Origin of the sequence: Halomonas sp. Cn5-12, from assembly GCF_021532545.1 — a bacterium.
GTDB lineage: Bacteria > Pseudomonadota > Gammaproteobacteria > Pseudomonadales > Halomonadaceae > Vreelandella > Vreelandella aquamarina.
Map to the genome: position 1 here is coordinate 1 of NZ_JAKGAY010000008.1, position 56,959 is coordinate 56,959.

51 protein-coding genes (1 of these 51 cut by a window edge) are annotated in these 56,959 nt (G+C 55.6%); 30 read left to right on the plus strand and 21 right to left on the minus strand.

All coding sequences use genetic code 11. From position 1 onward, the window contains the following. Positions 1–165 precede the first annotated feature (165 nt). Positions 166–1,614 carry a cobyric acid synthase gene (locus tag L1249_RS06490; protein ID WP_054645377.1) on the plus strand — a complete coding sequence of 483 codons (1,449 nt, stop codon included), beginning with the start codon at positions 166–168 and terminating at the stop codon, positions 1,612–1,614. Between the two features lie 6 nt (positions 1,615–1,620). Here the strand turns inward: L1249_RS06490 and L1249_RS06495 are convergent, their stop codons facing one another. Together L1249_RS06495 and L1249_RS06500 are read right to left on the minus strand one after the other, a co-directional pair. Then, complete coding sequence (locus L1249_RS06495) at positions 1,621–2,025, minus strand: RidA family protein (protein WP_054641791.1); 405 nt, start codon at positions 2,023–2,025, stop codon at positions 1,621–1,623. A gap of 87 nt (positions 2,026–2,112) precedes the next feature. Beyond that, positions 2,113–3,012 carry a LysR substrate-binding domain-containing protein gene (locus L1249_RS06500; RefSeq protein ID WP_054641792.1) on the minus strand — a complete coding sequence of 300 codons (900 nt, stop codon included), beginning with the start codon at positions 3,010–3,012 and terminating at the stop codon, positions 2,113–2,115. 115 nt (positions 3,013–3,127) lie between these two features. Between L1249_RS06500 and L1249_RS06505 the strand changes: the two genes are divergently transcribed. From L1249_RS06505 to L1249_RS06525, 5 genes are all read left to right on the plus strand, one after another. After that, positions 3,128–4,192 (plus strand): tartrate dehydrogenase, encoded by a 1,065-nt coding sequence (locus tag L1249_RS06505; protein WP_054645378.1) that lies wholly within the window; start codon positions 3,128–3,130, stop codon positions 4,190–4,192. Positions 4,193–4,201: 9 nt separating this feature from the next. After that, the gene (locus L1249_RS06510) at positions 4,202–5,380 is read left to right on the plus strand and encodes a glycerate kinase (RefSeq protein ID WP_044630409.1); all 1,179 of its coding nucleotides are present in this window, start codon (positions 4,202–4,204) and stop codon (positions 5,378–5,380) included. Between the two features lie 77 nt (positions 5,381–5,457). Further along, positions 5,458–6,432, plus strand: a complete 975-nt coding sequence (locus L1249_RS06515) for a TAXI family TRAP transporter solute-binding subunit (protein ID WP_044630410.1) — start codon at positions 5,458–5,460, stop codon at positions 6,430–6,432. A gap of 78 nt (positions 6,433–6,510) precedes the next feature. Then, complete coding sequence (locus tag L1249_RS06520) at positions 6,511–8,667, plus strand: TRAP transporter permease (protein WP_390903894.1); 2,157 nt, start codon at positions 6,511–6,513, stop codon at positions 8,665–8,667. Positions 8,668–8,776: 109 nt separating this feature from the next. Continuing rightward, a complete protein-coding gene (locus tag L1249_RS06525; RefSeq protein WP_228168826.1) occupies positions 8,777–9,337 on the plus strand; it encodes a hypothetical protein in 561 nt (186 codons plus the stop codon). Between the two features lie 153 nt (positions 9,338–9,490). Here L1249_RS06525 and L1249_RS06530 read toward each other — a convergent pair whose 3' ends face one another. The 3 genes from L1249_RS06530 to L1249_RS06540 form a co-directional block, all read right to left on the minus strand. Next, the gene (locus L1249_RS06530) at positions 9,491–10,669 is read right to left on the minus strand and encodes a vWA domain-containing protein (protein ID WP_228168825.1); all 1,179 of its coding nucleotides are present in this window, start codon (positions 10,667–10,669) and stop codon (positions 9,491–9,493) included. A gap of 3 nt (positions 10,670–10,672) precedes the next feature. Further along, complete coding sequence (locus L1249_RS06535) at positions 10,673–11,527, minus strand: AAA family ATPase (protein ID WP_228168824.1); 855 nt, start codon at positions 11,525–11,527, stop codon at positions 10,673–10,675. 90 nt (positions 11,528–11,617) lie between these two features. Then, positions 11,618–13,591 (minus strand): sigma-54-dependent Fis family transcriptional regulator, encoded by a 1,974-nt coding sequence (locus L1249_RS06540; RefSeq protein ID WP_228168823.1) that lies wholly within the window; start codon positions 13,589–13,591, stop codon positions 11,618–11,620. Between the two features lie 287 nt (positions 13,592–13,878). On the opposite strand from L1249_RS06540, the gene L1249_RS06545 reads away from it, so the two are divergent. Together L1249_RS06545 and L1249_RS06550 are read left to right on the plus strand one after the other, a co-directional pair. After that, positions 13,879–15,693: an NAD(P)/FAD-dependent oxidoreductase gene (locus tag L1249_RS06545; RefSeq protein ID WP_137093745.1), complete on the plus strand. Its 1,815-nt coding sequence runs from the start codon at positions 13,879–13,881 to the stop codon at positions 15,691–15,693. A 31-nt stretch (positions 15,694–15,724) separates the two neighbouring features. Beyond that, complete coding sequence (locus tag L1249_RS06550; protein WP_269473456.1) at positions 15,725–16,801, plus strand: 2,3-butanediol dehydrogenase; 1,077 nt, start codon at positions 15,725–15,727, stop codon at positions 16,799–16,801. A 74-nt stretch (positions 16,802–16,875) separates the two neighbouring features. Here the strand turns inward: L1249_RS06550 and L1249_RS06555 are convergent, their stop codons facing one another. Beyond that, entirely contained in the window at positions 16,876–17,640 is a 765-nt protein-coding gene (locus tag L1249_RS06555) for an SDR family oxidoreductase (protein WP_058577818.1), read from the minus strand. An 881-nt stretch (positions 17,641–18,521) separates the two neighbouring features. On the opposite strand from L1249_RS06555, the gene L1249_RS06560 reads away from it, so the two are divergent. Next, positions 18,522–19,133 carry an OmpW/AlkL family protein gene (locus L1249_RS06560; protein WP_228168822.1) on the plus strand — a complete coding sequence of 204 codons (612 nt, stop codon included), beginning with the start codon at positions 18,522–18,524 and terminating at the stop codon, positions 19,131–19,133. Positions 19,134–19,214: 81 nt separating this feature from the next. Here the strand turns inward: L1249_RS06560 and pepQ are convergent, their stop codons facing one another. From pepQ to L1249_RS06595, 7 genes are all read right to left on the minus strand, one after another. Beyond that, the gene (gene pepQ, locus L1249_RS06565; protein WP_228168821.1) at positions 19,215–20,519 is read right to left on the minus strand and encodes a Xaa-Pro dipeptidase; all 1,305 of its coding nucleotides are present in this window, start codon (positions 20,517–20,519) and stop codon (positions 19,215–19,217) included. Between the two features lie 13 nt (positions 20,520–20,532). Next, a complete protein-coding gene (locus L1249_RS06570; RefSeq protein ID WP_228168820.1) occupies positions 20,533–21,444 on the minus strand; it encodes a LysR family transcriptional regulator in 912 nt (303 codons plus the stop codon). Between the two features lie 49 nt (positions 21,445–21,493). Next, positions 21,494–22,555 carry an ABC transporter ATP-binding protein gene (locus L1249_RS06575; protein WP_172514412.1) on the minus strand — a complete coding sequence of 354 codons (1,062 nt, stop codon included), beginning with the start codon at positions 22,553–22,555 and terminating at the stop codon, positions 21,494–21,496. After that, positions 22,552–23,568 carry an ABC transporter ATP-binding protein gene (locus L1249_RS06580; protein ID WP_054640996.1) on the minus strand — a complete coding sequence of 339 codons (1,017 nt, stop codon included), beginning with the start codon at positions 23,566–23,568 and terminating at the stop codon, positions 22,552–22,554. The genes L1249_RS06575 and L1249_RS06580 overlap by 4 nt, the downstream gene beginning before the upstream one ends. Positions 23,569–23,575: 7 nt before the next feature. After that, complete coding sequence (locus L1249_RS06585; RefSeq protein ID WP_058577811.1) at positions 23,576–24,520, minus strand: ABC transporter permease; 945 nt, start codon at positions 24,518–24,520, stop codon at positions 23,576–23,578. Continuing rightward, positions 24,517–25,566: an ABC transporter permease gene (locus L1249_RS06590; RefSeq protein ID WP_058577810.1), complete on the minus strand. Its 1,050-nt coding sequence runs from the start codon at positions 25,564–25,566 to the stop codon at positions 24,517–24,519. Before L1249_RS06590 ends, L1249_RS06585 begins: the two co-directional genes overlap by 4 nt. A 68-nt stretch (positions 25,567–25,634) precedes the next feature. Beyond that, positions 25,635–27,206 carry an ABC transporter substrate-binding protein gene (locus L1249_RS06595; protein WP_228168819.1) on the minus strand — a complete coding sequence of 524 codons (1,572 nt, stop codon included), beginning with the start codon at positions 27,204–27,206 and terminating at the stop codon, positions 25,635–25,637. A 278-nt stretch (positions 27,207–27,484) separates the two neighbouring features. On the opposite strand from L1249_RS06595, the gene L1249_RS06600 reads away from it, so the two are divergent. Next, complete coding sequence (locus L1249_RS06600; protein WP_228168818.1) at positions 27,485–27,997, plus strand: hypothetical protein; 513 nt, start codon at positions 27,485–27,487, stop codon at positions 27,995–27,997. Between the two features lie 19 nt (positions 27,998–28,016). Here the strand turns inward: L1249_RS06600 and L1249_RS06605 are convergent, their stop codons facing one another. Beyond that, the gene (locus L1249_RS06605; protein ID WP_044628094.1) at positions 28,017–28,406 is read right to left on the minus strand and encodes a glutaredoxin family protein; all 390 of its coding nucleotides are present in this window, start codon (positions 28,404–28,406) and stop codon (positions 28,017–28,019) included. Between the two features lie 246 nt (positions 28,407–28,652). Between L1249_RS06605 and mpl the strand changes: the two genes are divergently transcribed. Genes mpl through L1249_RS06620 form a run of 3 tightly spaced genes read left to right on the plus strand, consistent with a single transcriptional unit; the run spans position 28,653 to position 31,314 of the window. Continuing rightward, the gene (gene mpl / locus L1249_RS06610) at positions 28,653–30,038 is read left to right on the plus strand and encodes a UDP-N-acetylmuramate:L-alanyl-gamma-D-glutamyl-meso-diaminopimelate ligase (RefSeq protein ID WP_044628093.1); all 1,386 of its coding nucleotides are present in this window, start codon (positions 28,653–28,655) and stop codon (positions 30,036–30,038) included. Between the two features lie 2 nt (positions 30,039–30,040). Continuing rightward, positions 30,041–30,694, plus strand: a complete 654-nt coding sequence (locus L1249_RS06615) for a flavin prenyltransferase UbiX (RefSeq protein WP_044628092.1) — start codon at positions 30,041–30,043, stop codon at positions 30,692–30,694. Beyond that, a complete protein-coding gene (locus L1249_RS06620; RefSeq protein ID WP_170968101.1) occupies positions 30,691–31,314 on the plus strand; it encodes a LysE family translocator in 624 nt (207 codons plus the stop codon). Before L1249_RS06615 ends, L1249_RS06620 begins: the two co-directional genes overlap by 4 nt. A gap of 30 nt (positions 31,315–31,344) precedes the next feature. Here the strand turns inward: L1249_RS06620 and L1249_RS06625 are convergent, their stop codons facing one another. From L1249_RS06625 to L1249_RS06635, 3 genes are read right to left on the minus strand one after another with little or no spacing between them, the layout of a single operon-like run. After that, positions 31,345–32,742, minus strand: coding sequence for a bifunctional DedA family/phosphatase PAP2 family protein (locus L1249_RS06625; protein ID WP_058577805.1), 1,398 nt, complete (start codon positions 32,740–32,742; stop codon positions 31,345–31,347). Between the two features lie 23 nt (positions 32,743–32,765). Then, entirely contained in the window at positions 32,766–33,692 is a 927-nt protein-coding gene (locus L1249_RS06630) for a diguanylate cyclase domain-containing protein (protein ID WP_044628090.1), read from the minus strand. Beyond that, positions 33,689–34,543, minus strand: coding sequence for a hypothetical protein (locus tag L1249_RS06635; protein ID WP_228168817.1), 855 nt, complete (start codon positions 34,541–34,543; stop codon positions 33,689–33,691). Before L1249_RS06635 ends, L1249_RS06630 begins: the two co-directional genes overlap by 4 nt. A gap of 155 nt (positions 34,544–34,698) precedes the next feature. Here L1249_RS06635 and L1249_RS06640 point away from each other — a divergent pair, with 155 nt between their 5' ends. From L1249_RS06640 to lipB, 11 genes are all read left to right on the plus strand, one after another. Beyond that, positions 34,699–36,006 carry a glutamate-5-semialdehyde dehydrogenase gene (locus tag L1249_RS06640; protein WP_228168816.1) on the plus strand — a complete coding sequence of 436 codons (1,308 nt, stop codon included), beginning with the start codon at positions 34,699–34,701 and terminating at the stop codon, positions 36,004–36,006. Continuing rightward, complete coding sequence (gene nadD / locus L1249_RS06645; protein ID WP_228168815.1) at positions 36,003–36,677, plus strand: nicotinate-nucleotide adenylyltransferase; 675 nt, start codon at positions 36,003–36,005, stop codon at positions 36,675–36,677. Before L1249_RS06640 ends, nadD begins: the two co-directional genes overlap by 4 nt. 129 nt (positions 36,678–36,806) lie before the next feature. Further along, positions 36,807–37,193 (plus strand): ribosome silencing factor, encoded by a 387-nt coding sequence (gene rsfS / locus L1249_RS06650; RefSeq protein ID WP_044628086.1) that lies wholly within the window; start codon positions 36,807–36,809, stop codon positions 37,191–37,193. Further along, entirely contained in the window at positions 37,190–37,657 is a 468-nt protein-coding gene (rlmH, locus tag L1249_RS06655; protein ID WP_044628085.1) for a 23S rRNA (pseudouridine(1915)-N(3))-methyltransferase RlmH, read from the plus strand. The genes rsfS and rlmH overlap by 4 nt, the downstream gene beginning before the upstream one ends. A 95-nt stretch (positions 37,658–37,752) precedes the next feature. Continuing rightward, positions 37,753–39,660 (plus strand): penicillin-binding protein 2, encoded by a 1,908-nt coding sequence (mrdA, locus tag L1249_RS06660; protein ID WP_044628084.1) that lies wholly within the window; start codon positions 37,753–37,755, stop codon positions 39,658–39,660. Between the two features lie 2 nt (positions 39,661–39,662). After that, positions 39,663–40,823 carry a rod shape-determining protein RodA gene (gene rodA / locus L1249_RS06665; protein ID WP_044628083.1) on the plus strand — a complete coding sequence of 387 codons (1,161 nt, stop codon included), beginning with the start codon at positions 39,663–39,665 and terminating at the stop codon, positions 40,821–40,823. A 44-nt stretch (positions 40,824–40,867) separates the two neighbouring features. Continuing rightward, the gene (mltB, locus tag L1249_RS06670; RefSeq protein WP_054640990.1) at positions 40,868–41,893 is read left to right on the plus strand and encodes a lytic murein transglycosylase B; all 1,026 of its coding nucleotides are present in this window, start codon (positions 40,868–40,870) and stop codon (positions 41,891–41,893) included. Then, the gene (locus L1249_RS06675) at positions 41,886–42,848 is read left to right on the plus strand and encodes a septal ring lytic transglycosylase RlpA family protein (protein ID WP_044628081.1); all 963 of its coding nucleotides are present in this window, start codon (positions 41,886–41,888) and stop codon (positions 42,846–42,848) included. The genes mltB and L1249_RS06675 overlap by 8 nt, the downstream gene beginning before the upstream one ends. 69 nt (positions 42,849–42,917) lie before the next feature. Continuing rightward, on the plus strand, positions 42,918–44,117 hold the full coding sequence (locus tag L1249_RS06680) for a D-alanyl-D-alanine carboxypeptidase family protein (RefSeq protein ID WP_058577796.1): 1,200 nt from the start codon (positions 42,918–42,920) through the stop codon (positions 44,115–44,117). 105 nt (positions 44,118–44,222) lie between these two features. Continuing rightward, complete coding sequence (locus L1249_RS06685; protein WP_044628079.1) at positions 44,223–44,534, plus strand: HP0495 family protein; 312 nt, start codon at positions 44,223–44,225, stop codon at positions 44,532–44,534. 2 nt (positions 44,535–44,536) lie between these two features. After that, on the plus strand, positions 44,537–45,205 hold the full coding sequence (gene lipB / locus L1249_RS06690; RefSeq protein ID WP_137093759.1) for a lipoyl(octanoyl) transferase LipB: 669 nt from the start codon (positions 44,537–44,539) through the stop codon (positions 45,203–45,205). A gap of 45 nt (positions 45,206–45,250) precedes the next feature. On the opposite strand, the gene lipA is transcribed toward lipB, so the two are convergent. Both lipA and L1249_RS06700 read right to left on the minus strand, forming a co-directional pair. Further along, a complete protein-coding gene (gene lipA / locus L1249_RS06695) occupies positions 45,251–46,303 on the minus strand; it encodes a lipoyl synthase (protein WP_044628077.1) in 1,053 nt (350 codons plus the stop codon). Between the two features lie 190 nt (positions 46,304–46,493). Beyond that, complete coding sequence (locus L1249_RS06700) at positions 46,494–47,483, minus strand: LysR family transcriptional regulator (RefSeq protein WP_062359427.1); 990 nt, start codon at positions 47,481–47,483, stop codon at positions 46,494–46,496. A 274-nt stretch (positions 47,484–47,757) separates the two neighbouring features. Between L1249_RS06700 and L1249_RS06705 the strand changes: the two genes are divergently transcribed. From L1249_RS06705 to L1249_RS06730, 6 genes are all read left to right on the plus strand, one after another. Further along, positions 47,758–50,190, plus strand: coding sequence for a DUF3141 domain-containing protein (locus L1249_RS06705; RefSeq protein WP_228168814.1), 2,433 nt, complete (start codon positions 47,758–47,760; stop codon positions 50,188–50,190). 321 nt (positions 50,191–50,511) lie between these two features. Further along, positions 50,512–53,139 (plus strand): type I DNA topoisomerase, encoded by a 2,628-nt coding sequence (gene topA, locus L1249_RS06710; RefSeq protein ID WP_228168813.1) that lies wholly within the window; start codon positions 50,512–50,514, stop codon positions 53,137–53,139. Then, the gene (locus L1249_RS06715) at positions 53,136–53,597 is read left to right on the plus strand and encodes a DUF6586 family protein (protein WP_137093772.1); all 462 of its coding nucleotides are present in this window, start codon (positions 53,136–53,138) and stop codon (positions 53,595–53,597) included. Before topA ends, L1249_RS06715 begins: the two co-directional genes overlap by 4 nt. Positions 53,598–53,722: 125 nt before the next feature. Continuing rightward, positions 53,723–54,187: a 2-hydroxyacyl-CoA dehydratase gene (locus L1249_RS06720; protein ID WP_137093774.1), complete on the plus strand. Its 465-nt coding sequence runs from the start codon at positions 53,723–53,725 to the stop codon at positions 54,185–54,187. Between the two features lie 153 nt (positions 54,188–54,340). Continuing rightward, on the plus strand, positions 54,341–54,973 hold the full coding sequence (locus tag L1249_RS06725) for a L,D-transpeptidase family protein (RefSeq protein WP_089674789.1): 633 nt from the start codon (positions 54,341–54,343) through the stop codon (positions 54,971–54,973). A 224-nt stretch (positions 54,974–55,197) separates the two neighbouring features. Continuing rightward, positions 55,198–55,461, plus strand: a complete 264-nt coding sequence (locus L1249_RS06730; RefSeq protein ID WP_016914087.1) for an Lpp/OprI family alanine-zipper lipoprotein — start codon at positions 55,198–55,200, stop codon at positions 55,459–55,461. Positions 55,462–55,559: 98 nt separating this feature from the next. On the opposite strand, the gene L1249_RS06735 is transcribed toward L1249_RS06730, so the two are convergent. Continuing rightward, the gene (locus L1249_RS06735) at positions 55,560–56,693 is read right to left on the minus strand and encodes a L,D-transpeptidase family protein (protein ID WP_044628071.1); all 1,134 of its coding nucleotides are present in this window, start codon (positions 56,691–56,693) and stop codon (positions 55,560–55,562) included. Positions 56,694–56,791: 98 nt separating this feature from the next. Further along, positions 56,792–56,959, minus strand: the 3' end of a protein-coding gene (gene mfd / locus L1249_RS06740) for a transcription-repair coupling factor (protein ID WP_170968102.1). It continues 3,282 nt past the right edge of the window; the window shows 168 of its 3,450 coding nt (coding positions 3,283–3,450); the start codon falls outside the window, past its right edge; its stop codon occupies positions 56,792–56,794.

Sequence of the window (56,959 nt, forward strand, 5' to 3'; positions counted from 1 at the left end):
CTGAGGTGCCATCACCAAGGGCAACGGGCTGTGAAGCAGGAACCCGGAAGGCAACAACCGGGAATCCCCTTCCTTTCCGCCGCAGGCGGCAGCTTCCTAAGAAGCTGAGGAAGGGGAGGAGGTCAAGGACGGATATTCAGCAACTGCGTAGGTCGAGAAGACGCCATGACCACACTGATGATTCAAGGCACCACCTCGGATGCGGGCAAAAGCACCGTGGTGGCGGGGCTTTGCCGAGTTCTCAAGCGCCGGGGTCTCTCGGTGGCCCCGTTCAAACCACAAAACATGGCGCTAAACAGTGCGGTGACCAGCGATGGTGGCGAGATTGGCCGCTCCACCGCGCTACAGGCCCAAGCGGCCGGCGTCCTTCCCCATAGCGATATGAACCCGGTACTGCTAAAGCCAGAAACCGACCGGGGTGCCCAGGTGATTCTGCGTGGTAAGGTGTACGGCCATATGGACGCGCTGGACTACCACGCCTTCAAACGCACCGCCCAAGAGAGCGTGATGGCAGCGTGGCAAGCGTTAGAGCAGCGCTATGATGTGATTATTGCCGAAGGCGCAGGCAGCCCGGCGGAAATCAACCTGCGCAAAGGGGATATTGCCAATATGGGCTTTGCCGAAGCCGCGGACTGCCCGGTGCTGCTGGTGGGCGATATTGACCGCGGCGGCGTGTTTGCTCAATTGGTTGGCACGCTGGCGCTACTGAGTGACAGCGAACAGGCCCGCACCAAAGGCTTTATTATCAACCGTTTTCGGGGCGATATTGCGCTGCTGGAGCCAGGGCTAGAGTGGTTGGAAGCGCGCACCCAAAAGCCGGTGCTGGGCACGCTGCCGTATCTACAAGGGCTGCTGCTGGATGCCGAAGATAGCATCGGCACCGTGCAGGCGGAGAAAGAGAGCCAAACGCTCAAGGTTATCGTTCCTGCACTGCCGCGCATCAGTAACCATACCGATTTCGATCCGCTTCGCCTGCATCCGCAGGTATCGCTTAGCTTTATCGGCCCCGATCAGCCCATTCCCTGCGCTGATGTGATCGTACTTCCCGGCAGTAAAAGCACCGCTAGCGACTTAGCCTGGTTAAAGCGCCAAGGTTGGGACGCCGCGATGACTCGCCACCTGCGCTATGGCGGCAAAGTGCTGGGCATTTGCGGCGGCTTTCAAATGCTGGGGGAGTGGGTGGATGACCCCGACGGGCTAGAGGGCACGCCCGGGAAAGTCGCCGGGTTGGGTCTGTTACCGCTGACGACACGCATGGTGGCGGGCAAGCAGCTTCGCAACGTGAGCGGCATGTTGGTGGGGGAAGAAGCAAAGGTAAAGGGATACGAGATCCATAACGGCGTTAGCAAAGGCTCCGCTCTGGACAATCCGCTATTCGATCTCGGTACCCACTTGGATGGGGCCATCAGCGAGGACGGCCAAGTGATGGGCACTTACCTACACGGCCTGTTTGATCATCCAGACGCCTGCCAAGCGCTACTCACGAAGCTTGGCCTAGCCAAGGCAGGCAGCGTAGATTACAACGCCCACCGCGAACAAGCCTTGGAGCGCTTGGCCGATACGCTAGAAGCACATCTGGATATTGACGCGATCCTGGCGTTAGTCAAATCTTAACGGAGGCTATTCCGCTGCAGTGTCTTTCGATGGACGTTTCGCCATCAAGGTAATTTCTACCGAACTGCCACCGCAAATGTGGGGTGATTCAGTACAAGTGCGCGCTGGGTAGCGCCCTGGCTCAAAAAATTCGGCGTAGATGCTGTCTAGCGCATTGATCTGTTTTAGGTCAGTGAGGTGAACATCCACGCGAACCACATCCGCCAGACTGCCACCTTCTTGCTCTAGCATGCGCGCGAGTTCGCGCATCACTAGGCGGGTCTCCTCTTTAACATCGCCTCGCGCCGCTTCCCCGTTGGAAAGATCGGCCACCGTCAGGCCAGAAATAAACATATAGTGGTCGTCAACTACCATATGGCTACCCGGGAAACTGGGTTTTGGCAGGGTAGGGTCGTTGATGAACTGTGTCATGTGCTCTCCTTGGCAATGAGACTCAAATAAAGCAGCCTTGAACGTTATGACTTGCGGCTTGCAGAGTCGTTCAATTTGCCTGAATGATCAAAAAATCAGTGGCTGACGCAAATACTCTGCCAAAAAATCGATGAGTAGCCGCACCCTGATAGGTGTGTACTGGCTATATGGATACACCGCATAAATATCGGCATTTGGTAAAGCGTAATCAGGCAATAAGCGAATCAACTTGCCGGTTTTGACATGTTTCACCACGTCCCACTCTGCACGTACCGTGACACCCAGGCCTTGTAGCGTCCAGTGTAAAACGGTTTCACCATCATTGGCGCTTAGCGAGCCAGCTACTTTAACGTGGTGATGCTCATTCTCTTTGATAAATGTCCAATTACCGTAGGTATCATCGTTTTGGCGCAGAAACAGACAGTTATGGTGAGATAGTTCACGAGGATGCGCGGGCGTTCCTGCTTTTTTTAAATAGCGTGGTGCTGCGCATAGCCAGCGTTGATGAGTCACTAGCTTGCGTGCATGTAGCGTGGAGTCAGGCAAGTTGCCAAAACGAATACACACATCAAGCGAGCGCTCAATAAGATTGACTGGGTGATCGGTTAGGTAAAGTTGGCAGTCAATTTGAGGATATTCTCGGACAAACTGAGATATTGCGTCTGCTATATACTTTCGTCCAAAACCAAACGGAGCGTTAATCCGTATGGTCCCTTCTGCGCCAGTGCTCTGCTGGCGAATGGCACGCCGCATTGTGTCCATTTCGCGGCTAATTTTCTGTGCATATTCAAGATATAGCTGACCACTACTGGTGAGACTCATTGCTCTTGTGGAGCGAATAACTAGCTGACAACCCATGTTTTTTTCAATTTGAGCTAGTCGTTTACTAGCTGCCGCCGAAGAAATATCCAGCGCTTTCGCAGCGTTTGAAATACTGCCTTCAGCGCATAGCAAAATAAAAAAATCGAGTTCGGATACGCTACTCATTGTTAACTCTCAGGTTAAAACTAAATTAACTCTGAGTTTATTGCTGATGTCTGATGATGTCACCTAGGATGCGTTCAGGTTCACACAATAAGCCCTTAACAAGTAGGAGCATCTCATGCGAACACATAACGTTGCAGTCATTCCTGGTGATGGTATTGGTACAGAAGTAATTGGCGCTGGCAAAAAAGTGCTTGAAGCGCTGGCGAAGAAGAACGGTGATTTTACCTTTAATTTTGAGGAGTTTGATTGGAGCTCCCAGCGGTACCTGGATCAAGGCCAGTACATTCCTGAAGGTGGCCTTGAAAAATTAGCGACGTTTGATGCCATTTATTTTGGCGCGGTAGGCAGCCAGCAAGTACCCGACCATATTTCACTTTGGGAACTGCGGTTAGCCATTTGTCAGGGGTTTGACCAATACGCCAATGTGCGTCCTGCTCGCGTTTTACCAGGCGTCAACAGCCGGTTGCAGCATGCCGATAAGATTGACTGGGTCATCATTCGTGAGAATAGCGAAGGGGAGTATTCAGGCAACGGTGGGCGCGTTCATCGTGGTTTACCGGACGAAGTAGCGACAGAAGTGTCGATTTTCTCTCGCAAAGGTATCGAGCGTATCCACCGCTTTGCCTTCGAGATGGCCCAAAGTCGGCCCCGTAAGCAGCTTACTCTGGTTACTAAATCCAATGCTCAACGTCACGGTATGGTGCTGTGGGATGAAATCTTTTTTGAAGTGGCCAAAGAGTATCCCGATGTTTCCATTGACCGTGAGTTGGTGGATGCGGTGACTACGCGCATGGTGCTGAAACCTGAAACGCTTGACGTGGTGGTAGCGACTAATTTGCATGCCGATATTCTCTCCGATTTAGCCGCTGCGCTTTCAGGCAGCTTAGGGATTGCTCCTACGGCAAACCTCAATCCAGAACGTCAGTTCCCCTCGATGTTTGAGCCCATCCACGGCTCTGCCTTTGATATTGCGGGGCAGGGCATAGCCAACCCTGTGGGTTCTTTCTGGACCGCGGTCATGATGCTGGAGCATCTGGGCGAACAGTTAGCCGCTGAGCGTCTTATGGCAGCCATTGAGCGTCTAACGGCTTCAGGATTACAGACCAAGGATCTTGGAGGTACGGCTACTACCCACGATGTCACTCTCGCTATTTGTTCTGATATTGAAAGCCAGGCGTAAGCAATCGTCATGAACATTTTGATAGCGCCAGATAGCTATAAAGGATCGCTTAGCGCGACTGAAGCCGCTGCAGCCATGGCGCGTGGTTTCAAGCGCGGCTGCCCCGATGCTCAGATTACTCAATGCCCGCTTGCTGATGGTGGAGAAGGAACATTGGATGTTCTGTTAGTCAGCGGTTATGCCACGCGGCAAACGCGTTCTGTCATTGACGCATATGGTCGTGAGCATCAGGCGGCGTGGGGGTGGGATGAGCAGAATGCGACGGCATTTATAGAACTGGCGCAGGCAAGTGGGTTATGTGCTGATATGGCGAGCAAGCCAGGTGCTGTGGAGCGTGCTAGCACCTTTGGCGTTGGCCAGCTTATCCGCGAAGCGCTGGACAAACAGGTTCAGCATATTGTGCTGACGTTAGGAGGAAGCGCTACCAACGACGCCGGTGCAGGCATGTTAACGGCCTTAGGCGCACAGCTTCTGGATGCAGAGGGCCACTGCCTGCCTTTAGGAGCCGCCGCACTGGAAAGGGTTCAGCGCGTGGCGCTGGATGCGCTAGATCCTAGGCTTGCCAGCGTGTCATTTACTGCTGCGGTGGATGTTAGTAACCCTTTGCTCGGTCAAAACGGGGCCACCGCGATTTTTGGTCCACAAAAAGGAGTCGCAGCTGGCTCGGTCACAAGGTTGGATCGCGCATTAGCGAACTTTGCACGGTGTCTTTGTCTGGCGCTGGATAAGCCATTGGTCGATTTTCCTGGTGCGGGCGCGGCCGGGGGAATGGGGTTCGCTGCCCAGGTTGCGTTGGGTGCCGAGCTAACGCCTGGTATCGAGCTTGTCATGAGGCATTGCCAATTTGATTGCCTTTTAAAGAAATGCGATTGGGTGGTGACGGGAGAAGGTCGGCTAGATGGGCAGAGTCTTGCCGGGAAAACGCCTATTGGCGTCTCTAAAGCAGCGGCGGTACAAGGTGTTCCCGTCGTGGTGCTTGCAGGCAGTTTAGGTGACGGCTGGCAGAATGCCTATCAAGCGGGTGTTACTGCTGCATTTTCACTGGTAGACGGCCCTGTCTTATTAGTGGATGCCATCGCTCACACCAACAAGCTGATTGAAGATCGCTGTGAAGCGTTGGCGCGATTAATGACGGTGAATCAAATAAATAACCTACCCAAGGAGGTGTTTTCTCACGCTAACTCATGATGACTTTATTCTTTTCTACATAACGAACGCAGCATTCATAGCAACAGTGACAACAACAACATTAATGGAGTATTCCTATGAAAACGTTCACAACACTTTTAACGAGTGCATTGTTCACTGCCGTTGCGGGCAACGCCCTTGCTGATGATCGTAGTGATTGGCCAAACAGTCTTACGATTGGTACCGGTAGCCAAGGTGCGACCTATTACATCTATGGCTCGGGTTGGGGAAATATAGCCAGTGAGGCGACTGGCGCCAATTTCGGAGCAGAGGTCACCGGTGGGCCAGTCCAAAACGTGACGCTAGTGCAAATGGGTGAACACGAGTTCGGTATGGTGACCATGGGGCCTGCTTACCAAGCTTGGGTTGGTGAAAGTGCCCTGGCTCCAGGTGTCGAGCATACTGACATTCGGGCAGTATTTCCGATGTACCAGACCGCCCTTCAGGTGATTGCTCTAGAAAGTTCCGGAATTGAGTCCATCGCTGATTTAGATGGCAAAACGGTGGGGATTGGCCCTGCTGGCGGTACCGGGGATCTGTATTATCCCCAGCTTTTTGATGCTTTAGGTTTGGACGTCGAGACACGTAATGCCGGAGCAGCCGATCAAGCGGGGCAGGTACAGGATGGATTGCTAGATGCGTTTGCCTTTGCTTCTGGCATGCCGGTATCTGCATTTAGTCAGCTAGAAGCTCAGGCTGATGTCAATATTTTCTCGTTTTCCCCCGATGAAATCGCCGTATTTGCCGAGCAGTTCCCTGAACTGTCTGCTTCCGTGATACCTGCCTCTATTTATAGCAGCTTAGAAGAGGATACCTCTGCGGTATCGCTGTGGAACGTTGCCATTACGCATAAAGATATGCCTGATTCGCTGGTGTATGAAGTGACGAAGGCGGTGATGGAGAATAACGACCGGATGATGCAGGTACATGGCGCTGCTATTGAAACTCTACCTGAGAACGCTAAGCACAACGCTTTTATTCCCTGGCATCCGGGAGCTGTCCGCTGGTTTGAAGAAAATGGCGTAGAGATTGACGACGATTTGAAAGGTTAATTAAAACGGCATATTGCGTGCGGGTATAACTCGCACGCCTTCATCCCCAGGCTCAGTCGGCCTAGAAGGTAGGACAGCATGAGTAACAATACTCCAGAAGTGCAGCCCATCATCTGCACCGATAGTGTGTCGGATGTGCCCGTTGCCCATAATGAACGGCTGCTGTCCGGGATGACCGGCAGCATTATTTTCCTTGCGTGTGTTTTGTTTACCTCAATGCACCTATATGCCTTGAATGTCTCGCCCATCGAGACTTGGACATTTCGGATACTTCACGTTGCTGGGGGCTTGGTAGTTGGGTTTGCTTTAACTGCCGCTGTGACGCTTGAACGTGACACCCAGGTCCATCGACGTTCACCCACTGAGTGGCTAGCGTTAGCTATTAGTGGTACTGCTCTTGGTTACGCAGCGCTATGCATGGTATATGCCTGGTGGTTGCGAGATATGCAGGAAGTTGCATCAGTGACCGCGCCCTTATATCAGCTTAGTTGGGCATTAGTCATCGCTACGACATGCGCACTTCTCAGTAGTTGGACGTGGCGCAGTGATGATAAACATATTCACTGGGCTGATTGGATTTTGATGGTGGCTTCTATTTTGGTCGCTGCTTACTTAATCTTTGTTATTGATCGCTGGCGTATGGTGGCAGGTATGCCACTAGTGGGCCAAACGGAACTGCTTGTGTCCGTTGTTGGTGTTGCGTTGATTATGGAGTTAACGCGTCGCGTAGCGGGGCTAGCATTGATTGTCATCACCGGGGTGTTTTTGGTGTATGCGTTTGCTGGACCGTTACTGCCTGGCATTCTTGAGCATCAGGGCTATGGCGCACCGCGCTTCTTCTCCTATCTCTATACCGACAATGGGATTCTTGGCCCGACAACGGCGGTGTCGTCAACGTATATCATTCTATTCATTACCTTTGCCGCGTTTTTACAAGCGTCCAAGGTGGGTGACTACTTTGTCAATTTTGCCTTTGCTGCAGCGGGGCGCTCCCGTGGTGGGCCTGCCAAAGTAGCCGTCTTTGCATCTGGTTTAATGGGGATGATCAACGGAACGTCTGCGGGCAACGTGGTAGCCACTGGTTCGCTGACTATTCCGCTCATGAAGCGTGTGGGGTATCACCCGCGCAGCGCAGGGGGGATTGAGGCGGCCGCGTCTACGGGCGGACAAATCGTACCGCCCATTATGGGCGCTGGTGCCTTTATTATGGCTGAAATTACCGGTATTCCTTATACCGATATCGCCATTGCCGCTTTAATCCCTGCCGGGCTCTATTTTCTATCTATTTATTTGATGGTGGATCTGGAGGCCCGTCGAGATGGCATGCAGGGCTTGGCAAAAGACCAACTGCCTGTTTTTAAAGATATGGTGAAGCAGGTCTACCTATTTTTACCCATCATCATTCTGGTTGGCACGCTATTTATGGGCTACTCCGTCATTCGTGCGGGCACGCTGGCCATGATCAGTGCAGCGGTGGTTTCCTGGTTCACTCCTCACTGGATGGGACCTAAGGCCTTGCTTAATGCGCTCTCCTTGGGTGCCCGTATGGCGGTTCCATTGATTGCCGTATGTGCCTGTGCGGGCATTATTGTAGGGGTGATCTCATTAACGGGCGTTGGCGCGCGGTTTGCTTCAATGCTGCTAGGCATTGCTGATGCTAGCCATTTTCTAGCGCTCTTTTTCGCTATGTGTATTTCTATTTTGCTGGGAATGGGCATGCCTACGACAGCCGCCTATGCCGTCGCTGCTTCCGTGGTAGCACCCGGATTGCAGCAAATTGGTATTCCACCGCTGGTGGCCCATTTCTTTGTTTTTTATTATGCCGTGCTCTCTGCGATTACTCCGCCAGTGGCCTTGGCAGGCTATGCAGCCTCTGCCATTGCCAATACGGATCCTCTTAAAACGGCCATGACATCGTTTAAGTTCGGGCTATCTGCGTTCATTGTTCCATTTATGTTCTTCTACAGCCCTGCGCTGTTGATGGATGGTCACTGGTGGGAAATCCTCCGGGTAGTGATCACGGCGAGCATTGGGATTTACCTGCTGGCGGCGGCGGTACAAGGCTACTTTATGAGTGGACGCACGAATGTTTTGCAGCGCCTGATTCTTCTATTAGCAGCGCTGGCGATGATCGCCGGTGGCTGGATGACGGATTTATTGGGTATTGGGTTAGGAAGTATCGTACTGACAACGCAGCTTGTCGCCTCTCGTTCAATGGCAAAATCTCCCAGTTAAACTGGTGTCATCACGCGCTTTGCTCTACGCTGGCGGGCTTTTATAGCTCGCCAGCGCTTGTTGTAAGGTAAAGAAGTGGCGGGGTGATTGAACGCAACGAGAGAGCGTTATGAAGGTAGTCCATGTAAGTCAGAGTGAGCCGCGTGATGCGTGTTTGGCCAAGCTATGTGCTGAGGTGTATGGCCAGCAGGCAGGCCTAACGCCGCTGGTAGTGTTTACCGGTACTAAAAATGTACTGTTTGCCCAAGAAGGCGCACGCCTTTTGGCGGGTGTAGACGGTGCTGGAAAGCCGCTGGCGCTAGCCCTGCTGGTGCTGGATGAAGCGGGCGAGGGCATGACCGTGACTCACGCCTGCGAGTTTGCAAAAGGTGCAAAAGCTCGTTTGTTGAGCGAGCTCAGTCTGAAGGCTCCGCTGCGCATCGATACGCAGGATGAAAAAGAGAAAGCGTTCTATCAGAAGTGCGGCTTCAAACGCTGGTTCGCGGCGGATAATGGCCAGCATATTGGGCTGTCGGCGCGCCATCCTGCCAAGAGCCTTGAGGCGCTATCGCCCACGTTAGCACTGGATGAAGCACTGATTTTGCGTCGTTTTAAACACGATGCGGCTGCGTTTGCTCAGGCTAAAGAGGCATTTTTAACCGGGATCAATAATGTGCCTGCGACGCTTTAAGGCAACGCGACGTTCCATTATTCGCGACTAGCTTGCACGCTGTTGTCATGTTCTCAATAGCGTGGCTAGGGCACGTGATCAGGGAGTAAAACGCTATCGTTTGTCGAAGGTTTGGAATACCCCACCCAAGCAACGGCGTTGGGTGGGCAAACGCTACTTCGCCAATTCGCGCATAGCGGTTTCCAGCCCTTCCAGCGTCATCGGATACATACGCTCGTCGATGAGCTCGCGAATGAGCGTGGTCGAGTAGGTGTATTCCCAAGTGCGGGGAGGCATTGGGTTAAGCCAGGCTAAACGGGGGAATTTCTCGGTCAAGCGTTTGAGCCACACGCCGCCGGCTTCATCATTGAAATGTTCGACGCTACCGCCAGGATGGGTGACCTCATAAGGCGACATGGCGGCGTCGCCGACGATGACCACCTGGTAGTCCGCGCCGTAGGTGTGCAGTACGTCCATGGTAGGGATACGCTCGTTGCCACGGCGCAGGTTGTTTTTCCAGACGCCTTCGTAGAGGCAGTTATGGAAGTAGTAGTGCTCTAGGTGCTTGAACTCGGAGCGTGCCGCAGAAAAGAGCTCTTCGCAGACGCGAATGTGGTCATCCATGGAGCCGCCCACGTCCAGAAACAGCAGCACCTTGACCGCATTGTGGCGCTCCGGGCGCATCTGGATATTGAGCAGCCCGGCATCGCGGGCGGTTTCGCGAATGGTACCGTCCACATCGAACTCGTCCCGAGCGCCCTGGCGGGCGAATTTGCGCAGCCGTCGCAGGGCCATTTTGATGTTGCGGGTGCCCAACTCCAGCGAGTCGTCGTAATCGCGAAAGCGTCGCTCGTCCCACACTTTGGTGGCGCGGCGGTGGCGGGAACCATCTTGCCCAATGCGAATGCCTTCCGGGTTGTAGCCGTAGGCCCCAAAGGGGCTGGTGCCGCCGGTGCCAATCCATTTATTGCCGCCTGCGTGGCGCTCTTTCTGCTCCTCCAAACGTTTTTTGAACGTCTTGATGAGCTCTTCGAGCCCGCCTAGCGATTCGATCTTGGCCTTCTCCTCGTCGGTGAGCTGTTTCTCGAATTCGCGGCGCAGCCACTCATCGGGAATCAGCGCTTCGATGGCGGCGTCCATGTCCTCAAGGCCCTTAAACCAAGCGGCAAAGGCGCGATCGAAGCGGTCAAAGTGGCGCTCATCTTTGACCATCACCGTACGCGCCACCTGATAAAACGCCTCCATATCGGCAAACACCACGCCCCGCTCGACCACGGCATGAAGGTCTAACAGCTCCCGCAGTGAAACAGGTACGCCCGCGCGCTTGAGGGTTTCAAATAAGCCGATAAACATGGCTTAGCGCCCGCTGTTCTTCTGGCGACGCATCATAAAGGCCAGGCGTTCAAGCAGGTGGGTATCCTGCTCGTTTTTGACCAGCGCACCGGCCATGGGCGGCAGCGCTTTGGCGGGGTCGCGATGGTAGAGCGCTTCTTGCGCCAGCTCGTCGGCCATCAGCAGCTTAAGCCAGTCGACCAGCTCTGAGGTTGAGGGCTTTTTCTTCAGCCCTGGAGCGCTGCGCAGGTCAAAGAAAACTTCTAATGCTTCGCTGACCAGTTTCGGGGCAATGTTCGGGAAGTGAACATCCACAATCGCCTGCATGGTCTCGCGGTCGGGGAATTCGATGTAGTGGAAAAAGCAGCGGCGCAGAAAGGCATCCGGCAGCTCTTTTTCGTTGTTGGAGGTGATGACGATGATCGGGCGCTTTTTGGCGCGGATAGTTTCACCGGTTTCGTAGACGTGGAACTCCATACGGTCCAGCTCTTGGAGCAGGTCGTTGGGGAATTCGATATCCGCCTTGTCGATTTCATCGATCAGCAGTACCACCCGCTCATCGGCGGTAAAGGCTTCCCACAGTTTGCCGGGTTTGATGTAGTTAGCGACGTTCTCAACACCTTCTACGCCTAGCTGTGAATCCCGCAGGCGGCTCACCGCATCGTACTCATACAGCCCTTGAGCGGCTTTGGTGCTGGATTTGATGTGCCAAGTGATCAGCTTGGTGCCGAGGGATTCGGCCAGCTCCTCCGCCAGTAGCGTCTTGCCGGTGCCTGGCTCGCCTTTGATCAGCAGCGGGCGCTCAAGCACCACGGCAGCATTCACCGCCTGTTTAAGCGCATTGGTTGCGATATACGAAGAAGTGGAATCAAACGCCATAGTGGGCCTCGGCTTATTGGAAGCGTGGTGAATATCAGATTCAAACAAGTGTACGTGAGGCTGACCGCCCAGGCCAAGCGCCGTCCGCTGTCAGGCCTTATTCGGCGGTACGATGCCTTGGCGCTGCATTTGCCGATACACCGTTGGCCGTGAAACCCCCAGCTCGCGTGCCACGGCGCTAATGTTCCATTGGTGTTGCTGCAGCCGTGTCACAAGGTGGCAATCAGTGGCCTCGCTTTCAGGCGCGGTTATCGCAGGTGTACGAGTAATGCGTTGGCTAAGGCACTGTTCGGGTAGGTCGTAAACGGTGATTTCATCGCTCTCGGCGGTGGCGAGTGCAAACGCCAGCGCGTTTTTAAGCTGACGAATATTGCCGGGCCAGGCATAGGCAAGTAGGGCGCTGATGGCGTCGGCGCGTAGCCGAGGGGCGGAGCTTGCGCCGCGTTCGCTCACCACATCGCTGAATACTTGGCGAATCACGTAGAGCTTGTCGGCGCGTTCGCGCAGCGGTGGTAAGCGCAGTTGGGCACCGTTCAGGCGGTAGTAGAGGTCTTCACGAAACTCTCCCTGCGCAATCATGGTATCGATGTGGCGGTGGGTAGCGGTGATCACCCGGATATCGACTTTTTCGGGTTTGTTTGCCCCTAGCGGCATCACTTCCCGCTCGGCCAGTACCCGCAGCAGGCGGGTTTGTAGCGCCAGTGGCATATCGCCGATCTCGTCTAAAAACAGCGTGCCGCCATGGGCCTGAGGGATCAGCCCGCGCATACCTTTTGCTCGCCCGCCGGTAAACGCGCCGGGTTCGTAGCCGAACAGCTCGCTTTCGATCAGCGCTTCGGGAATCGCCGCACAGTTCACCGCAATAAAGGGGCCTTTGGCGCGGTTGCCGCTATCGTGCAGCGCACGGGCAACCACTTCTTTGCCGGTACCGGTTTCACCACTGATCAGCACGTTGACACTGGCTTCGTTACGCAGCCGTTCGGCCAATTTCTGCACTTTACGTATAGCGGGGTCGTCGGCCCCCAGCCGTTCTAGCGCTGTTGGCAACGAGGAGGCGGGCTTTCCGAGTGGTGCGATGCGCGGCCTGCGCGGCTCCAGCAGGCTAATAAAGTAGATGGCGTTGCTGGCGCGGGCGCGAAACGCCCTGAGCTGGTCGTTGGTCGCGCTGTTGATACTCAGCACATCGGCAATTTCGCACTCAAACAGTTCGCTGAGCATCGGTGCGTGTTGAGCAGACCACGGCGGCCAGCGCTGTTGGTGCGCACTGATCAGTTCGCGGCCGACGGCATTGGCGGCAATCACCTGACCGTTCTCTTCTATCGCGATAAGGCCACGCCCGTTCACATGCACAAACTCCCGCGAGGTATCTAAGCGCACCATCAGGCAGTCGCGGTAGCGCTGCAGGAAGTAGGCGTCTTCGATCATGCGGGCGTAGAGCGTCACCAGCGAGAGGCTGAAGTTCTGGCTCTCATGCTGGGTGGGTGATTGCAGCGCGGAGATATCCAGCACGGCCATCACGTTGCCTTGCGGGTCGGCGATGGGGGCGGCGGTGCAGGTGAGCGAGATATGCGTGGCGTCGAAGTGCTCCTGGCGGTGGCAAATGATCGCTTGGCGGTCGTGCAGGCAGGTGCCTACGGCACAGGTGCCCGCGAAGCGCTCGTCCCAGTCGGCACCTAAATAGAGGCCCGCTTTGCGTAGCTGCTGGTCTTGGTTGGGGTTGCCGCGAAACTCGACGGTAATGCCGCGATGGTCGGTGAGCAGCAGCACGTAGCCGAGCTGGGCGATTTGCCCGTAGAGCTGCTCGACCCCGGCGCGGGCGACGTGCAGCAGCTCATCGACGGATTCTCGGTGCTCGATCAAGGTTTGCTGGGGCACCACCCGGGCAGGGCGTGGCTGCGTGGGGTCGAGTTGGTACTCGTTGAGGCAACGTAGCCAAGAACGACGGATGGTGGCCTGTGCCGGTAGCTGTGGCGCATCCAGTCCTTCGCCGAGCTGAAAGATGTGCTCGATATGCTGGCGCTGCACAGAGGCCAAGCGTGTCGGTGGTAGTGATGGCGTCGGCATGGCGAATCCATACAGAATTATTGTTGTACCTCCAGACTATGCGCTTTGTCGTGGGTGTCAACGAGGCTGTGTTACGCCGTTAGTCGTGCGTTACACCTGTAACGTTAGCTGTACACGAGGTGTGACAAGTGTACAGGTGGTGCGTTGGTGGATAGCAATGCGAAAATGTTTTTTGTTTAAATTTTTCAATTGTTTATTGATTATTTTTCACATTTGGCACGGCGGATGCTTAGGGTTGAGTGTCTTATCGACAGTTCAACAATAACAACGACCTTGGAGTACCCGCGATGACTCACACAGAAGTAAGAACCCCAACCCACGCCACCAGCACCGTCAACGCATGGCTACAGGAGTTTGATGAAGCGCTCCAGGCGCGCGATATCCAACGCGTGCTGACGCTATTCAATGACGAATGCTACTGGCGCGACTTTCTGGCGTTTACCTGGAATCTAAAAACCTGCGAAGGCAAGGAAGAGATCCAAGCCATGCTCGATGCCACGCTGGCCAATACCCAGCCTACCCAGTGGCAGCTCGACGGGGAGGCCAGCGAAAACGGCGATACCATCGAGGCGTGGTTCACCTTCAAAACGGCCATTGCCAGCGGCAAAGGCTACCTGCGTTTGAAGAACGGCAAGTGTTGGACACTGCTCACTACCATGCAGGCGTTGAACGACTTCCCCGAACCGCGCAACCACCACCGCCCTAAAGGGGCCGAACATGGTGCCAACAAACAGCGTGAAACTTGGCTGGAAGCCCGTGAACGTGAGGAAGCCGAGCTTGGTTACACGCGCCAGCCCTACTGCGTGATCATTGGCGGTGGCCAGGGCGGTATTGGCCTGGGGGCTCGGCTAAAGCAAATGGGCGTGCCCACCATCATCATCGAGCGCAACGAGCGTGCAGGGGATTCCTGGCGCAAGCGCTATAAATCCCTCTGCCTGCACGACCCGGTATGGTACGACCACCTGCCCTACATTCCTTTCCCGGAGAACTGGCCGGTGTTTGCCCCGAAAGACAAAGTGGGCGATTGGCTGGAAATGTACACAAAGGTGATGGAGCTCAATTATTGGAGTTCCACGACCTGCGACAATGCACGCTTCGATGAAGCCGCAGGCGAGTGGATCGTGAACGTGAAGCGCAACGGTGAAGAGATTACGCTACGCCCTAAACAGCTGGTGATGGCTACCGGGATGTCCGGTATGCCTAACGTACCCAAGTTTGCAGGCTCGGAAAGCTTCGAAGGCGAGCAGCAGCACTCCAGCCAGCACCCAGGGCCGGATGCTTACGCGGGTAAAAAGTGCGTGATCGTGGGCTCGAATAACTCGGCTCACGATATTGCCGCAGCGCTCTGGGAGCACGATGCCGATGTCACCATGCTCCAGCGCTCCTCGACCCATATCGTTAAGTCGGATTCATTGATGGAAGAAGTGCTGGGGCCGCTCTACTCGGAAGAGGCGGTAGCTGGCGGGTTGACCCACGAAAAAGCCGACCTGCTGTTTGCCTCCATTCCTTACAAAGTGCTGCCTGACTTCCAACGCCCGGCGTTTGAGGCGATTAAACAGCGCGACGCTGAGTTTTACCAAAAACTCGAAGACGCGGGCTTTATGCTCGATTTCGGTGACGATGAGTCTGGCCTGTTTTTGAAATACCTGCGCCGTGGCTCGGGTTACTACATCGATGTGGGGGCCTGCGATCTGGTCGCCAATGGCGATATTAAGCTGCGCAGCGGTGTGGGTATCGAGCGGATCAATCCGCGCTCGATCACGCTCACCGACGGCAGCGAGCTGGACGCTGACCTGATCGTCTACGCCACCGGCTATGGCTCCATGAACGGCTGGGCGGCTCGACTGATTTCTCAAGAGGTAGCGGACAAGGTGGGCAAATGTTGGGGATTAGGTTCTGACACCACCAAAGACCCCGGCCCGTGGGAAGGCGAGCTGCGCAATATGTGGAAGCCCACCCAACAAGAGGCGCTGTGGTTCCACGGTGGCAACCTGCACCAGTCCCGGCACTACTCGCACTATTTGGCGCTGCAGTTGAAGGCGCGTATGGAAGGACTAGATACCCCCGTCTATGGGCTGCAGCCGGTTCACCATGTGTCTTAAAAGCTATGTGTCTTAACAGGAAGGGCAACCTATGAGCCAGTCAACGGATCAATCACAGATGCAGGCCGCGGTGTGGTATGCCGCTAAAGATCTGCGCGTTGAGCACGTGCCGGTGCCAACCATTAACGACCCTCACTCGGTGAAGGTGAAAGTCGCCGCCTGCGGTATTTGCGGCAGCGATTTACACGAGTATGCCGCCGGGCCGATTTTTATTCCGGTAGGCAAACCGCACCCCATTAGCGGCGAACAGGCTCCGATCATCATGGGCCATGAGTTTGCGGGTGAAGTGGTGGAGGTTGGTGAGAAAGTGACGCGGGTGAAAGTAGGCGACCGTGTGGCCATTGAGCCGATACTTTCACCTAACAAGGATGGCGCTTACCAGATGGAGCGCTACAACCTGACGCCGCTGCTCGGCTTTCACGGCCTCTCCGGCGGTGGCGGCGGATTTTCGGAGTTCACCGTGATGGGTGAGCATATGGTGCACAAACTGCCGGATGACCTCAGCTACGAGCAGGGGGCGCTGGTCGAGCCTGCGGCGGTCGCGCTGCATGCGGTGCGCCAGAGCTGCCTAAAAGCCGGGGACAGTGCCGTGGTATTTGGTGCTGGGCCGATTGGCTTAATGACCATCGAAGCGCTTAAAGCCGCAGGGGCTGCGCACATTTATGCGGTGGAAGTCGCGCCGTCTCGTAAGGCCAAAGCCGAAGCGCTGGGAGCCACCGTTGTCGACCCACAGCAAGAAGACGCAGTGGAAAAGCTACACGCTTTGAGCGGCGGCGGGGTGGACGTGGCATTTGAAGTGACGGGCATTCCCGCCGTGCTCAACCAAGCGCTGCACAGCACCCACGAGGGCGGCGAAGTGGTGGTGGTGAGTATTTGGGAGGGAGAAGCCAGTTTTCACCCCAACGACTTGGTAATCAAAGAGCGCACCATGAAAGGCATCATTGCCTATCGCCATGTGTACCCAGCGGTGATGGCGCTGATGCAGCGGGGCTACTTCCGCGCCGAGGATATGGTCACTCAACGCATTCCGCTGGCGGATATCGTGGAGGAGGGCTTTGAGGCGTTGCTGAACGATAAGGCGCAGGTGAAAATTATCGTCACGCCATAGCGGTACGTTTTTGAAAGGCGAAAGGCCATCCGCGGATGGCCTTTTTTAATGGGATTTTTTGATGGGCGGTGCCGCTACTCGGCATAGATCATTTTGCGCGTCATCCCGCCGTCGGCGACAAAGTTCTGCCCGGTGATAAAGCCGGATTCTTTGGAGAGAAGAAAACGGGTGAGCGCGGCAATATCTTCGGGAGTACCCACGCGCCCCACCGGATGCTGGTCACGATCGGTGCCGCGGTGCTCCACCGGCTGCTGGCGGCTGGGTTTTTGCCAGTCGCTGACCTCGATCCAGCCAGGGCTAACGGCGTTGACGCGAATATCCGGGCCTAGGCTGACCGCTAGCGCGTGGGTCAGCGCGACAATGCCACCTTTACTAGCGGCGTAGGCTTCGGTATCCGGCTCGGACTGAATGGCGCGTGACGAGGCCATCAGCACCATACTGCCGCCGTGCGGGCGTAGATAAGCAGCCCCATGTTTGGCGCACAAAAAGGCGCCAGTGAGGTTAGTGTTTAAGTAGGCCTGCCATGTCGCTAGCGAGAGCTGCTCCACCGGGCCATGGAAGGGGTCCGCAATGCTTGCGTTATGCACGATGCCGTTGAGCTGACCAAAGTGGCTGACGGTTTTTTCGAGGCTGGCCGCCACCTGGGCTTCATCGCTGACATCCGCCATTAGTGTTAGCAGGTTCTCACGGCGGGGCAGTCGTTCAGCGGCCGCACTTAGGGCTTCTTTGTCAATATCCGTAATGGCAACGCGATAGCCGTCGGTGAGCAGGGTGTGGGCGATACCGAGACCAATTCCTTGGGCACCGCCAGTGATATAGATGATGTGGGGCTTAGTCATACGCACTTTTCCATGGAGAGTTAAACGTATATTGGCACGGTAGCCGTTTTAAATGTGAAATATCGATACAGCTAACGACAGCAGCTGAATAAATGCATACATTGACATTAACTGCTAATTGAAGAGGACCCAACGCTAGGGCAGCATATCCTGGAACAGTTGACAAACTTCAGCTACGTGGTATGCCTGTTCTCCTCGGTTCCGGCTGCGTGCAAGGAGATTAACAAAGAGCCCCCGATATTTTAATTGTCGATGCCATGATGGGTGTTGAGCACATGGTGTGCAGCCTCGATGCGTCAGATCAAGATCGGGATCGTTTACTGGTATTGGCGGATGAGGCGCTTTACCGCGCCAAACGCGGGGCCGCAACCAGGTGTGCCAGTAGCGCTATCCGTCGACGGCGCTGGCATGATTCGTTATGGAGCAACGCAGCAACAATTGCGCACTGCTGGTGCGCTTTTGCCGTCTGGCAAGCGATGCGCGTCTTTCGAATACGGTTTATTTTTTATAACTCTATGTATTTAAGTAGAAATATATTTATTGGCATGCGGCTCGCTACATAAACGGTAAGCAGCAAATGAACAGAGTCATTTAGGTCACTTGCATGACGACACTCGATGCTCTCCCTTCTTTGCGACGTTGCTAAGGCGATGCCTGGCAACCCACCGAGTGAGCTGGCGTGCTCCACCTGGGTCCCCTTCGGGGGACTTTTTTTATGCCTGCTTTTCGGGGCCGTTGGTTAATAAAAGCTATCAGAGTCAGAAAACCTATAATAAAATTTCACAGGAAATTTGGAAACAGTGTTCGTATACTATATATTGTATAGGTTAGCTGGTGTCGACCAGCACCAATCCCAAGCAAGATGCAAGAGGATGACCCTGATGAGCAAAATGAAATTGATCACCGCCGCTATCGTTTCAGCCAGCGCTTTCATGGCGAGCCAAGCCGCTATGGCTTATGAAGCTGGCGATGTCTTTGTTCGCGGCGGTGTTGCCCAAACGGACACGGGCTCAGGTAATGGCAACGTTGGTGGCGCAGACCTCAACGTACAAAGCGCACGCGGTTTCACTTACGGTGCGGGATACCTATTCAGCGACAAATTCGGCGTTGAACTCAACAGCTCGGAAAAATTCGAGCACGATCTGAACACCAAGCCCGGCGGTAGCGCAGGTAGCGTCGATCGCCTGCCGGTCAACCTGCTGGTCAACTACTACCCGATGGGTGGTTTAGACTCTAAAGTACAGCCCTACGTTGGTGTTGGCTTAAACTATACCCGCTTCTCTAGCGAGCCGACTGGTTTTAGCATCGATGAGAGCTATGGCGCCATTGGCCAAGCGGGTGTGGACTTGGCCGTCACCGAAAACATCATGCTAAACGGTTATGTGAGCTATGCCGACGTCAACTCCGACATCAACCTGGATGGCGCTGGCCGTGTAGGTGAAGTGGACATCGAGCCTGTCACCGTAGGCGGTGGTATTACCTACCGTTTCTAAGCCTATCGTTTTAAGTCTGGCGGTTAATCGCCAAGGTACGCCCGGTTCCTTCATTGGAACCGGGTGTTTTTTTACCTGGCACTAATGTGTTTGTGTCAGGTTGTCGCAGCCGCTTTCCGTAATCACGATATTGTCTTCGATGCGGATACCGCCGCAGGCGGCCAAAGCGTCCACCGTGGCCCAGTTGACGGCAATTCCCTGCTGGCGCAGCGGCGCGAGCAGCATGGGAATAAAGTAGAGCCCTGGTTCAATGGTCACTACCATGCCGGGTTGCAGGGTGCGGGTGAGGCGAAGGGCAGGGTGAGCGTTAGGTGCCGGTGATGGCGTGCCGTCTGGCTGTCTCAACCCGGCCACATCATGTACCTGAATACCTAGCGAGTGCCCCAGCCCGTGGGGGCAAAAGGCTCTCGTGATATCTGCTTCCACGGCGCTTTCGGCGCTGCCGTTATATAGCCCGTGTGCGACCAAGATATCAGCCAAGCCTTGGTGCATTTTTTCATGCAGCGCAACGAAATCAACGCCAGGGGTGATGTGTGCAATCAGCTCATCTTTGAGGCTGTGCATGGCGGTAATTAAAGCGTCAAACTCGCTGGGGGCATCAGGGCCTGTATAGGTGCGGGTAATATCGGCGCAGTAACCCCGAAAGCGTCTGCCCGCATCTACCAGCAGGCTATAACGCTGCTTGGGGGCTGACAGGTCATAGTGCTGATAGTGTAAGACCCCGGCATGCTCATTTAGCCCAATAATATTTTGATAGGGCACTTCAGACTCGCGTTGTCGGCTGGCTGCCAGATAGGCTAACTGCACATCCAGCTCGGCGGCAGCGCCTATAAAAGCGGCGTTAGCCGCCTGATGACCTGCTACCGCCAGCCGGTTAGCTTCACGCAGGCAGGCAATTTCATAAGCAGATTTCGTCATCCGCAGCTCATCTAGCTCGCGAACTAACGCTTCAGGTTGCAACGTGGCCACGTTAGCGAGCTGCGCGGCGCTTTCAAGCTCCGTTACATCGCCAATGACGGCGGCGCGGCCTGATAGCGGTGGCGTGATTTTGTCGCTACATAGGTGCACATCAAACTCGGCGACCCACGGCTCTTCAGGTAGCTGTGTCGGCAAGTGCCAAAAATCTGCGGGCGTATAGAGGTAGAGCTGGGGGCGTTGATTCGATTGAATCACCAGCCAGCTATGCTGAACGTCTGCCATACCGACCCAGTGTATAAAGTTGCCGTAGGACTGGAAGCTGGTGGCATGATCGTCGGCAAAGTGGTTGCGTGCATGGCCGCTGTAAATCGCCAGGCTATCCAGCTGATGGTTAGCCAAGCATTGCTGGTAAGCACGCTGTAGCGACGCGATATGCTCGCGCTGCTGTTGGTAGAGGGTTGCTGACATATAAGACATCCTTTCAAGATCGGGGCGGGGTAAGCTCGCTCCATAGGCTATCGAGTTCGGCGTGGTGCTGGCTTTGGTGACGATAAAGCCGAAGCTCCATCGGCACGTCCCAGCGGCTATCGCCAGCCCTGACCAGCGTGCCGTTGGCGAGTTCCGCTGCCACATTGCGTTCCGGTAGCCAGCTCATGCCATAGCCCAGCAGCACCAGCTCTTTAATGCCCGCCGCGTAGAGATTTTCACTTTGCGCTGTTAAGTACGTGCTTTGGGGCAGTCGCGCCAAATGCGCTTTGACCGCCGAGCCTAGCAGCCCCCGTTTGGGGTACGCCAACCACGGCGCTGGCTGCTGGCGAGAGCCGGGCAGCAGGGCGCAGGGCGTGCCATCGGCTTTCAGTCCTGTCATGGGGATCAACCGCTCATGACCAATTACCCGATAAGTACAGGCGCTGGTATCAATATCTAGATCACAGCGCCCAACAGGCCAGTAGCAAATCGCCAGATCACACTCCGCCCGTGCTAGTGCCTGGAAGTAGTCGCTGGCCACCCACCCCGTTGCACGCAGGTAGGGTTGAATACGCTCCTGCCAGCCGGTGCTGGCAAGCCATTCCGGCAGAAAATGCGCCAGCAAACTCTGCGGCGCAGCCACCATAATGCGCCGCTGCTGCCCGGCACTGATCTCACGAACGCGATCACGCGTTAAGCGAACCCGGTCGGTGACCTGTTCGCATAGCGTCAAAAACTCTTCTCCCGCAGGCGTTAACGATAGCGGTAGCGTTTGCCGATTGATCAGCGTGACGCCCATCTCCTCTTCCAACAGCTTAATGCGCCGGGAAAAGGTGGGCTGTGTAACGTGCTGTTCGTCGGCAGCGCGGGAGAAGTGTCGCGTTCTGGCCAGGGCAATAAAGTCTTCTAGCCAGCGAATTTCCATGCCTTACCTCGCAAAGCGGCCAAGCGTGTAGCGGTTGAGTGGGCCGCACTCATAGGCGGCCTTCTTCAACAGCGTGACACGCAACGCGGGTACCGTCATCCTGGGTTTTTAGTGCAGGGATTTCCTGTTTGCAGCGGGCGTTGGCATGGGGGCAACGGCCATGAAAGACACAGCCGCTAGGCAGATTGACCGGCGTAGGCACTTCACCGGAGAGGCGAATGTGCTGGGGGCGGTCATCTTCCAGCCGAGGGATGGCCGACAGCAGCGCCTGCGTATAGGGATGGCGCGGCTTGGCAAACAACGTGGCCGTGGTGGCGACTTCACACACAGTGCCCAGGTACATCACCGCCACGCGCGTGCCGAAGTGCTCGACCACGGCCAGGTCGTGGGTGATGAACAGATAGGTCAGGTTACGGTCCCGTTGGGCATCCATCAGCAGGTTGAGCACCTGAGCCTGAATGGATACGTCCAGTGCTGAAATGGGCTCGTCGGCCACGATAAATTCGGGGTCGACGGCGAGTGCGCGAGCAATCGCAATCCGCTGGCGCTGTCCGCCGGAGAACTCGTGTCCAAAGCGCTTGCCCCAGTCTGGGTCGATACCCACCGAATGCATCACCTCCTCGACTTTATCGAGGATCTGCTGGCGGTTCCAGTCGGGATGGTGAAGCCGCAGTGGCTCTTCCAGCGTCTGCTGAATGGTCATGCGTGGGTTCAGCGACGCGTAAGGGTTCTGGAAGATCATCTGCATGCGCTTGCGGTAGGGCAGGAGCTGCTTCGAGCTGAGATCGTCGATGCGCTGGCTGTCGTAGCGAATTTCACCCTCTGAGGGAGAAATCAGCCCCATGACCGTGCGCGCCACGGTGGACTTACCGCAGCCAGATTCACCCACCACGCAGAGCGCTTCGCCGCGTTTGATGTCCAGGTTCACGCCGTTAATGGCGTGGATAAACTCCTGATGGCGAACCAGCTTGCCGCCTTTGAAACGTAGCTGTTCCAGAAAATCACCGGAGAGTGAGAAACGCTTTTTAAGACCGCGAATTTGCAGTAGCGAGTCGTTGCTCGCTTCGTTTTGGGTCGGCATGGTCGCGATCGTTTCCGCCTGGGCGTTCATAGGGTCTCCTCCTTCAAGCGGCGGTCTTCAAGCATTTCCGCCACCATGTGGCAGGCAACGCGGCAGTTACCGGATTCAACAAAGTCGGGGACTTGCTGGGTGCACGCAGGCCGAGGTTGGCCGTCGGCACGGTTGATAAAGTCGCAGCGGGGGTGAAACGCACAGCCGCTGGGCAAGTTAGAGAGCGACGGCATGCTGCCACGAATCTGGTTGAGTTTTTCGCCCGGTGTTGCCATCTGCGGCAGTGCGTTGATCAAACCTTGAGTGTAAGGGTGCTGCGGGTCGTTGATGATTTCCCGTGAGGGACCTTGCTCAATTACTCGGCCTGCGTACATGACCAGCATGCGCTGCGTTACCTGGCTCACCACACCCAGGTCGTGGGTAATCAAAATCAAGCCCACGTTGTGCTGCTCACACAGCTCCAACAGCAGCGCCATGATTTCGGCCTGGATCGTTACGTCTAACGCCGTGGTTGGCTCGTCGGCAATGATGATGTCCGGGTCGAGCAGCAGGGCGATGGCGATAATAATACGCTGGCGCATCCCGCCGGAAAGCTCGTGGGGGTACTGGTCTAAGCGCTTTTCCGGAGAGGGGATCTGCACTTGGCGCAGCTTATCCAGGGCGATGGCGCGCGCTTCTTTGGTCGAAATACGCCGATGCGCCTTTAAGCACTCCACCATCTGCTCGCCGATGGAGAGTACTGGGTTCAGGGTCATCATCGGATCTTGAAAGATCATTGAAATGCGGTTGCCGCGCACTTTGCGCAGGCCGCGCTCCGACATGCTGTTGAGTTCTTTCCCTTCAAATTTAATGCTACCCCCGGCAATAAAGCCGGGCTTGGCGATCAAATTCAGCAGTGAGAAAGCGGCGACGGATTTACCCGCGCCAGATTCGCCGACGATACCCAGGCGCTCGCCGCGCTCCAGGGTGAAATTAACGTCGCGCAGGGCGCGCACTTCGCCCTGACGAAGGGCAAAGCGGACATCGAGATGAGAAACTTCAAGAAGTGCCATGGTGTCCTCAGCCTTTGTAGAGTCGTGGGTTCATGACATCGCGCAGCCAGTCGCCCAGAAGATTGATTGACAGCACCAGCACTACCAGCACCGCACCGGGGATCAACGTGATCCACCAAGAGCCTGATTGAATATAATCAAAGCCTGCTTTGATCAGCGAACCCAGCGAGGGGTGCGTTTCCGGCATACCCAGCCCTAAAAACGACAGCGCCGCTTCGGAGATAATCGCGTTAGCAATTTGCACCGTGGAGATAACGAAGATCGGTGAAAGCGTGTTCGGCAGCACATGGCGGAACATGATGCGTCGGCTACGCAGGCCCATTACGCGGGCGGCGTCCACGTACTCTTTGTTTTTCTCGGCCAGCACTGACGCGCGCACGGTACGAGCATACTGGGGCCATTCAGCAAGGCCGATAATCAATATCAGCATCAAAACGGCGTATTGGCTGTAGAACGCGCTGCCCATAGTGGCCTTCACCACCGCACCGACCACAATCGCCACCATCAAGGTGGAGAACGAGAGCTGGATATCCGCTAGGCGCATCAGGAAAGCGTCGACACGGCCGCCCAGGTAGCCTGCCATTAGGCCGAAAGTCACCCCCAGTAGGGCTTGCAGCGCCACCGCGCCAAAGCCAATCAGCAGCGATACCCGCGTGCCGTACAGAATGATCGACAGCAGATCACGCCCCTGGGCGTCGGTGCCGAGCGTATACATCTCGTCGGCGCCATCAATCCAGAAAGGCGGCAGCTCGGAGGCGAGAATGTCGATTTGAGCCAGGTCATAAGGGTCGGTCGGCGCTAATAGCGGTGCCGAAAATGCCGCAATGACTAAGCAGATAAAGACCGCCAAACACAGTTGCGCCGTACGGTCACGTTTGAAGCTGTACCACAAAAAGGAGTCGCGCAGGCGCTCCCAGCGGCTTGGTGCAGTGGAAGTTGTGGACGTTGTCATGCGGGCTTACCAGTCAGTTTTACAGTGGGGTTCACGAAGCCGTAGATCAGGTCCACGATGGTGTTCGTAACCACGAAAATGACGCCGACAATCATCAGGTAGGTCACAATGAGCGGAATGTCGGCATGGTTGATGGCGTCAAGGAACATCAGCCCCATGCCCGGCCATTGGAATACGGTTTCGGTCAAAATGGTGTAGGCCACCATGGTACCAATCTGTACGCCACCCACGGTAATCACCGGCAGCATGGTGTTTTTCAGCGCGTGAACGAAATAGACACGGCGCATGGAAATCCCTTTAGCGCGCGCATACTTCACGTATTCAGATTGCAGCACTTCCATCATTTCTGCGCGAATCAAACGAATAAACAGCGGCAGCATAATGGAGGCTAGCGATACGGCGGGTAGGACAAGGTGTTGCAAGCCATTCCAGGTAACTAGGTTGGTATCCCAGTGGCCGACGACATGCACCAAATCATAGCCACGACCAAACGACGGCATATTGCCCTCGGTCGAGAGCAGGCCGTTTAACCAAGCACCCCAGGCAGTGCCTTCGGGGAACAGCGAGACGGTAATACCAATCGAGAAAATTTGAATTAACACAATCGCGGTCAAGAAGACCGGGATCGAAATACCGATAATCGATGCCCCCATGAAGAACCGGGATATCGGCGAGCGCGGTTTGATAGCGCTATACACGCCAATGGGAACAGATAGCAGCACGATAATCAGGGTGGCAGCAAATACCAGCTCAAGGGTGGCGGGTAGGTGCCGGGCAATCACTTCCAGCGCTGGTTCGCGGTAGAAGTAGGAGTAGCCAAAATCACCCTGCACAGCGTTTTTAGCAAAACGCACGTACTGCACTAGGAAGGGGTCGTTGAGCCCCAGCCGTTCGCGAATGGCTTCGCGTTCACTTTCGGGGACCGACTGTCCGACCATCTGCTGTACAGGGTCACCCAGGTTATCCTGGATGGCGAAGGCCAATACACTGATGACAAACATCACCAATATTGCGTGCATCAGCCGCTTGATTAAAAAAGCAATCATGGCGTACGCCACCTATGTAGGTTAATCAGATAAGCGTCCTTGCGCGGGTGTTCGGTTCTGCGTGGGGATTAGCGGTTAATCACCAAATCACCCAGGTAGGGGAAGTCCAGCGCGCTAACAACCGGCTCAACATCTACGCCTTCAGCTGCGGCATAGGCAAGGTTTTGCCAGTGCAGCATGACGAAACCAACGTCTTCATACAGCATGGCTTCTGCTTCACGCAGCATTTCGTTGCGTTTTTCAAGATCAGTTTCGCTGTCGGCTGCTGTCACCAGCGCGTCGATCTCTTCGTTGCAGTAGCTGCCGTAGTTGTACTGGCCAGCACCGCTCTCTTCATCAATACAGAAAGAGAGGTACTGGAAGAAGTTGGCGGTGTCTTCGGTGTCCGCGTGCCAGCCGATCATGGCGATGTCTGACTGGCGCGTGTCGTACTCAGGCCAGTACTGGGCCAGCGGCATGGTGCGCAGGTTAACGTTGATGTTGATACGCGCCAGCATGTTGGCAACCGCTTGGGCCAGCTGCGCATCGTTCACGTAACGGTTGTTCGGCGCGATCATATCAACGCTGAAGCCCTCTTCGTAGCCCGCTTCGGCCATCAGCGCTTGGGCGCGCTCAAGGTCGTAACGGGGAACGAGATCCGGATTGTGGCCAGAGTAACCTTCCGGAGAGAACTGGCCAGCCGGCGTGGCGAAGCCGCGCATTAAGCGGTCGGCGATGCCTTCCTGGTTGATGGCTAAGTCAACGGCTTGACGAACGCGAGCATCTTGGAAGGCTTCCACGCGCTCTTCGTTGAGCTGGAAGCCGATGATGCGGGTGCCGGGCACTTCTACCAATTCCACACCGTCGGCGTTACGCACACGATCAAGGTCGTTAGGCGGAACGGCATCGATGAAGTCAACGCCGCCAGACAGCAGGGCCGCCACGCGTGAGGCATTTTCAGCAATCGGCGTTAACACGATTTCAGAAACGTTGCCTTCGCTTTCGGTATCCCAGTAGTCTTCAAAACGTTTGAAGTCAACGCGGACGCCCTGGCGACGGTCAGTGACGATGAACGGGCCGGTGCCTGATACGTTGCGTGAAGCGAAGGAGTTACCCGCTTTAATGATTTCGGCTTTGTCGTTACCGTCTTCGGTTTCGCCTGTGTAGAACTCGCTATCCATCGGGAAGATGTAGGTGGCGAGGTTCAACAGCAGCGGGTAGGGCTCAGACGTGGTGATTTCGACGGTGTAGTCGTCAACGGCTTCTGCGCTGGCAACCGGGTCAAAAATGGCGCGGTAGTCCGGGCTCTCTTTCAGACGCTCAATGGTCCACACGACATCTTTTGCTGTGAAAGGGTTACCGGAATGGAAAGTAACGCCTTCGCGCAGGGTCATGCGCATGGTGGTGTCGTCTACCTGCTCCCACTCAGTGGCTAGGCGCGGCTCAAACTGAAAGTTTTTGGTCCAGCGAACCAGCGGGTCAAACGCGAGGTGCGAAAAACGCAGTACGCCGCCTGACAGCTGCTCATGCAAGTCCAGGGTTTCAGGGTCAGCGGAGTAGCCGATACGGAGGGTTTCGGCGTTTGCGGTCATCGGCAACATGGCTGTTGCTGCCACAGTAGCACCGATCACAGAGGCCAGTAGCGTCTTCTTGAGCGTCATAAATGTTCCCATGCATGTTGTTTATTGTTCGTCTTACTGAGTGAGTGTTCAGCGAGGTACTTGTCAGTAAAACAGACACGGTCAGCTCGTAAGCTATGCTGACAACATAGAGAGAGGTGGTGGCGTCATACAATAGAAATAATGACTGGCATCATTCATCTGCTGAATGATGGGGCTAACGGCGGACGTTGTAGCATAGGATGCTAGACAAAAGTCGATAGTTAAGCGGTGTGAGAATACGATCAACACCTAACTCAATAGATAGGGCATAACAGACTATGTTGAAACAATGTGTTAGCTGGCTGGCTGTCAGTCTCATCGCTGGGTGTTCATTGTTGGTAAGCGCTGATGAAACGGCGGATATGGTGGGGACCTTGGGTGAAGATGAGTATGCCTGGTTCGTATTACACCAAGGTGACGATTCAAATGCGTCGTTTATGGAGGTAGGTGATCAACTGAAAATCGAGGTCACTGGTTTTATTGATCCAGTTGAGTGGGATGCTCAACAGGCATTGGCCATGAGTTTAACGTTAGAGAATGAGGAGCTCATGGAGGCAAGCGTGGTGCAGTTTATGGGCGAAACGGCGATGCCGCCTCTCTATACCTCTGAGGGTGGCGATATCACAGTAACGCTGAGCCACGTTGAGCAAACCGGGAGAGACCTCCATGTGGTGGGTCATATTGAAGGGCAGTTAGCGCTTCAGCACACGCTAGAGTCATCCCCCAGCGCTTCGGAGGGCGTGCCGCTCAGCGTGCACTTCGATATTACCGCGCAAAAGGTCGAGTTTTAGGCAGCGTATGTCGCCGTAATTACGTGCCAAAACGCCGGTGAAGCCAGCGGTTAATCTCATCCGATTCGTATAGCCAGGTGGCTTGACCTGCGTCATCGGTAATTTTTAGGCAGGGAACCTTTACTTTACCACCACCTTCCAGCAGGGCCTGCTTATGTGCAGGGTCTAGCTGTGCATCGCGAAGCTCAATATTAAGCCCCAGCCGGGCAATCTCTTTACGCACTTTGATACAGAAGGGGCACGTTCTGAACTGGTAGAGCGCAAGCTGTTGGCAAGCGGCGTCTACCTGAGCCTGCTCTTCTGGGGTGCGCTCTACGGCTTTTGGCGTGGATAGCTTCTCGGAGATCAGCATGACGGGGGCTAGCAGGACGCGAACGCCCCGAAAGAAGTAACGAATTAAGATGCGCATGGTTGTCTCCTCTCACTGCACTGCTTTACAGCGTATGCAGTGGACGGGTTGTTGGATGTCGAATAAGAAAAGGTGCGCGCATCCTGCAATAAATCGTCAGAATTGTCACTTTCTGAGCCTGTAATGCCATGTCGCGCGGGGAACGAGATGAGCAACACCGCGTGGCGTGCTAATCTCAGCGCTCGTTGATTGATGTGTTTAGTAAGTTCAATCGTTTGAAATGGTTAGGAAGGGAGCGCTTGGCCCATGCGTCTGCATATTATTGGCATCTGTGGCACCTTTATGGGGAGCCTTGCACTACTCGCACGGGAGTTAGGTCATGAAGTAAGCGGCTCCGATGCCAACGTATATCCACCGATGAGTACGCAGCTAGCTGAGGCTGGGATCACCCTGATGGAAGGCTATCAAGCAGCCAATCTCTCAGGCTCAATCGACTTGGTGGTCGTGGGTAATGCGCTCTCACGGGGCAATCCGGAGGTGGAGGCACTGCTCAATAGTGGCATGCGCTATACCTCAGGGGCGCAGTGGCTTGCAGACTATGTGTTGCCTGGCCGCAAAGTGATTGCTGTGGCGGGCACTCATGGCAAAACCACCACTGCCAGCTTGTTAGCTTGGCTATTAGAAAGTGCTGGGCTAAAGCCTGGCTTTCTGATTGGTGGCGTACCGCGTAATTTTGGCGTTTCGGCGCGCTTAGGCGACGAAAACGCCCCCTTTGTAGTAGAGGCCGATGAGTATGACACGGCCTTTTTTGATAAGCGCTCCAAGTTTGTTCACTACCGCCCGACGATTGCCGTACTCAATAACCTTGAGTTTGATCATGCTGATATTTTTCCTGATCTCGCCGCTATCGAGCGCCAGTTCCACCATTTAGTGCGTATCGTTCCCAGCCAAGGGCATTTATTAGTAGCCGATCAGCAGCCCGCACTGGAACGAGTGTTGAAGATGGGGGCGTGGTCACCGGTGGCCTATTTTGGAGCTGATACAAACAGCCAGTGGCAGCTGCGCTTAGAACGTGCCGACGCTAGCCGTTTTCAGGTCTTGTATTTAGGCGAGCAAGGTGAAGAGGATGGCGTGGTGGAGTGGGCGTTAACCGGCGAACACAACGCGCGCAATGCACTGGCAGCGCTAGCGGCAGCACGACTGTGTGGCGTGAATTTGGCGCGTGCCTGTGCCGCGCTGGCGCGGTTTAAAACACCTCGCCGTCGGCAAGAGGTAAGGGGCGAGGTCAATGGCATTCAGGTGATCGATGATTTTGCCCATCATCCGACGGCCATTGCCGCCACGCTACAAGGTCTTCGCGCAGCCACGACCAAGGGGCGTTTGCTGGCAGTGATTGAACCACGCTCCAATACCATGCGTTTGGGTGCCCTGCGGGAGCGCTTAAATGACAGCGTGGCCGATGCGGATGCGGTGTTCTGGTTTCAGCCAGCGGGAGTGGCTTGGTCGATGGAATCGCTGGTAGAGACTCAAGGAGAGCGTGCCGCGCTGTTTAACGATATTGATGCGCTAGTAGAAGCAGTGGTCACTCAAGCGTCACCTCTAGATCGTATTGTGGTGATGTCTAATGGTGGTTTTGAGGGAGTGCACGAGCGGTTGTTAGATGAATTAACAGCGCGGGAGCAGTCGAAGTGACAATGTTTAAACCTCCGGTAACAGTAGCGCTAACAGGTGCTTCAGGCGCTCAGTATGGCCTTCGCTTGATCGATGTGCTGGTCGAGGCGGGGCATGAAGTGTGGGTAATGATTTCCAAAGCGGCTCACATGGTGATTGCCACGGAAACGGATGTGTCACTCCCTGCCCAGCCGCAGCGATTGGTAGAGACGCTCACAGAAAAAAGCGGTGCCCAACCAGGGCAAATTCGCTGTTTTGGTCGAGAAGACTGGATGGCGCCCGTGGCATCTGGGTCTGGTGCACCTTCGGCCATGGTAATTTGCCCCTGTTCAACGGGCACGCTCTCGGCGGTCGCGACCGGCGCCAGTAATAACTTGATTGAGCGCGCCGCTGATGTGGCCATTAAAGAGCGCCGTACGTTGGTGATGGTGCCACGCGAAAGCCCGTTTTCTCCCATTCATTTAGAGCACATGCTGGCGCTTAGCCGCCTGGGTGTGGTGATTTTGCCCGCCGCTCCAGGGTTTTATCACCGCCCTCAAAGCATGGAAGATCTGATCGACTTTATTGTTGCGCGCATACTCAATCAGTTGGGTATTGCCCACCGCCTGATGCCCCGCTGGGGCGAAGACGCCGCGGCCACCTCTCGCGATGCGCAAAACAAGGACGGTTCGCCATGATGTCATGGGCGACGCTCTCGGTCTTCATACCGACGTTTCTCTTCGTCTCGTTAACACCAGGCATGTGCATGACGCTGGCCATGGTGTTGGGCATGACGCAAGGCGTCAAACGCACGCTGTGGATGATGGTCGGAGAGCTGATCGGCGTCGGTTTCGTGGCGGCGGCGGCGGGGGCGGGCGTCGCTGCGTTGATGCTGCGCCAGCCCGAACTATTCATCGCCTTCAAGTGGGTGGGCGGTGCCTATTTGGCCTATTTGGGCATCATGATGTGGCGCTCACGGGGCCGTATGGCTATTCCTAGTGAGCTGGATACTGGCCCTGCCGCTGGGCGTCTTCAGCTTGCCACCCAAGGTTTGGTAACGGCCGTTGCCAACCCAAAGGGGTGGGCGTTTTTTATGGTGCTACTGCCGCCGTTTTTAGATGGCAGTCGGCCGCTTGCGCCGCAGCTCAGTATGCTAATTGCTGTCATTCTCACCATTGAGTTTGCCAGTATGTTGGTATATGCCACCGGCGGTAAAACGTTGCGTAAGCTGCTAGGTAAAAGCGGCAATGTGAGGCTGCTTAACCGCATCGCGGGCACATTGATGATTGGCGTAGGCATGTGGTTGGCATTGGGTTGAACGAGTCACTCCCTGCATGAATCCCTATGTTTAAACGGGCGGGAAAAAAGTAACACGTAGAATGATGAGTAGTAGTGACCCAAGCAGCAGCCCAAGCCAGGGAAAAGATGGCAAAGGAGGGCGATAACGCCGTTGCCAATTAAGCTGAACAAGCGCACAGACGACCAGACCAAGCAGCACACCGCCCATTAAGTCGCTGAGCCAGTGGACACCAATGATCAGACGCGAAAGTGCCATTGGGATCGTGATGGCAATGGCAAGCCAATATACCCACATCCGCCTTTGTCTCGGCATCTGTGACGCGACAAAGGCTGCTGTGATACCCACCACTACCACCCATGTGGAGGTATGTGCACTTGGGTAGGAAAACGACCCGACTAAATAGTCCGGTGTGTCAGGCCTAGCCCGCGCAAATACGGCTTTACCTAATGTGTTGAGTGCGCCAATACCTCCCAGCGCTAGCGCCCCATGGGCAAGTAGGTCAATACGTTTGACCAACAGCAACCAGAGTGCCCAAGGGGCGACGAGTGTAATAATCCCCGCTTTATCGCCCACCTCGGCAAGTAGCAGGCTGGCGTCTGTTAGCCAGGGAGTTGCCAGCCAGGAGAAGAGTCGCTGCGCCTGCAAGTCAATCAGCAAAGGGCCTGGATGCTGCATGACCATCAGTGTCCAGGCGGATGCTGCGGTAAGCGCTATGATGCATAAAAAGAGTGAGGCTAAAGGCACCTCGCCACTGCGACTCATAGCGAGCCACGGGCGGCGCATGGCGGGTATTCGGCGAGCAATACGTGCAATTGCAAAGTACACCCGCCCCTTGTGACCTACTTGCGCGCGGCCCCAGGAGAACATTACGGCCAGTGCCACGACGCTAACGGCCATCATCACCACGGCCATTTCAACATTGGCGGGCAGGTTGAGCTGCTGTTGCCAAGTGTGGCCCAGCAGGTAGCCGGGTAAAACGTATGCCGGTGCCCAAAGAGCAGCAGAAATTACGTTGGCTAAGAGAAAGGTGCGCGCTGGCATATGCATCATGCCCGCGATGAGCGGAATAATAGGGCGCACGGGTCCGACAAAGCGCCCAATAAACACCGAGTAGATACCATAACGCTCAAAAAAACGGGCGCCTCGGCCTAGCCATTCGGGATGAAGCGAAAGCGGCCAACGGGTCACCACGGTATCGCGGTGGCGATAGCCTAAAAAGTAGCTAAGCCCATCGCCTAACACAGCCCCTGCGAAGGCTGCGCCAATTAGCCACGGTAGCGCGACCATTTGATGCCCTGCCATAGAGGCAGCGGCAGTGATAAGTACAACGCCGGGCACCAGTAAGCCTACCAGCGCTAGAGATTCCACCATGGCAATCCCCAGCACCAGTAGGAGCAGCAGCGTAGGTGAAAGTGACAGAGATAACAGTGTGTCGGCGATAGACAAGGGCGATTCCGTCCGCAGATGGGTTACACGTTGGCAATAGCTTCGGCACGCGCTTCCAGGCGCTGTACATATCGCTCGAAGCTCTCTTTGCGAAGAGGCAGGCAGGTGGTAATGCGCGCTTCTAGTTGCCCAGTTTCCACTAGCACACGACGGGAAAGCGCTCTCTGTAAGCGCTCCCTAACAAGCAAGGCGCCACTTTCACTGGTATCGGGTAGGACCAGCCAGAATGTCGCATTGCCAGCGCGACCCAGTATATCGTGATCACGGCAACGGCTATTGACCTCGCTGCACAGGGCACCCAATAAGGCGGTTTGCGCACGGTGACCAAACTGCTCTTCTGCCATATCCAACTGTGGTAAGTGAAGCACTAGGACTGCCAAGCGCTTATTGAGCATTGCTGCCCGTTGAAATTCATTATTGAGCCGCTCTTTCAGCGTATCAATATGGTAAGCATCACAGTCGCTATCGTTTGGGTCTGTGGCCCGCAGTAGCGCCCGACGGCGTGCATGTTCCCATGGGGGAAGGGCGAGCAGTAGCGTCAACGCCACATGACTAAGTGAAAAAGCAGTCGTCTCAAAAGGTGCTAGCCACCACCAGGCGGAAAGGCAAACCATATTCAGACTAAGCGCGCTCCAAAGCGGCAACAGTAAAAATGTGGCTGCAATGGGTAAGCCGAGCCATAGGGGCGCTGGGCTTGGCTGTGTATAGGTGGCGGTTAGCACAACAATATAGATGCTCGCCAATAACAGTATGCGCGGTATGCAGGGGCGAAACCCTTGGCCTAAATGCATCAGCAAACTGACCAATAACAGCATTGCCAAAAATAGCGGTATTAGCAGTTCGCGGTAGCTGCCCATCGCGTACAGCCACATCATGTAGCCCACCATGATGAACATACTGGCGCTATAGGCCGCAGTCATTAGTCGCTTGGGCAGTGGCGGCGCTCTCATGCGGCCTCACTTAGCCGATGTTTCGGGTAGCGGCTTAGGGCTTCGATTGAGAGTGATGCCAGCTCGATCTCCATTAGGGACTGGTGATAAATGGCGGCGCTGTCGGGTAGAACAGCACATAGGAGCTCGCGCCGTTTAGCGGCCTCTTTGGGCGTTCTCGATAATATGAGGGTGGCGAGTGTCGTGCCATTCAGTCGATAGACGTTTTCAAACTTATAAGTCAACTCGCAGAGTTTTTGGGCGACTGGCCAAAGTTGGTGACGCTTTACTTGAATGACTAACACTTCGGCATGGATAGCTTCCCGCTCTGAGCGGGTTTGTTCTCGCAGTAAATCGCGTAAGAGCTGCTCGCCTGCCCATAGGTTTGCTCCTGGTACTAGCCTTAGGCGTTGGCGTATATCGCCATTCATATTAATTAACTGGTGAGTGCGTGAAAGGGCCAGTACGCTGAGTGTTGCCAGCGATAAAACCATTAGGAGCCACTCCGGTAGGCTCACCATGGGAGCGAGTAGTAAGCAGCTAAGCATGGCCGCGCATGCATTAAAAATGGCGGCCCAGCGATGTTGAGGCAGCATAAACACTGCTCCCCATGCCCAAATAAGCAGCGCATGCCGCTCAGGTGCGGCGGCAATTAACCCTAGTAGTAGCGTTCCAGCGAGCATCTGCCAGGGCAGCCCAGGAGAGCGGCGATGGCTAAAATCCAGTACCAGCGCCGTAATAAAGAGCCAACCAACCGACAGCCAGAGTAACAGGGCAGCTGCTGGCGGTGCCATGGGCGTCCATAAAGCCAGCGCCACGGCAGCGGCGAGTAGACTGGCTCTTAGCAGGCTGATTTTGTATTTACTTTGCATGGTGGCTTACTATTTACCTGATGGCGGTTGGCCTATTTAGCAGTCGCATAATGCATTGCTTGGCCTAGTCCTTTGAATCACTCAGTATAATGCCCAAATGGCGTAATATAAGCCCACTTCACTTAGCAACGCTGACCACAACACAGGGAGATAGTATGCGCGGTTCTGATGCATTCCAAGAAGACGCCCAACACCATTTGGCTGCCGGGGATGTGCCCGCGTATATGCAGGCCCTGGGGCAGGGCGCTCGGGCAGCGGCAAGCGCATTGCGACGTGCCAATACCCACATTAAGAATCAAGCGCTTGAGGCAATGGCGCAGCGTGTGGCGGCGGCACGCAGTGATATTCTACAGGCCAATGCCGAGGACATGCAGCGTGGGCGTGACAATGGGCTAGACAATGCACTGCTAGACCGGCTGGCACTGAATGACCAGCGCATTGACGCGATGATTGAAGGTCTTCGCCAAGTGGCAGCGCTACCCGATCCGGTGGGTGAGATTGACGGCATGAGCTACCGCCCCAGCGGCATTCAGGTTGGCAAAATGCGCGTTCCGCTGGGAGTTATCGGCATTATTTATGAGTCACGCCCCAATGTAACGATCGAAGCGGCCAGCCTGTGTCTTAAATCGGGAAATGCTTGCGTGCTACGCGGTGGCTCCGAAGCCAGCGCCTCTAATGCAGCGCTTAGCCGCTGCCTTCAGGCAGGGCTAGCCGATGCGGGCCTGCCAGCGGGCAGTGTGCAGGTAGTGGCCACTACCGACCGTGCGGCCGTAGGTGAAATGATCAGTATGCCTGCCTATATTGATGTGATTATTCCTCGCGGCGGTAAGTCACTGATTGAGCGTATTTCCCGCGAAGCTAAAGTACCGGTTATCAAACATTTGGACGGCGTATGCCACGTCTATATTGATACCACCGCCGACCCCGCTAAAGCGCTGGTGATTGCCGTTAATGCCAAAACGCACCGCTATGGCACCTGCAACACCATGGAGACGCTGCTGGTGGATGCGCCCGTTGCCGATATTTTGCTGCCGGAGCTGGCCCGGGCCTATGCAGAACATCAGGTAGAGCTGCGTGGCTGTGAGCGCACGCGCGCGTTACTTCCCCAAGCCACTTTGGCTACAGAGGACGATTGGCATGCGGAGTATTTGGCGCCGATCCTCGCCATTAAAGTGGTCGATGGAATGGAAGAGGCGATTGAGCATATTGAGCGCTACGGCTCGCACCATACCGACGCGATTGTGACTCAAGACTACTCGCTGGCGCGGCGTTTTATGGCCGAAGTGGACTCAAGCTCAGTGATAGTGAATGCCTCTACCCGTTTTGCGGATGGCTTTGAGTATGGGTTAGGGGCAGAAATCGGTATCTCCACTGATAAGCTTCACGCCCGTGGTCCGGTGGGGCTTGAAGGCTTAACGACTCAAAAATATATCGTATTGGGTGACGGCCAGGTTAGACAATGAGTGACACGCCCAGCATCGCCGGGCCAATGCGGGTAGGTATGCTCGGGGGGACATTTGACCCCATTCACAACGGCCATCTGCGCAGCGCTGTAGAAGTGCGCGAGGTGTTAGGCCTCAATACGCTGCATATGGTGCCCGCGCCGCAGCCGCCCCTGCGAGATACACCGCAGGTGTCGGCTGCCCAGCGCTTAGCCCTCTTAAAAGCGGGCATTGGCGATACGCCAGGGCTGTTAGCGGATGATCGAGAGCTTCAGCGCGACGGCCCCTCATACAGCGTGGATACGCTGGCGGAACTCCGCCAGCAGTATGGCGACGATGTACCGTTAGTCATGGTGATCGGCTTCGATGCCTTTTTACGTTTGGCGAAGTGGGACCGTGCAGAGCAGCTTTTCGAGTTGGCCCACCTAGTGGTCATTGCTCGCCCAGGTTATCAATCTTCTTGGCCGTCAGCATTGAAGGAACTGGTCGGCAATCGAGAAGTCGATAGTGTCGATGTATTAATGCAGCGCACGAGAGGCGGAATGTTGATGCTTGAGCTGCCGTCTTTAATGGCGATATCTGCCACTTATATTCGGGAGCGGCTGCAGGCGGGTAAAAGCGTGCGCTACTTACTACCAGAAGCGGTAGAACAGGCTATTTTTTATCAAGGGCTTTATCAGTCCGATAAATAGCACTGGCAGTCGTGAAAGAAGCCGTTACAATGGCCCGCTTACAGGCTGATGCCACTCGAAATACCGACGTTAGTAACGACACTCGATACCACCACTCGATACCACCACAAGGGGTTGCCTTCAGGAGTCATGCACATCGATACACTGAAAAACCTAGCGATTGACTCGCTAGAAGAGCTTAAAGCACGCGATATTACTCAACTCGACGTTGCGAAATTAACCGAAGTTACCGATCTGATGCTGATTGCCAGTGGTACTTCTACCCGCCACGTGGCCGCACTGGCCCAGAACGTTGTCGAAAAAGCCAAGGCATCCGGCCTTCACCCTCGCGGTGTTGAAGGTGGCGATAATGCCGACTGGGTGCTGGTCGACCTGGGCGATGTGGTGGTTCACATTATGCTTCCAGAAGCCCGTGCGCTGTATGACCTGGAGCGCCTTTGGGCAGATCTGCCTAGCGACGCTGGCGCGATTAGTGAATCGCTGAAGCAGTTTGAAGAGCGAGCCACGATGTCATGAGGATTCGGCTGTTAGCGGTGGGTACAAAAATGCCTGCATGGGTGGAACAAGGCGTTGAGACCTACCGCAAGCGGCTCCCTCGGGATTTCACGCTGGAAATTGAAGAAATACCGCTCGGCCAGCGTGGCAAAAATGCCGATATCGCTAAAGCCCGCGCGCAAGAGGCGCAGCGAATTCGTGAAAAGCTGCGTGGCGATGAAATCGTGGTGGCGCTGGAGGTAAAGGGCAAACCCTGGACCACCGAACAGTTGGCGCAGGAAGCGGATGGCTGGCGCATGGAAGGGCGTGATGTGGTGCTGTTGGTGGGTGGCCCGGACGGCTTAGAGCCTGCGCTTTCCGCTATGGCTGATAAAGCTTGGTCACTTTCGCCGCTAACGCTACCTCACCCACTCGTGCGAATTATGTTGGCAGAGCAGCTTTATCGCGCCTGGACACTGCTAGTGGGCCACCCCTATCACCGCTAGTGAGCAACACAGAGTTAATCACTAGCCGTTATGTTGCATTTATTCCCCACTGGGGCCGCCGCTTTTATTGTTTGATTTGAGAGTCATCTGTTGCCATGCCCCAGCGCCGTGACACGCTAAAAAATCCTGAGCAAGAGCTGCGTATTTTCCGTGTCAGGGCGCTGCTTGCTGTCTTGGTAGTGATTGTGTTGACGAGCTTGCTGGTAAGCCGCCTTGGCTATTTGCAAATCGTTCAACACGATTTATACAGCACGCGCTCCGAGAAGAACCGGGTACGCGTCGAGCCTCTGCCGCCTAACCGCGGGCTTATCTACGATCGTAACGGTACGCTGCTGGCGGAAAACCGTCCTACCTACAACCTGACCCTGGTGCGTGAGCGTGTCGATGATCTAGACGACACTCTGGCCCTGATCGTCGATTTATTAGAGCTGCCTGAGGAAGAGATAGAGGCATTTCAGGTGCGCTCGCGGCAGCGTCAGCGTCCTTTTCAACCTGCGCTGCTGATGAGTGACTTAAGCGAAGAGCAGATTGCGCGACTGGCCGTTAACCGCCACCGGCTGCCTGGTGTTGAAGTGGAAGCCCAGCTGTTGCGCTACTATCCCGATGCTGAAGTCATGGCTCATGCTCTGGGGTATGTGGGACGTATTAACGCCGAAGAGCTACAGGACTTAGACCCAGGCCGCTACGCGGGCACGCACTTTATTGGCAAGACCGGTGTCGAGCGTTTTTACGAAACCGAGCTACATGGAGAGGCGGGCCTACGCAAGGTAGAGACCAACGCCCGTGGTCGCGTGCTTCGCGAGCTTGGCCGTACTGACCCGGTGCCCGGCGCTAACTTAACGCTTACTCTCGACCGTTCCCTGCAGATGCTGGCTTACGAGCTTTTGGATGGTCGGCGTGGCTCTATTGTGGCTATTGTGCCAAATACTGGTGAGATTCTGGCGATGGTGTCGACCCCGGGGTTTGATAGCAACCAGTTTGTGACCGGGATCGACGTAGCCTCTTATCGAGCACTGCAGGAAGATATCGATCTGCCACTGTTTAACCGTGCCATTCGAGGACACTACCCGCCGGGCTCCACCATCAAGCCGTTTCTGGCCCTGGCAGGTTTGGTGGAAGGGGTCATTACCCCCGACAGCACCATTAATGACCCCGGCTTTTATCAGCTACCAAACGACTCCCGACGCTACCGTAACTGGCTGCGCTGGGGGCATGGCCGTGTCGATATGGAGCGCTCGATAGCGGTCTCCAACAACACCTACTACTACACGCTGGCTCATGACCTCGGCATTGATAAGCTCCATGAGCGTATGACCAACTTTGGTTTTGGCCAGCGCGTTGCCCACGATGTGCAGGGGGAAAGCACTGGACTCATGCCCTCCCGAGACTGGAAGCGAGCACGTTTCAACCAGCCCTGGTACCCCGGTGAAACGCTATCGGTGGGAATTGGCCAAGGCTACTGGCAGGTCACACCTCTGCAATTGGCCAGTGCCACTGCCGCGTTGGCAAACCGTGGACACTGGGTGAAGCCTCGCCTTGCCCTGCGTATTGGTGAAGAGCCAGTGCCCGCAGAACTACCCGATACGCTCCCCGATATTCAGCTGGCCAACGATAACTGGTGGGATCGGGTATATAGCGGTATGGAAAAAGTGCTCAGTGGCAGCGAGGGTACGGCGCGTCGAACTGGGGTTGGGCTCGAGTATCGCATGGGGGGCAAGTCAGGCACGGCCCAGGTGTTCTCGCTCGGCCAGGATCAGCGTTACAACGCGGAGGAGTTAGAGGAGCGGCTACGAGACCACGCGCTCTTTATGGCTTTTGCGCCCATTGAAGAACCGAAAATTGCGGTATCGGTCATCGTTGAAAACGCGGGGGGCGGCAGCACTCATGCCGCGCATTTGGCGCGGGCGATGACGGATGCTTGGCTGCTCGAAGATGAGGCCCCCGAGGCCGAGGAAGTCAAAGAGGTGTTAGAGGAAGATACCGCCAACGTGGAGGGTAACTAGCGATGCCTTGGCAACTGATTACCCGCTCGCTGCGCCGTTATCCGGTACGCCCGCCTGATAGCGGTATTGCCCGTCGCAAAAGTATTTGGGAGCGTATCCACCTCGACCCTTGGCTGCTAGGGATGCTGTTGGTGTTGATGGGTGGCGGTTTGGTGGTGCTTTACAGCGCTTCCGGGCAGCGTATCGACACCGTGATTGCCCAAGCCATGCGCTTTGGTATTGCGCTTTCTGGCATGGTGATTATTGCACAATTTTCCCCTTCAACTTTTTTACGCTGGGCCCCGCTGGCTTACGGTGCTGGGCTAGCGATGCTGTTGGCGGTTGAAGTTGTCGGCGATGTAGGTATGGGTGCCAAGCGTTGGCTGGAAATTCCGGGGGTCATCCGTTTTCAGCCCTCTGAGATGATGAAGTTAGCCGTACCGCTCATGGTGGCCGCTTACTTAAATCGCTGCCAGTTGCCGCCTAGGCTGCGTGATATTGTGGTGTGTGCGGTGATTATCGGCGTGCCCGTGGTGCTCACGGCTATCCAGCCTGACCTTGGGACATCGCTGCTGGTGGCTAGTGCTGCGGTGATTGTGGTGCTTCTGGCTGGGCTCTCTTGGAAGCTCATTGGCTTGGTCGCGGCCCTGGGCGCGGCGGGCCTGCCGGTACTATGGATGAACATGCACAACTACCAGCGCCAGCGGGTACTGACATTTTTAGACCCTGATAGCGACCCGTTGGGCTCAGGGTGGAACATTATTCAATCCACCACGGCTATTGGCAGCGGCGGGCTGTGGGGAAAGGGGTGGTTGGAAGGAACGCAGTCTCAGCTTGAGTTCCTGCCAGAGCGACATACCGACTTTATTATTGCTGTACTTGGTGAGGAGTTCGGCCTGGTGGGTATGCTCTTGCTGCTAACACTATATATCATGATTGTAGGCCGCGGCTTATGGCTGGCATCGTCATCCCAAGATACCTTTGGGCGGCTGTTTGCGGGCAGTATTATCCTGACGTTTTTTATCTATGTATTTGTCAATGTGGGTATGGTGAGCGGCATTTTGCCGGTGGTGGGCGTGCCGCTGCCACTGGTCAGTTATGGCGGCACCTCTAGCGTGACCTTGTTAGCGGGGTTCGGTATTCTCATGTCCATACACGCCCATCGGCGGTTACTGCCACGCTGACGGTCAAGGTCGTGGCAGTATGAATTCACAGGAGTGGTGAGCAAATGAACAGGGCGCGAAGTCAAGTGGGTGGCTATGCCATTGCCATGCTAGTAGCGTGTTCGGCCCCAGCGGTCGTCGCTGAGGAAACGGTCAGTTTCGATCCGCAGCATAATCCGCAAACCCAGCAACTGGCTGACGAGCTGGCCGAGCAGGGCGTGCCAAATGCGTGGCTGGAGCAAGCGCTGGCTCAGGCAAGCTATCGACAGGAAGTGTTGGATGCCATGGCAGGCGCGGCCGAGCGTCGGCTGCGCTGGTTCGAGTATCGCGATATTTTTCTAACCGAGCAGCGTATCGACGAAGGGGTTGCGTTCATGAAGGCCCATGCCGATGCGCTGGCGCGTGCCGAGTCGGAATACGGCGTGCCGCCGGAAGTGATTACCGCCATCATGGGTGTAGAGACCTACTACGGTCGCCACAAAGGGCGTCATAAAGTGTTGGACTCTCTCGCCACGCTGGCATTTCACCACCCGGTACGCGGCGATTTCTTTCGCGGCGAGCTAGCGGCCTTTTTGACCATCGCCTATCAGCAAGAGGTGGCACCCGAGTCGCTCTACGGCTCCTATGCAGGGGCCATGGGCTACCCTCAATTCATACCTACCAGCTATCAAGCGTACGCCGTCGATTTTGACGGTGACGCGAAGCGCGATCTGTGGAATAACCCGGTCGATGCGATTGGTAGCGTTGCCAATTACTTCGCCGAGCATGGTTGGCAACGAGGCGGCGCGATTTACCATGAAGCCGAAGGCCCTGAAGAGCTCCCTGAAGCGCTGAGCTTCAATCAGACGGTGCGCCCAAGCACGACGGCTGCCGAAGCCGCTGAGCAGGGTGTGGTGACGGAAACTTCCTTAACGCCCGATACGCCAGTGGTGCCACTGGTGCTGGAGTATGCCGATGGCCAGGAAAGCTACCGGCTGGGTGAGTACAATTTCTATGTGATTACCCGCTATAACCATAGCCACCTCTACGCCATGGCAGTCGCCGAACTGGCAGAGGCTATCAAGCAGCAAGCTGAGGCTGAGCATGACTAAACTGCGAATCAATATGCGCTACCTAAGCGGCTCGCTGCTGTTAGCTGCCTTGGTGAGCGGGTGTGCCAGCCAAGCGCCGCAGCGTGCAGGCGGTGAGGTAGGTGCTTCAAGCTCCGCGCCTGCTGCTCCGGCGGCTGCCAGTGGCGAGCGCTATGCGATGACTGGCGATGCCTACCCGGTTGCGCCGCCGGATGTCAGCACCGTACCCGATGCCGAGCCGCGAATCGAAGCGCCTTCCCGGGCGGGCAACCGTTCCACCTATGAAGTGTGGGGCGAAACCTATCACGTGCTGCCCGACTCACGCGGCTATGCGCGCCAGGGTACGGCGTCTTGGTATGGTGAAAAATTCCACGGCTACGCCACGTCCAACGGTGAGATTTACGACATGTACAAAATGTCGGCAGCTCACCGCTCGCTCCCGCTGCCCACCTTTGCCAGGGTCACCAGTTTGAACAACGGACGCTCGGTGATCGTTCGCGTCAATGACCGCGGCCCGTTCCATAGCGATCGTGAAATCGACCTCTCTTATGCGGCGGCAGCACGCTTGGGGATTCTCGAAAACGGAACCGGGCCCGTGCGCGTCGAGGCGATCGACCCTGCTCAGTGGTTAGCCGAGCGTGGTCGAGGGGGCAGCGTTTCGTCCCCCCAAGCCACATCGGCGGCCCCCGCCGCTGCGGCTTCCACACCTGTTTCTGAGACTCGGCCTGTTAGGGCAGCGTCAGCCGAGCCGAGCAGTGGTCATGCCGTCTATTTGCAGGTGGCTGCGTTGGGGAGTGCCGAAGGAGCGCAGCAGCTACAGCAGCGGCTGTCGGATGAGTTACCCCGCGGCGTTCGAGTGCAAAGTGAGACCGACGTTCACCGCGTTCAGGTCGGCCCCGTCAGTCCCAGTCAAGAGACACAGGCTCGTGAAGAACTTCGTCGCGCAGGCTTTCCTCAAGTATTTGTCGTGAGATAATCGCTCTCTACATGTGCCCAAGTGGCGTATCATGCGCCGCCATTTTTCTTTGTTAGTGAGAAGTATGTGATGAATGTAATGATGTCAATCCGCCGTACCGCCAAGCTCTGCCTCTTCGCAGCGATGACGGCCGTCGTCGCCCCGGCGATGGCTCAGGTGATCCCTCAACCCCAAACGATCATCCCTGCACCACCGCAGCTTGCCGCGAGTTCGTGGATTTTGATGGACGCCAACAGTGGTCGCATTCTTGCAGAGCACAATGCCGATGAGCGTTTGCCGCCTGCAAGTTTGACCAAACTGATGACCGCGTACCTGGTCGAACGTGAGCTAGATCGTGGCACCATCAACCTGACCGATATGGTCAATATCAGCGAAAACGCTTGGCGTACCGGCGGCTCGAAGATGTTCATCGAAGTGGGCGATCGTGTTTCGGTGGATAATCTGCTTCATGGCATCATCATCGTCTCGGGTAACGATGCCAGCGTGGCCATGGCAGAACATCTGGCGGGCGGTGAAGCGCCGTTTGCCGACCTAATGAATCAGCACGCCACGCGTTTGGGCATGAACGATACCCACTTCATGAATGCCACTGGCTTGCCCCATGAGAATCACTACTCGACCGCCCATGATATGGCGCGTTTGTCTCGTTACATTATCAACGACTATCCCGAGCACTACGCCATCTATTCACAGCGTAACTTCTCGTTTGCGGGCATCGATCAGCCGAACCGTAACCGCCTGTTGTGGCGCGACCCGACCGTAGACGGCCTGAAAACCGGCTGGACCACCGAAGCAGGTTACTGCCTGGTCGCTTCGGCGCAGCGTGATGGCATGCGTCTGATCTCCGTGGTGATGGGCACCAGTTCCGAAGAGGCGCGTGCCCAGGAATCGCAAAAGCTTCTGAGCTATGGCTTCCGTTTCTATGAAACCATGAAGCTCTATGAGCGCGGCGCCGTGCTGGCAACGCCGCGCGTGTGGGGCGGGGACATCAACGAGCTACGTGTGGGGGTGGATGAAGAAGTTTTCATGACGCTGCCCCGCAATCGCAATGAAGAGCTCCGCGCCCGTCTAAATTTGGATGCTGACATTCAAGCACCTGTGGCAGTAGGTGATGACGTTGGTACGCTGGAAGTCTATCTAGGCGAAGAGATGGTGGGGGAGCGCCAGCTCGTCGCGCTGGAAAACATCGAAGAGGGTGGGCTGTTCAAGCGCCTGTTCGATCAAGTGCAGCGTTTCTTCAGCAACTTGATCAGTAATTTCACCAGCTAAACGGCCAGTGTTGGGCCCAGCTTCTCACATACGCCTTGTATTGTGAGAGGTTGGGCCTTATTTATTGGGATTAGCCCAACGATTCACTTAATGTAAAGGCGAGTTATGAAAAAAGGTGCCAAGCAAGGGCTGCGTGATTTACGCCAGCCCGTGGCGAAAGAGCCACCCAAAATTACCTTCCCGTGCGATTACCCGTTAAAGGTCGTGGGCGATGCGGCTGACGATTTTCCAGCCACCGTGTGTCAAGTCATCGTGCGTCACGCGCCTGACTTCGATGAGACCACGTTGGAAGTCGTGGATAGTCGCAATGGTCGTTTCCAGTCCGTTCGAGTCACCATCGTGGCCACAGGGGAGCAGCAGTTGAGCCAACTGTTCAACGAGCTGAAGGCCACTGGCCGCGTGCACATGGTGGTATGACCATGAGCGACGACGCCCCGATTGCTCTGCACCGCCTCGGCTATCGCCCCTATCTACCAGTATGGGAAGCCATGCGTGAGCTTACCGACACGCGCGATGAAAACACGGCGGATCAATTTTGGCTGGTCGAGCATGAGCCTGTATTTACCCAAGGGCAGGCGGGCAAGCCAGAACACCTGTTGATGCCGGGCGATATTCCTGTGGTCAATACCGACCGGGGCGGACAGGTTACCTATCACGGGCCGGGGCAGGTGGTCCTCTATCCGCTGCTGGACGTGCGTCGGGGCAAGATCGGCGTGCGCGACTTGGTCACGGCGCTCGAAAATGCCGTGATCGACGTGCTAGACGCGTATGGAGTGCGCGGCTGGGCCAAGCCCGATGCGCCGGGGGTTTACGTAGAAACGGCCATGGGGGAGGCCAAAATCGCCTCGCTCGGCCTGCGTATTCGTCGTGGGGCCAGCTACCATGGCGTCGCGCTGAACGTCGACGGCGACCTGTCGCCGTTTGCGCGTATCAATCCTTGTGGCTACGCGGGTATGCAGGTCACTCGTCTTGCCGATTTGGTCGATCTCTCTCATGGACAAGACGGGACTAATGGTAAAGACGTTGGCGAACGGCTTGCGCAGGCGTTGGCCGCGCGACTGAAGCGTACCTTGGTGGTGCCTGAGTAACGAAGACTGCCTGCAGAGCGCTGTATGCAGGCAGTCCGCGGCGAGTTAGCCGACGTTGAAGGCGGGGATGCGGTTGCTGTCCGGCTCTTGACCTGGAATGGCCGCAGGAGCGGCAAGACCCAAGTTGTTCTTTTCGAACACGCGGTCTGCCCGGTAGCTAGAGCGTACCAGCGGGCCGGATGGCACTTCCATAAAGCCTTTCTCAAGGCCTAGTACGCGATAGCGCTCGAACTCTTCTGGGCTTACCCAGCGCTCCACGGCCAAGTGGTTTTTGGTTGGGCGCAGGTATTGGCCTAACGTCACGATATCGACACCAATCTCACGCAAATCGTCGAAGGTTTGCAGGATCTCTTCGTCCGTTTCTCCCAGCCCCAGCATCAAGCTGGTTTTGGTGATGATGTCGGGGCGATACTGCTTGGCGTGGGCCAATACGTCGAGCGTTTTGCGGTAGCCAGCGCGAGGGTCGCGCACTTTGCTGGTCAGCCGCTCAACGGTCTCAACGTTTTGCGCAAACACCTCAAGCCCTGAATCGACCACGCGCTCAATAGCGGCTTTATCGCCATCAAAATCAGGCGTTAACGCCTCAACAACCACCTCCGGCGTGCGCGCTTTAATGGCGCGAATACAGTTGGCGTAGTGGGTGGCGCCACCATCGTCTAGATCGTCACGGTCTACTGAGGTCAGCACGATATAGCGAAGACCCATTAGCTCGACGGATTTGGCGGTATTTTCCGGCTCTTCGTGATCCAGCCAACCTTTAGGGTTGCCAGTATCAACCGCACAGAAGCGGCAAGCGCGGGTACATACTGAGCCCATCAACATAATGGTGGCGGTACCATTGCTCCAGCATTCACCCATGTTAGGACAATGGGATTCAGCGCAAACGGTGCTGAGCCGGTGCGTCGCCACGTTTTTCTTAACGGCCTCAAAACGCTCGCCGCCGGGAATTTGCGCGCGCAGCCACTTTGGCTTGCGCTCAAGTGAAGGGGCATCTGCCTGCGCTTTGCGCTGCTTCATGCCATCTTTAATCACCGTCATGCCATGTTCGTTACGGAATTTTTCGCCGCTGGGCACGCGCTGGGAAGGGGTGTTGCTCATAGGAGAGAGCCTCTCTACTGTGCGGCTGGTAAGCAGAAAATCCGAGCGACGCATCACGAAAAATATACGTGCAAAATGTGGCCGCGATGCAACTGTTTACCATGCCCTGAGTAACGCTAACTGATACGTAGGTTGTAAATAATGTAACATATTTGGCAATCAACAAGACACCGTAGAACCGCTAGTGATCCTATTCCAGTGACAGGGCGGGTAAGCAGGAAACTCCATGGCTAGGAAGCGGGCTGCCAGTCGCTTGGAAGTGGCGCTGGAACTCGCTCAGATGCTCACGCACAAAACGCAGGAAGAGCTCTGCTACCGGAGTGGGAAAGTGGTCTCGGCGATACACCGTGCACCAAGCGCGGCGAATGGGGAAGTTGGGCAGTTCCAGGGTAGCTAGCAACCCCTGTTCGAGCTCGCGCTGTACGGCTAAGCGGGGCAACACGGCGACGCCCAGGTGAGCCATGACTCCTTGTTTGATAGCTTCGTTGGTGCCCAGCTCGATACGGTGGGCCAGCCCCACTTCCTGATCCACGGCGAGCTGCTCGAAGGCACTGCGCACCCCTGATCCTGGTTCGCGCATTAGTACGAAATGGCGTGCGAAATCCGTCAGCGTTGGATTGGGCATACTTAGCAGAGGATGTTCTGGCCACACTACCGCCACAAGCTCGTTTTCAAGAATTGGCATAACCACCAAGCCGTCGTCTTCTGGCACCATGGCCATGATCACCACGTCGTCTTGTTGTTCGGCCAGCCGCTCAAGTGCTTGGCTGCGGTTACACACCTTTAAACGCAACTGAACATCCGGGTATCGTGCGCGAAATTTAGCCAGCACATAGGGCACGACATACTGCGCGGAGGAGACGGCAGCGACGTTCAACTTGCCGCTGATCTTGCCGTTAATGTCTGAAAGGCTCATTTGCAGCCGCGACAGCTGACCAAAGATTTCCCGCGTAGAGAGGGCCAGTGTATCGGCCGTTGGCAGCACGTGGAGAGTTTTCCCCGCATACTTAAAGAGAGGCTGCCCCAACGCTTGCTCAAGCTGTCGAATCTGCGCGCTCACGGCTGGTTGTGTCAGGCCGAGCTGCTCGGCGGCCCGTGAATAGGAGCGTTGTTGATGCACTGCCTGAAACACTTGTAGCTGTCGAAACGTTAAGCGGTTGAGCAGCGTGGGGGATGACATAACCACCTCAGGGTAAACTTCCTCGGTAAAAAAGCGCACTGTATAAGGCCTGTTATATAGGGCTTGGCCTCAGCGTCGAAATGCTATCACTGATTTAGGGCTACCGCCTTGAAAGCTTGGCGGTATATAAACGGTGTACGTTTCGATCAATAAGGCAGTTGTTGGAAAATGGGGGGTAATCATCGACGTTAGGCAAGGAGTGGCCTAAACTATATTGCATTGCAGCATCATTGCTTCGGGATTGGTGCCATGCATCAACCCAATGGGAGAATATATGAACTTTCTCGCTAATCCTTTGCTTACCGCCAATGCGCTTGCTGCTCCTTGGTTTGGCTCATCGAATGATTCCGCGGCGTTACCGGGCGGTGAAGCTCTCGCTAGCATGATGGACCCTTTTGGGTTTGGTCGTGCCGCGGTTAGCTACTGGCGTGACAGTGTAGAGCGCAACATCCTTTATTGGGATGTCATGCGCGAGCGCGGCAACCAGTATCTCGAACACATGGAGCAAACGAAGCCCAATGTGCTCGGCTTTGAAACCGAGGTGTTAGTGGATGGCCGTACGCTGCCTAATCCGACTAACTATGAGTTACTGCGGGTATTGCCGCCTAAGAATATCCAGATTGACCCACAAAAACGCCCCTTTGTTGTTATTGACCCGCGTGCAGGCCATGGCCCTGGTATCGGCGGTTTTAAGCCTGATAGCGAACTCGGTGTCGCGCTAAAAGCGGGCCATCCCTGCTACTTTATCGGCTTTTTACCTTTCCCTGAGCCAGGCCAAACGGTGGAAGATGTGGTGGAGTCGGAAGTGGCCTTTTTGCGCCACGTGATTGCGCTACACCCGGAAACCACTGAAAAACCGATGGTGGTTGGTAACTGCCAAGCGGGCTGGCAAATCATGATGGCCGCCGCCCTTGAGCCTGAAGTATTTGGGCCAATCTTAATCGCTGGTGCACCGCTCTCTTATTGGGCTGGCGAGCATGGCAAGGCGCCCATGCGTTATACCGGCGGTATGACAGGGGGAAGTTGGATTACTGCATTGACCAGTGATATCGGCAACGGCCTATTTGATGGGGCGTGGCTGGTTCAGAACTTTGAGCGCCTCAACCCGGCTAATACCTACTGGAAAAAGCAGTACCACCTGTATGCCAATATTGATACCGAGTCCAAACGCTATTTAGAGTTTGAACGCTGGTGGGGTGGTCATGTGGTGCTGGGCGGTAATGAGATCCAGTACATTGTCGATAACTTATTTGTCGGCAATCGCCTTTCTACGGCGCAACTGGTTACCCGCGATGGACGGCGTATTGATCTGCGTAATGTACGCTCGCCTGTGGTGGTGTTTTGCTCACGGGGGGACGATATTACGCCACCGCCTCAGGCCCTGGGGTGGATTCGTGATCTGTACGCGGGCGAAGAGGATATCATTGCGAATGAGCAGACGATTATTTACTGCTTGCATGATACCACTGGGCACCTGGGAATCTTCGTATCTGGCAGTGTTTCCCGCAAAGAGCACTCCGAATTTACGGCCAACATGGACTACATCGATGTGATGCCGCCAGGGCTGTACGAAACGACGATTTCTCATGCCGACGAACACACAGACGCCGAGCTGATTGAGCGTGACTATCTGCTGGAATTTGCGCCGCGCAACTTCGAAGAGCTTGATCGTGACGTGATGCATCAGCCGGAGGATGATCGGCGCTTCGCCACCGTTGCCCGCATCTCTGAAATTAACCTGGGGTTTTATCGTCTCTACGTGCAGCCGTGGATACAGTCCATCATGACGCCCGAGGCGGCGCGCTGGATACGGCGTATGCACCCCATTCGCCTGGGCTACAAGCTCATGTCAGACCGTAACCCGCTGACGGTGCCGCTACCGGTTATGGCCGACTACGTGCGCCGCCATCGTCAGCCGGTGGAGCAGGACAACATATTTAAAGCGCTAGAGCTCATGGCATCTGATCAAATTGTAGTGAGCCTGAATGCATGGCGTGACCTGCGCGATAGCTCAACCGAGCGCCTGTTTATGGATATTTATGGTCAACCGCTGCTCCAGGCCGCTGTTGGCTTGTACGGGGATGCCCATGTACATCGCCGCCGTCCTGGCGCAGAGCCTGAGCACCGCCGCTTTATTGAAAACCGCCAAAATGAGCTGCGTCATAAAATTGCTCAGGGTGGCCCTCATGAAGCCGTGATGCGTTCAGTGATCTATGTGCTAGGTGGCGCACCGGCCACCGATGAGCGTAACTTTAAGCGCCTACGCGCCTCTCGGGCGGAGCTTGAACCCAGCACCTCCTTGAGCGAATTTAAGCGCCTAGTGCGTGAGCAGTTCTTTATTTTGAAGCTTGATCGTGAGCAGGCGCTTAATACGTTGCCGGAGCTATTAAAAGGGCAAACCGGTGAGGAGATAGATAACTATATTAGCCACTTAGAACATGTCTTTGCCGCTAGCGGTGAGTTAACTGAACATGCCGCTAACCGGTTTGACCAAGTAAAAGCGTTGTTTGATAAAGCGCGTCCGGCTGCCTTGGCGGCGCCAGCCCCTGAAACAGCGCCCACATCTGACTCCACTGCGGCTACAGCGGAAATAGCAGCCGAAGCGAGTAACACTGAAAAGGCCCAAGAATCATCGGTAGAGGCGCCAAAGAAAAAGCCAGCCACCCGGCCGACTGGTCAGCGCAGAAGCTCGCCCCGTAAGCGTTAGATAAAGTTGCTAAGACGCCTTCGCCCCCGCTTTTTAGCGGGGGCTTTTGCATTGATAGGCGGCGATTTGGGTTGCCGAGTGCCGAGCGGCAGTCTAGTGTCTAGCTACCCTGATGCAAAAAAGCATCGTAAAACGCACCGCGCCGCTAATGCGTTGTTGTTAGTGTTCGCTTAGCTCCCTAAGAGGCGGTTGCTACTAGCGCTTAATCAAGGGCTGGGGTAGGGTAGGCGCATTTTTCTCATGGTCGCCAAGCACACATTGAGGCGGCAACGTATTCAGAGCATGGGCGATAGCGCCTGGGCAATAGAAAAGTGGAGCACTATGGGCAAGTCACTGGTCATCGTCGAATCGCCAGCGAAAGCGAAGACGATTAATAAATATCTCGGCAACGATTTCATCGTAAAGTCGAGCGTAGGTCATATCCGTGACCTGCCGACCAGCGGCTCAGGTAAGGCAGCCTCCGACCCAAAGGAGCGTGCACGCCAGGCCGCGGCAACGCGTAAGATGTCGGCGGAAGAGAAGGCGGAGTATAAAAAGCGCAAAGCTCACGACCAGCTCATTCGACGCATGGGGATTGACCCAGATAACGGCTGGGAAGCGCGCTATGAAGTGCTTCCGGGGAAAGAGAAAGTAGTTGCTGAGTTAAAGAAACTGGCTGAGAAGGCCGATGCTGTTTATCTCGCTACGGATTTGGATCGTGAAGGGGAGGCGATTGCTTGGCACCTTCGCGAAACCATCGGTGGCGACGATAGCCGCTACAAGCGCGTGGTGTTCAACGAAATTACTAAAAACGCCATTCAGGATGCGTTTAAAGCCCCCGGTGTCTTGAACATCCCCCGGGTTGAAGCCCAGCAGGCACGCCGCTTCTTGGACCGCGTAGTGGGCTTTATGCTCTCGCCGCTATTGTGGGCCAAGATTGCCCGCGGGCTTTCCGCCGGGCGCGTACAATCTGTCGCGGTGCGTCTGATTGTGGAACGTGAGCGGGAGATTCGCGCTTTTATTCCCGAAGAGTTTTGGGACGTTCATGCGGATCTCCTCTCTCCGGATGGAGAATTGGTGCGTTTTGCCCTTGTTCGCCAGGATGGCAAGCCGTTCCGTCCCACCTCTGAAAAGGATACCCTGGCGCGTATTGAGCAGCTGCGCAAAGCCAAGCTCTCGATTACCTCGCGGGAAGATAAACCCACCAGCTCTAAACCGACCGCGCCGTTTATCACCTCTACGCTTCAGCAGGCAGCCAGCAGCCGATTAGGGTTTTCGGTGAAGAAGACCATGACCATGGCCCAGCGGCTTTATGAAGCGGGCTACATCACCTATATGCGTACCGATTCCACCAACCTATCTAAAGACGCGGTGGAGAGTGTCCGTTCGTTTATTGGTGATGAGTATGGTGCGCGCTATTTGCCTGAGTCGCCTAATCGATACAGCAGCAAAGAGAGTGCTCAAGAAGCGCACGAAGCCATCCGGCCCTCTAGCGTCGAGCGCAAAGCGACTGACTTGGCAGGTATGGAGCGTGACGCCGAACGCCTCTACGAGCTTATTTGGCGGCAATTTGTGGCGTGTCAGATGACCCCAGCCGAATACCTCTCCAGCACGCTCAGTGTGGAAGTAGATGGCTACGACCTGCGTGCCAAAGGCCGCGTGCTGAAATTTGATGGTTACACCCGGGTAATGAAGCCTACGGGCAAAAACGAAGATCAAAGCCTGCCTGACCTGCCGACGGGCACGGCAATGCAGCTAGAAAAACTCGACCCTCAGCAGCATTTTACCAAGCCGTCCGCGCGCTACACCGAAGCCAGCTTGGTCAAAGAACTAGAGAAGCAGGGCATTGGCCGCCCCTCCACCTACGCATCGATTATTTCGACTATCCAAGATCGTGGCTACGTGAAGCTGGAGAACCGCCGTTTTTATGCCGAAAAATTGGGCGATATCGTCACCGAGCGGTTGAAAGAGTCCTTCCCTGACTTAATGGACTACTCCTTCACTGCCCGCATGGAGGACAGCCTTGATGAAGTGGCTGAAGGCGAGCGCAATTGGCGGGAGCTGCTTGATGCCTTCTACGATGAGTTCCGCATGGAGCTGATGAAGGCTGAAAGCGAGGAGGGCATGCGTCCGAACCAGCCGGTGCCGACTGATATCGACTGCCCCAGCTGTGGCCGAAAAATGCAGATTCGAACCGCCTCTACCGGTGTGTTTTTGGGCTGCAGCGGCTACAACTTGCCGCCTAAAGAACGCTGCAAAACCACCATTGACCTGATTCCTGGTGAAGAGGCCGTGGCGGAAGACGCGGGCGAAGAAGCGGAAACCAATGCCCTACGTGCCAAGCGTCGCTGCCCGAAATGCGGCACGGCGATGGATAACTACCTGATTGACGAAACTCGTAAGCTTCATATTTGTGGCAACAGTCCAGACTGTGACGGTTACGAAGTAGAGAGCGGCAAGTTCAAGATTAAAGGCTACGATGGCCCGGTCATTGAGTGCGATAAGTGCGGCTCCGAGATGCAGCTAAAATCTGGCCGATTTGGCAAATACTTTGGCTGCACCAACAGCGAGTGTAAAAACACCCGCAAGCTGCTGCGCAGTGGTGACGTCGCGCCGCCGAAGATGGACCCGATTCCCATGCCCGAACTTGCCTGCCAAAAGGTGGAAGATCATTACGTGTTACGGGATGGCGCTAGTGGCTTGTTCCTGGCTGCTAGTAAGTTCCCTAAAAATCGTGAAACCCGCCCGCCGCTGGTTAAAGAGCTGAAAGCTCACGCTGACGAGCTGCCGGAGAAGTATCACTTTATTCTTGATGCGCCAAGCGAAGACCCGGATGGCCGCCCTGCGCAAATTCGCTTCTCGCGTAAAAACAAAGAGCAGTACGTGATGACAGATGAAGAGGGCAAAGCGACCGGGTGGAAAGCAACCTTCGAAGGCGGCAAATGGCACGTGGAGGATAAACGCAAGTGAGCCCGCGTTCCCGTACTAACCAGTTATTGTATCAGGCCGAACTGCTGGTCGGCCTGCCGGTATGCGATGACGAGCACAGCCCTGCCCGACGGATGGCCATCGAAGAGAGCGCGCTGGCGCTGTTCGAGCTAGCACTGGGCTCGCTGCTCAAAGAGGTAACCGAGCACGCACGGTTGACGAGCCATGACTGGCGCGCGCTGCTCGCCAGTGACGGCCCCGATGTGGCAGAGCTGCAGCGTCTACGCGATGCCATGCAGCAGCCGGAAAGCTGGCTTTACTGGCTGGTGGGGCAGCTAGAGAGGCTGCACAGTGATGATGGTGCTGCGCGTCGCGCTGTGCAAAATCCTTCTATGATTGCGGTAGGTAGCCAGTTGACGTTAGCCGAGCAACTGTTAGAGAACCTACAAGCGGCTAAGCGTGATATTGCCTCGCTACGGGAGACAAGCCAAGAGTGGTAGTCCAGCGGCAGTGCGGTGGTGATAGAGGGAGAGGTTGCCAATAGCGTCTGGTTGCTTACTCTGATAGGTTGAAATGTGCCTATTCGTCACCACGTTATATGGAAACAGCGATACAGGAGGCACGGATGCGCTATAACCAAGTCAAAGATCTCATTGAGTGGGCAGCGGGTTATCATGGCCGCATGGCGCGCCAATACAGCGCTGGCGCAGAACAAGCCGAGCATGAGCGCCTAGCCATGGCGCTCACCTACCTAGCCGATAGCGAGCTAAAGATGAAAACAGGGCTTGAGGCGCTGTTGCACGATGGCTCGGATCATCGTGGAGTGTTAGAAATATGGTTTGACGATTCAAGCGACTTCCCCCAGCCCCCTGAGCTTGATGCTCTGGCAAAGCAGAGCGTGGCAGGTTCGATTGATGAGCTAACCAAAACAGCGGTAGAGTCCCATCGTAAGTTGCAAAGCCTTTATGAACATCGCGCTTCTCGGGCCAAAATTGAGCCCGAGGAGACGTTTTTTAGCGCATTGGCAGAAGGTCATAATGCAGAAGCTCGCAAACTAGTCGCGAGCATGCAGGAGTTTGACGATATTTAGTGAACGTTGAATTAAAGTTTGTTTCAGTGCTGCTCGTTATTCTGAACGCTAATTTGATGGTCGAAACGCTGACAATAGCTGTGTGAATAAGGTATAACAGCCGCCACTAATGTGTCCTCGGCCTAGCCACACTGGCCTGTATTTGAGAGCAAAATAATGTCTGTGAACCGTCGCCGATTTTTGGCGTTGGCACTGGGCTGGCCAGCAGTGGCTAGCGCAACTGCTACAAGCGCTGTGAATGATTATGAGTCAACCGATTTGGTTGAGACGCTGCTTTCTCGCGCTGCTGTGCCACGCCACAGTAGTGAGTTGTGGGTGCTAATTGACGATAAAGAGGCAACGCTGACCATTTTTCGCGGGAATGCGCTGGTAGAGCGTTTTGCGCCTATTTCATTGGGGCGCGGTGGCGCAAAAACCCAGCGAATTCGCGGCGATAACGTTACACCGCTGGGCGAATTCAGAGTTAATCGATTTAATTTCGAAAGCCAGTGGCATATCTTTATTGGTATCGATTATCCTACGCCACCTCACGCACGTATGGCGCTTGAAAAAGGTATCTACTCCCAAGCGGATTACGAAGCCTATTTTGACCACTACCGGCGTTATGGCTCTCCCCCGCAGAATACTGCGTTGGGTGGCGCTATTGGGATTCACGGAGTTGGCGGCGGTGATCCAGAGATCCATGGTAGCTTCCACTGGACCCAAGGGTGTGTGGCAGTCACCAATGAACAGATCGTACGTGTGGCCGAATTAGTAGATGTTGGCACACGCGTGGTGATCCGCTAGGCTTGTGTTGTTGAAGGAAGTTCTAGGTTTTAAATATGTGGCTATAGACAACCGCTGTGGTCTATTATAAAACAGCGTTTGACTTGCGTGCCTTGGTACGTAACCCTGGTACAAGTCGCTGTAAAGAACCTGCACCGCAGGTAGACAAATTTAAGCTAACGCTTTAGCTTTATTTTTTGTCATACCCTTAACGTAGTACCCAAGGAAGACTCAAGGAGAACATTATGACTCTGAAGACTGCTCTGAAGATGACTGCCGCTGCCGCTTCTCTGGCAATCCTGGCTGGCTGTGCTTCTACCAGCGCTCTGGAAGAAGTTCGCATGACTGCTGAATCTGCACAGGCTGATGCCGCAGAAGCACGCAGCATGGCTTCACAAGCTCTGAACACTGCAAACCAAGCTCAGCGCGACGCGCAAGCTGCTCTGCAGATGTCTGAGCAGAACCGTGAAGAAATGAACCGCATGTTCCAGCGTTCCATGCAGAAGTAATTCTGCTTGGGCACCGAGCATGATGCATGTTCGGTGGTCGCTGTAGATGTGAAAAACCCCGCCTCGGCGGGGTTTTTTGTTGGCTAGCGCTTTGCGCGTTAAGCGTCGCCTTCAACTCGAACGGTCGTGGAAAGCTCGACACCTTCCAAAATTCCCTCTAGCTGCTGAGTGGGCTGCGGCTCGGGTTCCTGCTCAGGGGCGGGTGCTTGCGGGCCATATAGCGCCACAAAGCGGCCGTCTGGTGCTTCCACCGCGCGTTTGACTTGCTCGTAATCCACTTCTGCTTGATCTTCTGCCAGTTCGCTGACCCGCTCAATGGCATTAAGAAGCGGCTCAAAGTTGCCTACGTTCTCTTCCAGCTGAGGGTAGGATTGCACAAACAGTGTGCCGTCTGCCGCCCAGCCTGCTTTAAAAGGCGCATCCATCAGGTTTACCTTAGTGCCGCTTGGTAGGCGTTCATACAGCGACTCGATATCTTCCGGGTACATGCGAATACAGCCACGGCTGACACGCATACCCACGCCATCAGGGCGATTGGTCCCATGGATCAAGTAGCTCGGCATAGCCAGCAAGATGGCATGACGGCCAAGCGGGTTGTCAGGCCCTGGTGGAACGATAGCGGGTGCAGGCTCGCCTCTTGCAGCCGCTTCACGACGCATCGAGGCGGGCGGTGCCCAGGCAGGGTCTTTGACTTTGACCGTGGTCCGCGTGATGCCTACCGGAGTCGCAAACTCCTCGCGGCCAACGCTGACAGGGTAGGTTTCCACAATGCCGGGATTGTCGGCAGGGTAGTAGTAAAGGCGCAGCTCGGAGAGATTGACCACCACGCCCTCGCGTGGCGCAGGCGGCAGAATGTACCGCGCAGGGATCACTACCTCGGTGCCTTTACCCGGTACCCATAAGCTAACGTCTGGGTTCGCCATGCGAATCTCTTCGTAGCCAATATTATGGCGACGAGCGATGTCGATAAGCGTCTCTTCGGGGTCCTCCACCGTAACGGTGTAGTACTCACCAATAATATCGCCGTGCTCGGGTAGTCGGAAGTGGCCGCGCGGTAGTTCCTGCGCCTCAGCAACTTGCTCTGCACTAGCAGTGGCGTCGTCAGTAATCGCCGCAGTGCTTTCGGCCTGCTCGGCCGACGGCTGTGCATAAACGGGGCCCACAAGGCTCGCTGCCAGCAGAACTGCCAGGCTGGTAGGTCCCCAACGGGTAATGTTCTTACGAATGTTCATGGTCGATCCTAATCAATGTATGCACTGCTGGTACGCATGGTAATGGGCAGCGATGCGTTACCGATATGTGCTGCTTAATGACAAGTTTGCCCCAAGGTTCACGCCGCCGCTACTTTTTGATTAAGGGTCGTTAGCAGTGCTTCAATCTTTTCGAAACGCTGTTCGACCGTTTCCATTGGAAATTCAAAACGTAAAGTATCGGAACCATCTAAGCGGTAGTGCTGGGGAGATTTTTGAATCAGCGTGACCAGGGTCAGCGGGTCTAC

What these genes read in the sequence shown, in the direction of transcription:
- mrdA (WP_044628084.1), top strand. Translation starts at nt 37,753, where the DNA reads ATGCCCCAGCGCCGTGACACGCTAAAAAATCCTGAGCAAGAGCTGCGT.
- rodA (WP_044628083.1), top strand. Translation starts at nt 39,663, where the DNA reads ATGCCTTGGCAACTGATTACCCGCTCGCTGCGCCGTTATCCGGTACGC.
- L1249_RS06590 (WP_058577810.1), bottom strand. Translation starts at nt 25,566, where the DNA reads ATGATTGCTTTTTTAATCAAGCGGCTGATGCACGCAATATTGGTGATG.
- L1249_RS06605 (WP_044628094.1), bottom strand. Translation starts at nt 28,406, where the DNA reads ATGCGCATCTTAATTCGTTACTTCTTTCGGGGCGTTCGCGTCCTGCTA.
- rlmH (WP_044628085.1), top strand. Translation starts at nt 37,190, where the DNA reads ATGAGGATTCGGCTGTTAGCGGTGGGTACAAAAATGCCTGCATGGGTG.
- lipB (WP_137093759.1), top strand. Translation starts at nt 44,537, where the DNA reads ATGAGCGACGACGCCCCGATTGCTCTGCACCGCCTCGGCTATCGCCCC.
- L1249_RS06490 (WP_054645377.1), top strand. Translation starts at nt 166, where the DNA reads ATGACCACACTGATGATTCAAGGCACCACCTCGGATGCGGGCAAAAGC.
- rsfS (WP_044628086.1), top strand. Translation starts at nt 36,807, where the DNA reads ATGCACATCGATACACTGAAAAACCTAGCGATTGACTCGCTAGAAGAG.
- L1249_RS06720 (WP_137093774.1), top strand. Translation starts at nt 53,723, where the DNA reads ATGCGCTATAACCAAGTCAAAGATCTCATTGAGTGGGCAGCGGGTTAT.
- L1249_RS06630 (WP_044628090.1), bottom strand. Translation starts at nt 33,692, where the DNA reads ATGAGAGCGCCGCCACTGCCCAAGCGACTAATGACTGCGGCCTATAGC.
- L1249_RS06525 (WP_228168826.1), top strand. Translation starts at nt 8,777, where the DNA reads ATGAAGGTAGTCCATGTAAGTCAGAGTGAGCCGCGTGATGCGTGTTTG.
- L1249_RS06635 (WP_228168817.1), bottom strand. Translation starts at nt 34,543, where the DNA reads ATGCAAAGTAAATACAAAATCAGCCTGCTAAGAGCCAGTCTACTCGCC.
- L1249_RS06575 (WP_172514412.1), bottom strand. Translation starts at nt 22,555, where the DNA reads ATGAACGCCCAGGCGGAAACGATCGCGACCATGCCGACCCAAAACGAA.
- L1249_RS06600 (WP_228168818.1), top strand. Translation starts at nt 27,485, where the DNA reads ATGTTGAAACAATGTGTTAGCTGGCTGGCTGTCAGTCTCATCGCTGGG.
- L1249_RS06680 (WP_058577796.1), top strand. Translation starts at nt 42,918, where the DNA reads ATGAATGTAATGATGTCAATCCGCCGTACCGCCAAGCTCTGCCTCTTC.
- L1249_RS06540 (WP_228168823.1), bottom strand. Translation starts at nt 13,591, where the DNA reads ATGCCGACGCCATCACTACCACCGACACGCTTGGCCTCTGTGCAGCGC.
- L1249_RS06620 (WP_170968101.1), top strand. Translation starts at nt 30,691, where the DNA reads ATGATGTCATGGGCGACGCTCTCGGTCTTCATACCGACGTTTCTCTTC.
- lipA (WP_044628077.1), bottom strand. Translation starts at nt 46,303, where the DNA reads ATGAGCAACACCCCTTCCCAGCGCGTGCCCAGCGGCGAAAAATTCCGT.
- pepQ (WP_228168821.1), bottom strand. Translation starts at nt 20,519, where the DNA reads ATGTCAGCAACCCTCTACCAACAGCAGCGCGAGCATATCGCGTCGCTA.
- L1249_RS06535 (WP_228168824.1), bottom strand. Translation starts at nt 11,527, where the DNA reads ATGGCGTTTGATTCCACTTCTTCGTATATCGCAACCAATGCGCTTAAA.
- L1249_RS06510 (WP_044630409.1), top strand. Translation starts at nt 4,202, where the DNA reads ATGAACATTTTGATAGCGCCAGATAGCTATAAAGGATCGCTTAGCGCG.
- L1249_RS06580 (WP_054640996.1), bottom strand. Translation starts at nt 23,568, where the DNA reads ATGGCACTTCTTGAAGTTTCTCATCTCGATGTCCGCTTTGCCCTTCGT.
- L1249_RS06685 (WP_044628079.1), top strand. Translation starts at nt 44,223, where the DNA reads ATGAAAAAAGGTGCCAAGCAAGGGCTGCGTGATTTACGCCAGCCCGTG.
- L1249_RS06640 (WP_228168816.1), top strand. Translation starts at nt 34,699, where the DNA reads ATGCGCGGTTCTGATGCATTCCAAGAAGACGCCCAACACCATTTGGCT.
- L1249_RS06570 (WP_228168820.1), bottom strand. Translation starts at nt 21,444, where the DNA reads ATGGAAATTCGCTGGCTAGAAGACTTTATTGCCCTGGCCAGAACGCGA.
- mpl (WP_044628093.1), top strand. Translation starts at nt 28,653, where the DNA reads ATGCGTCTGCATATTATTGGCATCTGTGGCACCTTTATGGGGAGCCTT.
- L1249_RS06550 (WP_269473456.1), top strand. Translation starts at nt 15,725, where the DNA reads ATGAGCCAGTCAACGGATCAATCACAGATGCAGGCCGCGGTGTGGTAT.
- L1249_RS06705 (WP_228168814.1), top strand. Translation starts at nt 47,758, where the DNA reads ATGAACTTTCTCGCTAATCCTTTGCTTACCGCCAATGCGCTTGCTGCT.
- L1249_RS06730 (WP_016914087.1), top strand. Translation starts at nt 55,198, where the DNA reads ATGACTCTGAAGACTGCTCTGAAGATGACTGCCGCTGCCGCTTCTCTG.
- L1249_RS06555 (WP_058577818.1), bottom strand. Translation starts at nt 17,640, where the DNA reads ATGACTAAGCCCCACATCATCTATATCACTGGCGGTGCCCAAGGAATT.
- L1249_RS06500 (WP_054641792.1), bottom strand. Translation starts at nt 3,012, where the DNA reads ATGAGTAGCGTATCCGAACTCGATTTTTTTATTTTGCTATGCGCTGAA.
- L1249_RS06515 (WP_044630410.1), top strand. Translation starts at nt 5,458, where the DNA reads ATGAAAACGTTCACAACACTTTTAACGAGTGCATTGTTCACTGCCGTT.
- L1249_RS06530 (WP_228168825.1), bottom strand. Translation starts at nt 10,669, where the DNA reads ATGTTTATCGGCTTATTTGAAACCCTCAAGCGCGCGGGCGTACCTGTT.
- topA (WP_228168813.1), top strand. Translation starts at nt 50,512, where the DNA reads ATGGGCAAGTCACTGGTCATCGTCGAATCGCCAGCGAAAGCGAAGACG.
- L1249_RS06505 (WP_054645378.1), top strand. Translation starts at nt 3,128, where the DNA reads ATGCGAACACATAACGTTGCAGTCATTCCTGGTGATGGTATTGGTACA.
- L1249_RS06615 (WP_044628092.1), top strand. Translation starts at nt 30,041, where the DNA reads ATGTTTAAACCTCCGGTAACAGTAGCGCTAACAGGTGCTTCAGGCGCT.
- L1249_RS06545 (WP_137093745.1), top strand. Translation starts at nt 13,879, where the DNA reads ATGACTCACACAGAAGTAAGAACCCCAACCCACGCCACCAGCACCGTC.
- mltB (WP_054640990.1), top strand. Translation starts at nt 40,868, where the DNA reads ATGAACAGGGCGCGAAGTCAAGTGGGTGGCTATGCCATTGCCATGCTA.
- L1249_RS06560 (WP_228168822.1), top strand. Translation starts at nt 18,522, where the DNA reads ATGAGCAAAATGAAATTGATCACCGCCGCTATCGTTTCAGCCAGCGCT.
- L1249_RS06735 (WP_044628071.1), bottom strand. Translation starts at nt 56,693, where the DNA reads ATGAACATTCGTAAGAACATTACCCGTTGGGGACCTACCAGCCTGGCA.
- L1249_RS06675 (WP_044628081.1), top strand. Translation starts at nt 41,886, where the DNA reads ATGACTAAACTGCGAATCAATATGCGCTACCTAAGCGGCTCGCTGCTG.
- nadD (WP_228168815.1), top strand. Translation starts at nt 36,003, where the DNA reads ATGAGTGACACGCCCAGCATCGCCGGGCCAATGCGGGTAGGTATGCTC.
- L1249_RS06495 (WP_054641791.1), bottom strand. Translation starts at nt 2,025, where the DNA reads ATGACACAGTTCATCAACGACCCTACCCTGCCAAAACCCAGTTTCCCG.
- L1249_RS06585 (WP_058577811.1), bottom strand. Translation starts at nt 24,520, where the DNA reads ATGACAACGTCCACAACTTCCACTGCACCAAGCCGCTGGGAGCGCCTG.
- L1249_RS06520 (WP_390903894.1), top strand. Translation starts at nt 6,511, where the DNA reads ATGAGTAACAATACTCCAGAAGTGCAGCCCATCATCTGCACCGATAGT.
- L1249_RS06700 (WP_062359427.1), bottom strand. Translation starts at nt 47,483, where the DNA reads ATGTCATCCCCCACGCTGCTCAACCGCTTAACGTTTCGACAGCTACAA.
- L1249_RS06595 (WP_228168819.1), bottom strand. Translation starts at nt 27,206, where the DNA reads ATGACGCTCAAGAAGACGCTACTGGCCTCTGTGATCGGTGCTACTGTG.